Origin of the sequence: Exiguobacterium sp. s152 (genome assembly GCF_018618335.1) — a bacterium.
Taxonomy (GTDB): Bacteria; Bacillota; Bacilli; order Exiguobacteriales; family Exiguobacteriaceae; genus Exiguobacterium; species Exiguobacterium chiriqhucha.
In genome coordinates, this window is sequence record NZ_JACSLX010000010.1 from 1 (window position 1) to 53,721 (window position 53,721).

68 protein-coding genes, 1 rRNA gene and 2 other annotated features are annotated in these 53,721 nt (G+C 49.3%); all 69 genes read left to right on the forward strand.

What is annotated here, in order from left to right:
- Positions 1 to 70: 70 nt before the first annotated feature.
- The 69 genes from rrf (at position 71) to KNP72_RS14080 (ending at position 53,327) form a co-directional block, all read left to right on the forward strand.
- A 5S ribosomal RNA gene (rrf, locus tag KNP72_RS13740) occupies positions 71 to 186 on the forward strand.
- A gap of 147 nt (positions 187 to 333) precedes the next feature.
- Entirely contained in the window at positions 334 to 801 is a 468-nt protein-coding gene (locus tag KNP72_RS13745) for a CtsR family transcriptional regulator (RefSeq protein ID WP_021066575.1), read from the forward strand.
- A gap of 19 nt (positions 802 to 820) precedes the next feature.
- Positions 821 to 1,255: a UvrB/UvrC motif-containing protein gene (locus tag KNP72_RS13750; RefSeq protein ID WP_029594416.1), complete on the forward strand. Its 435-nt coding sequence runs from the start codon at positions 821 to 823 to the stop codon at positions 1,253 to 1,255.
- Complete coding sequence (locus KNP72_RS13755) at positions 1,255 to 2,298, forward strand: protein arginine kinase (protein WP_021066577.1); 1,044 nt, start codon at positions 1,255 to 1,257, stop codon at positions 2,296 to 2,298. The genes KNP72_RS13750 and KNP72_RS13755 overlap by 1 nt, the downstream gene beginning before the upstream one ends.
- Before the next feature lie 24 nt (positions 2,299 to 2,322).
- Complete coding sequence (clpC, locus tag KNP72_RS13760; protein ID WP_029594418.1) at positions 2,323 to 4,758, forward strand: ATP-dependent protease ATP-binding subunit ClpC; 2,436 nt, start codon at positions 2,323 to 2,325, stop codon at positions 4,756 to 4,758.
- Positions 4,759 to 4,812: 54 nt separating this feature from the next.
- Positions 4,813 to 6,189 (forward strand): DNA repair protein RadA, encoded by a 1,377-nt coding sequence (gene radA / locus KNP72_RS13765; RefSeq protein WP_021066579.1) that lies wholly within the window; start codon positions 4,813 to 4,815, stop codon positions 6,187 to 6,189.
- A 115-nt stretch (positions 6,190 to 6,304) separates the two neighbouring features.
- Positions 6,305 to 7,369 carry a PIN/TRAM domain-containing protein gene (locus KNP72_RS13770; protein WP_021066580.1) on the forward strand — a complete coding sequence of 355 codons (1,065 nt, stop codon included), beginning with the start codon at positions 6,305 to 6,307 and terminating at the stop codon, positions 7,367 to 7,369.
- Positions 7,370 to 7,427: 58 nt separating this feature from the next.
- A complete protein-coding gene (ispD, locus tag KNP72_RS13775; RefSeq protein ID WP_214834055.1) occupies positions 7,428 to 8,108 on the forward strand; it encodes a 2-C-methyl-D-erythritol 4-phosphate cytidylyltransferase in 681 nt (226 codons plus the stop codon).
- Positions 8,105 to 8,578 (forward strand): 2-C-methyl-D-erythritol 2,4-cyclodiphosphate synthase, encoded by a 474-nt coding sequence (ispF, locus tag KNP72_RS13780; protein WP_214834058.1) that lies wholly within the window; start codon positions 8,105 to 8,107, stop codon positions 8,576 to 8,578. Before ispD ends, ispF begins: the two co-directional genes overlap by 4 nt.
- A 45-nt stretch (positions 8,579 to 8,623) precedes the next feature.
- A complete protein-coding gene (gltX, locus tag KNP72_RS13785) occupies positions 8,624 to 10,081 on the forward strand; it encodes a glutamate--tRNA ligase (RefSeq protein WP_214834073.1) in 1,458 nt (485 codons plus the stop codon).
- Positions 10,078 to 10,281: a binding site (T-box leader), on the forward strand. (Overlaps the previous gene by 4 nt.)
- A gap of 49 nt (positions 10,282 to 10,330) precedes the next feature.
- Positions 10,331 to 11,020, forward strand: a complete 690-nt coding sequence (cysE, locus tag KNP72_RS13790) for a serine O-acetyltransferase (protein WP_214720354.1) — start codon at positions 10,331 to 10,333, stop codon at positions 11,018 to 11,020.
- On the forward strand, positions 10,989 to 12,386 hold the full coding sequence (gene cysS / locus KNP72_RS13795; RefSeq protein ID WP_214834061.1) for a cysteine--tRNA ligase: 1,398 nt from the start codon (positions 10,989 to 10,991) through the stop codon (positions 12,384 to 12,386). Before cysE ends, cysS begins: the two co-directional genes overlap by 32 nt.
- Positions 12,383 to 12,790 (forward strand): Mini-ribonuclease 3, encoded by a 408-nt coding sequence (locus KNP72_RS13800; RefSeq protein WP_214755081.1) that lies wholly within the window; start codon positions 12,383 to 12,385, stop codon positions 12,788 to 12,790. Before cysS ends, KNP72_RS13800 begins: the two co-directional genes overlap by 4 nt.
- Before the next feature lie 127 nt (positions 12,791 to 12,917).
- Entirely contained in the window at positions 12,918 to 13,667 is a 750-nt protein-coding gene (gene rlmB / locus KNP72_RS13805) for a 23S rRNA (guanosine(2251)-2'-O)-methyltransferase RlmB (RefSeq protein ID WP_029594424.1), read from the forward strand.
- Positions 13,664 to 14,191, forward strand: a complete 528-nt coding sequence (locus KNP72_RS13810; RefSeq protein WP_214834064.1) for an NYN domain-containing protein — start codon at positions 13,664 to 13,666, stop codon at positions 14,189 to 14,191. Before rlmB ends, KNP72_RS13810 begins: the two co-directional genes overlap by 4 nt.
- Before the next feature lie 220 nt (positions 14,192 to 14,411).
- Positions 14,412 to 15,053, forward strand: coding sequence for an RNA polymerase sporulation sigma factor SigH (gene sigH / locus KNP72_RS13815; protein ID WP_021066589.1), 642 nt, complete (start codon positions 14,412 to 14,414; stop codon positions 15,051 to 15,053).
- Between the two features lie 128 nt (positions 15,054 to 15,181).
- Positions 15,182 to 15,328, forward strand: coding sequence for a 50S ribosomal protein L33 (rpmG, locus tag KNP72_RS13820; protein ID WP_214720358.1), 147 nt, complete (start codon positions 15,182 to 15,184; stop codon positions 15,326 to 15,328).
- A 34-nt stretch (positions 15,329 to 15,362) separates the two neighbouring features.
- Entirely contained in the window at positions 15,363 to 15,533 is a 171-nt protein-coding gene (secE, locus tag KNP72_RS13825) for a preprotein translocase subunit SecE (RefSeq protein ID WP_012727692.1), read from the forward strand.
- 17 nt (positions 15,534 to 15,550) lie between these two features.
- Positions 15,551 to 16,102, forward strand: a complete 552-nt coding sequence (gene nusG, locus KNP72_RS13830; RefSeq protein ID WP_128124035.1) for a transcription termination/antitermination protein NusG — start codon at positions 15,551 to 15,553, stop codon at positions 16,100 to 16,102.
- A gap of 147 nt (positions 16,103 to 16,249) precedes the next feature.
- Positions 16,250 to 16,675 carry a 50S ribosomal protein L11 gene (gene rplK / locus KNP72_RS13835; protein WP_021066593.1) on the forward strand — a complete coding sequence of 142 codons (426 nt, stop codon included), beginning with the start codon at positions 16,250 to 16,252 and terminating at the stop codon, positions 16,673 to 16,675.
- 98 nt (positions 16,676 to 16,773) lie between these two features.
- Positions 16,774 to 17,460, forward strand: a complete 687-nt coding sequence (rplA, locus tag KNP72_RS13840) for a 50S ribosomal protein L1 (RefSeq protein ID WP_214720359.1) — start codon at positions 16,774 to 16,776, stop codon at positions 17,458 to 17,460.
- A gap of 59 nt (positions 17,461 to 17,519) precedes the next feature.
- Positions 17,520 to 17,673, forward strand: a sequence feature (ribosomal protein L10 leader region).
- 45 nt (positions 17,674 to 17,718) lie between these two features.
- Complete coding sequence (gene rplJ, locus KNP72_RS13845; protein WP_034781718.1) at positions 17,719 to 18,225, forward strand: 50S ribosomal protein L10; 507 nt, start codon at positions 17,719 to 17,721, stop codon at positions 18,223 to 18,225.
- Positions 18,226 to 18,284: 59 nt separating this feature from the next.
- Positions 18,285 to 18,650 carry a 50S ribosomal protein L7/L12 gene (gene rplL / locus KNP72_RS13850; RefSeq protein WP_024372175.1) on the forward strand — a complete coding sequence of 122 codons (366 nt, stop codon included), beginning with the start codon at positions 18,285 to 18,287 and terminating at the stop codon, positions 18,648 to 18,650.
- Positions 18,651 to 18,736: 86 nt separating this feature from the next.
- The gene (locus KNP72_RS13855) at positions 18,737 to 19,333 is read left to right on the forward strand and encodes a class I SAM-dependent methyltransferase (protein WP_214720360.1); all 597 of its coding nucleotides are present in this window, start codon (positions 18,737 to 18,739) and stop codon (positions 19,331 to 19,333) included.
- 193 nt (positions 19,334 to 19,526) lie between these two features.
- Entirely contained in the window at positions 19,527 to 23,075 is a 3,549-nt protein-coding gene (gene rpoB, locus KNP72_RS13860) for a DNA-directed RNA polymerase subunit beta (protein WP_058765118.1), read from the forward strand.
- Positions 23,076 to 23,097: 22 nt separating this feature from the next.
- Positions 23,098 to 26,697 carry a DNA-directed RNA polymerase subunit beta' gene (gene rpoC, locus KNP72_RS13865; RefSeq protein ID WP_214720361.1) on the forward strand — a complete coding sequence of 1,200 codons (3,600 nt, stop codon included), beginning with the start codon at positions 23,098 to 23,100 and terminating at the stop codon, positions 26,695 to 26,697.
- 288 nt (positions 26,698 to 26,985) lie between these two features.
- Positions 26,986 to 27,408: a 30S ribosomal protein S12 gene (gene rpsL / locus KNP72_RS13870; protein ID WP_012727683.1), complete on the forward strand. Its 423-nt coding sequence runs from the start codon at positions 26,986 to 26,988 to the stop codon at positions 27,406 to 27,408.
- A 48-nt stretch (positions 27,409 to 27,456) separates the two neighbouring features.
- Positions 27,457 to 27,924 (forward strand): 30S ribosomal protein S7, encoded by a 468-nt coding sequence (rpsG, locus tag KNP72_RS13875; RefSeq protein ID WP_021066600.1) that lies wholly within the window; start codon positions 27,457 to 27,459, stop codon positions 27,922 to 27,924.
- 116 nt (positions 27,925 to 28,040) lie between these two features.
- Positions 28,041 to 30,119: an elongation factor G gene (gene fusA / locus KNP72_RS13880; RefSeq protein ID WP_214720362.1), complete on the forward strand. Its 2,079-nt coding sequence runs from the start codon at positions 28,041 to 28,043 to the stop codon at positions 30,117 to 30,119.
- Between the two features lie 115 nt (positions 30,120 to 30,234).
- The gene (gene tuf, locus KNP72_RS13885; RefSeq protein ID WP_021066602.1) at positions 30,235 to 31,422 is read left to right on the forward strand and encodes an elongation factor Tu; all 1,188 of its coding nucleotides are present in this window, start codon (positions 30,235 to 30,237) and stop codon (positions 31,420 to 31,422) included.
- A gap of 109 nt (positions 31,423 to 31,531) precedes the next feature.
- Positions 31,532 to 32,041 (forward strand): hypothetical protein, encoded by a 510-nt coding sequence (locus KNP72_RS13890; protein WP_214834067.1) that lies wholly within the window; start codon positions 31,532 to 31,534, stop codon positions 32,039 to 32,041.
- A gap of 378 nt (positions 32,042 to 32,419) precedes the next feature.
- Positions 32,420 to 32,728 carry a 30S ribosomal protein S10 gene (gene rpsJ / locus KNP72_RS13895; RefSeq protein WP_021066604.1) on the forward strand — a complete coding sequence of 103 codons (309 nt, stop codon included), beginning with the start codon at positions 32,420 to 32,422 and terminating at the stop codon, positions 32,726 to 32,728.
- A gap of 61 nt (positions 32,729 to 32,789) precedes the next feature.
- The gene (rplC, locus tag KNP72_RS13900; RefSeq protein WP_021066605.1) at positions 32,790 to 33,416 is read left to right on the forward strand and encodes a 50S ribosomal protein L3; all 627 of its coding nucleotides are present in this window, start codon (positions 32,790 to 32,792) and stop codon (positions 33,414 to 33,416) included.
- 28 nt (positions 33,417 to 33,444) lie between these two features.
- Positions 33,445 to 34,068 (forward strand): 50S ribosomal protein L4, encoded by a 624-nt coding sequence (rplD, locus tag KNP72_RS13905; RefSeq protein ID WP_021066606.1) that lies wholly within the window; start codon positions 33,445 to 33,447, stop codon positions 34,066 to 34,068.
- Positions 34,068 to 34,349 carry a 50S ribosomal protein L23 gene (rplW, locus tag KNP72_RS13910; RefSeq protein WP_021066607.1) on the forward strand — a complete coding sequence of 94 codons (282 nt, stop codon included), beginning with the start codon at positions 34,068 to 34,070 and terminating at the stop codon, positions 34,347 to 34,349. The genes rplD and rplW overlap by 1 nt, the downstream gene beginning before the upstream one ends.
- A 34-nt stretch (positions 34,350 to 34,383) precedes the next feature.
- Positions 34,384 to 35,214 carry a 50S ribosomal protein L2 gene (gene rplB / locus KNP72_RS13915; protein WP_021066608.1) on the forward strand — a complete coding sequence of 277 codons (831 nt, stop codon included), beginning with the start codon at positions 34,384 to 34,386 and terminating at the stop codon, positions 35,212 to 35,214.
- Positions 35,215 to 35,280: 66 nt separating this feature from the next.
- A complete protein-coding gene (gene rpsS / locus KNP72_RS13920; RefSeq protein ID WP_012727673.1) occupies positions 35,281 to 35,556 on the forward strand; it encodes a 30S ribosomal protein S19 in 276 nt (91 codons plus the stop codon).
- 20 nt (positions 35,557 to 35,576) lie between these two features.
- On the forward strand, positions 35,577 to 35,909 hold the full coding sequence (gene rplV / locus KNP72_RS13925; RefSeq protein WP_021066609.1) for a 50S ribosomal protein L22: 333 nt from the start codon (positions 35,577 to 35,579) through the stop codon (positions 35,907 to 35,909).
- 13 nt (positions 35,910 to 35,922) lie between these two features.
- The gene (gene rpsC / locus KNP72_RS13930) at positions 35,923 to 36,582 is read left to right on the forward strand and encodes a 30S ribosomal protein S3 (RefSeq protein ID WP_021066610.1); all 660 of its coding nucleotides are present in this window, start codon (positions 35,923 to 35,925) and stop codon (positions 36,580 to 36,582) included.
- Positions 36,583 to 36,614: 32 nt separating this feature from the next.
- Positions 36,615 to 37,052 carry a 50S ribosomal protein L16 gene (gene rplP, locus KNP72_RS13935; RefSeq protein ID WP_016508922.1) on the forward strand — a complete coding sequence of 146 codons (438 nt, stop codon included), beginning with the start codon at positions 36,615 to 36,617 and terminating at the stop codon, positions 37,050 to 37,052.
- A complete protein-coding gene (gene rpmC / locus KNP72_RS13940) occupies positions 37,039 to 37,242 on the forward strand; it encodes a 50S ribosomal protein L29 (RefSeq protein WP_012727669.1) in 204 nt (67 codons plus the stop codon). The genes rplP and rpmC overlap by 14 nt, the downstream gene beginning before the upstream one ends.
- Before the next feature lie 33 nt (positions 37,243 to 37,275).
- Positions 37,276 to 37,536 (forward strand): 30S ribosomal protein S17, encoded by a 261-nt coding sequence (rpsQ, locus tag KNP72_RS13945; RefSeq protein WP_021066611.1) that lies wholly within the window; start codon positions 37,276 to 37,278, stop codon positions 37,534 to 37,536.
- Between the two features lie 43 nt (positions 37,537 to 37,579).
- Entirely contained in the window at positions 37,580 to 37,948 is a 369-nt protein-coding gene (rplN, locus tag KNP72_RS13950) for a 50S ribosomal protein L14 (RefSeq protein ID WP_012727667.1), read from the forward strand.
- 37 nt (positions 37,949 to 37,985) lie between these two features.
- On the forward strand, positions 37,986 to 38,294 hold the full coding sequence (rplX, locus tag KNP72_RS13955) for a 50S ribosomal protein L24 (protein WP_021066612.1): 309 nt from the start codon (positions 37,986 to 37,988) through the stop codon (positions 38,292 to 38,294).
- Between the two features lie 32 nt (positions 38,295 to 38,326).
- A complete protein-coding gene (rplE, locus tag KNP72_RS13960; protein WP_016508927.1) occupies positions 38,327 to 38,866 on the forward strand; it encodes a 50S ribosomal protein L5 in 540 nt (179 codons plus the stop codon).
- 20 nt (positions 38,867 to 38,886) lie between these two features.
- The gene (gene rpsN / locus KNP72_RS13965; RefSeq protein WP_021066613.1) at positions 38,887 to 39,156 is read left to right on the forward strand and encodes a 30S ribosomal protein S14; all 270 of its coding nucleotides are present in this window, start codon (positions 38,887 to 38,889) and stop codon (positions 39,154 to 39,156) included.
- Positions 39,157 to 39,187: 31 nt separating this feature from the next.
- Positions 39,188 to 39,586, forward strand: coding sequence for a 30S ribosomal protein S8 (gene rpsH / locus KNP72_RS13970; RefSeq protein WP_021066614.1), 399 nt, complete (start codon positions 39,188 to 39,190; stop codon positions 39,584 to 39,586).
- A 33-nt stretch (positions 39,587 to 39,619) separates the two neighbouring features.
- Positions 39,620 to 40,159: a 50S ribosomal protein L6 gene (rplF, locus tag KNP72_RS13975; protein WP_021066615.1), complete on the forward strand. Its 540-nt coding sequence runs from the start codon at positions 39,620 to 39,622 to the stop codon at positions 40,157 to 40,159.
- Between the two features lie 34 nt (positions 40,160 to 40,193).
- On the forward strand, positions 40,194 to 40,556 hold the full coding sequence (rplR, locus tag KNP72_RS13980; protein WP_012727661.1) for a 50S ribosomal protein L18: 363 nt from the start codon (positions 40,194 to 40,196) through the stop codon (positions 40,554 to 40,556).
- Positions 40,557 to 40,576: 20 nt separating this feature from the next.
- Positions 40,577 to 41,077, forward strand: a complete 501-nt coding sequence (gene rpsE / locus KNP72_RS13985; protein ID WP_034817136.1) for a 30S ribosomal protein S5 — start codon at positions 40,577 to 40,579, stop codon at positions 41,075 to 41,077.
- Between the two features lie 15 nt (positions 41,078 to 41,092).
- Positions 41,093 to 41,278, forward strand: coding sequence for a 50S ribosomal protein L30 (gene rpmD, locus KNP72_RS13990; RefSeq protein ID WP_214709841.1), 186 nt, complete (start codon positions 41,093 to 41,095; stop codon positions 41,276 to 41,278).
- Positions 41,279 to 41,309: 31 nt separating this feature from the next.
- Positions 41,310 to 41,750, forward strand: coding sequence for a 50S ribosomal protein L15 (gene rplO / locus KNP72_RS13995; protein ID WP_021066618.1), 441 nt, complete (start codon positions 41,310 to 41,312; stop codon positions 41,748 to 41,750).
- Positions 41,750 to 43,039, forward strand: coding sequence for a preprotein translocase subunit SecY (gene secY, locus KNP72_RS14000; protein WP_021066619.1), 1,290 nt, complete (start codon positions 41,750 to 41,752; stop codon positions 43,037 to 43,039). Before rplO ends, secY begins: the two co-directional genes overlap by 1 nt.
- A gap of 78 nt (positions 43,040 to 43,117) precedes the next feature.
- Positions 43,118 to 43,768 (forward strand): adenylate kinase, encoded by a 651-nt coding sequence (locus tag KNP72_RS14005; protein ID WP_029594431.1) that lies wholly within the window; start codon positions 43,118 to 43,120, stop codon positions 43,766 to 43,768.
- The gene (gene map / locus KNP72_RS14010; protein WP_021066621.1) at positions 43,765 to 44,523 is read left to right on the forward strand and encodes a type I methionyl aminopeptidase; all 759 of its coding nucleotides are present in this window, start codon (positions 43,765 to 43,767) and stop codon (positions 44,521 to 44,523) included. The genes KNP72_RS14005 and map overlap by 4 nt, the downstream gene beginning before the upstream one ends.
- Before the next feature lie 105 nt (positions 44,524 to 44,628).
- The gene (gene infA / locus KNP72_RS14015) at positions 44,629 to 44,847 is read left to right on the forward strand and encodes a translation initiation factor IF-1 (RefSeq protein WP_021066622.1); all 219 of its coding nucleotides are present in this window, start codon (positions 44,629 to 44,631) and stop codon (positions 44,845 to 44,847) included.
- 30 nt (positions 44,848 to 44,877) lie between these two features.
- On the forward strand, positions 44,878 to 44,991 hold the full coding sequence (rpmJ, locus tag KNP72_RS14020; RefSeq protein WP_003156543.1) for a 50S ribosomal protein L36: 114 nt from the start codon (positions 44,878 to 44,880) through the stop codon (positions 44,989 to 44,991).
- Between the two features lie 19 nt (positions 44,992 to 45,010).
- Entirely contained in the window at positions 45,011 to 45,376 is a 366-nt protein-coding gene (rpsM, locus tag KNP72_RS14025; RefSeq protein ID WP_021066623.1) for a 30S ribosomal protein S13, read from the forward strand.
- A 16-nt stretch (positions 45,377 to 45,392) separates the two neighbouring features.
- Positions 45,393 to 45,788: a 30S ribosomal protein S11 gene (rpsK, locus tag KNP72_RS14030; RefSeq protein ID WP_021066624.1), complete on the forward strand. Its 396-nt coding sequence runs from the start codon at positions 45,393 to 45,395 to the stop codon at positions 45,786 to 45,788.
- 92 nt (positions 45,789 to 45,880) lie between these two features.
- The gene (locus tag KNP72_RS14035) at positions 45,881 to 46,825 is read left to right on the forward strand and encodes a DNA-directed RNA polymerase subunit alpha (protein ID WP_021066625.1); all 945 of its coding nucleotides are present in this window, start codon (positions 45,881 to 45,883) and stop codon (positions 46,823 to 46,825) included.
- A gap of 24 nt (positions 46,826 to 46,849) precedes the next feature.
- The gene (rplQ, locus tag KNP72_RS14040; protein WP_012727650.1) at positions 46,850 to 47,203 is read left to right on the forward strand and encodes a 50S ribosomal protein L17; all 354 of its coding nucleotides are present in this window, start codon (positions 46,850 to 46,852) and stop codon (positions 47,201 to 47,203) included.
- 69 nt (positions 47,204 to 47,272) lie between these two features.
- A complete protein-coding gene (locus KNP72_RS14045; protein WP_029594432.1) occupies positions 47,273 to 48,109 on the forward strand; it encodes an energy-coupling factor transporter ATPase in 837 nt (278 codons plus the stop codon).
- Positions 48,085 to 48,963, forward strand: coding sequence for an energy-coupling factor transporter ATPase (locus tag KNP72_RS14050; protein WP_214720364.1), 879 nt, complete (start codon positions 48,085 to 48,087; stop codon positions 48,961 to 48,963). The genes KNP72_RS14045 and KNP72_RS14050 overlap by 25 nt, the downstream gene beginning before the upstream one ends.
- Positions 48,960 to 49,751, forward strand: coding sequence for an energy-coupling factor transporter transmembrane component T family protein (locus KNP72_RS14055; RefSeq protein WP_214834070.1), 792 nt, complete (start codon positions 48,960 to 48,962; stop codon positions 49,749 to 49,751). The genes KNP72_RS14050 and KNP72_RS14055 overlap by 4 nt, the downstream gene beginning before the upstream one ends.
- Positions 49,748 to 50,488 (forward strand): tRNA pseudouridine(38-40) synthase TruA, encoded by a 741-nt coding sequence (gene truA / locus KNP72_RS14060; RefSeq protein ID WP_214720366.1) that lies wholly within the window; start codon positions 49,748 to 49,750, stop codon positions 50,486 to 50,488. The genes KNP72_RS14055 and truA overlap by 4 nt, the downstream gene beginning before the upstream one ends.
- Before the next feature lie 154 nt (positions 50,489 to 50,642).
- Complete coding sequence (gene rplM / locus KNP72_RS14065; protein ID WP_021066630.1) at positions 50,643 to 51,080, forward strand: 50S ribosomal protein L13; 438 nt, start codon at positions 50,643 to 50,645, stop codon at positions 51,078 to 51,080.
- Positions 51,081 to 51,105: 25 nt separating this feature from the next.
- Complete coding sequence (rpsI, locus tag KNP72_RS14070; protein ID WP_021066631.1) at positions 51,106 to 51,498, forward strand: 30S ribosomal protein S9; 393 nt, start codon at positions 51,106 to 51,108, stop codon at positions 51,496 to 51,498.
- A 142-nt stretch (positions 51,499 to 51,640) separates the two neighbouring features.
- Positions 51,641 to 52,672 carry an Mrp/NBP35 family ATP-binding protein gene (locus tag KNP72_RS14075; RefSeq protein WP_021066632.1) on the forward strand — a complete coding sequence of 344 codons (1,032 nt, stop codon included), beginning with the start codon at positions 51,641 to 51,643 and terminating at the stop codon, positions 52,670 to 52,672.
- A 10-nt stretch (positions 52,673 to 52,682) separates the two neighbouring features.
- A complete protein-coding gene (locus KNP72_RS14080; RefSeq protein WP_029594433.1) occupies positions 52,683 to 53,327 on the forward strand; it encodes a KinB-signaling pathway activation protein in 645 nt (214 codons plus the stop codon).
- Positions 53,328 to 53,721 lie beyond the last annotated feature (394 nt).

The following is a 53,721-nucleotide window of genomic DNA, read 5'->3' on the forward strand; positions in this document are numbered from 1 at the left end:
AGGCTTTGATCTAGTCTAAGGTTTGTGTGAATTGATGAGTCTTCAGTTTTGAGAGAACGATCTCTCTATGTCTGGTGGCGATGGCGAAGCGGCCACACCCGTTCCCATGCCGAACACGGAAGTTAAGCGCTTCAGCGCCGAAAGTAGTTGGGGGTCTCCCCCTGTGAGGATAGGACGTTGCCAGGCCAACGCGAAAGACGATCAAGCATCCGCTTGATCGTCTTTTTTCTGTTTAAAGCGGTGTCGCAGTTGCGACATCGCTTTTCGTTTGCCTTTTTTTGAATCAATGATAGAATATAGTCAAAAGTCAAAGATGGTCAGAGGGTGGTGGAGATGAGAAACATATCGGATGTAATCGAACAGTATTTAAAACAAGTGCTGAAGGAGAGCCAGGCCGAAGCAATCGAGATTAAACGGCAAGATATTGCCAAGCGTTTCGAATGTGTTCCGTCTCAAATCAACTACGTCATTAATACTCGCTTTACGGTCGAGAAGGGCTATCTTGTCGAAAGTAAGCGTGGAGGCGGGGGATATATTCGCATTCGCCGCGTGATTTTACATGAAAAGCAAGACGTGTTGGTCAGCTTGATGGATATTTTACAAGACCATCCTCGTCTTTCCGAACAGCTTGTCGAGAACATCTTGATTCGCTTATTTGAAGAAGGGATGTTGAGTGAGCGGGAAGTGCGCTTGTTGTACCATTTATTGTCTGATGAAGCGCTTGGGTTACACGCTGACGATCGTCACTTGATTCGAAGACAACAGTTACTCGCATTAATGAAGTTACTTAGTTACCATTGACCGACGGAGGCATAAAGAGATGTTATGCGAACGATGCAAACGGCGACCTGCCATCAATGAGATCCAAGTAGTCGAGAACGGGATACCGGTGACGAGACGACTATGTCGCCAATGTACAGTCGAACTGATGGCAGGTTACGTGCCAGCCGTGAAACGGTGCCCGGGCTGTCAATTGACACAAACTGAATTAGCTCATCTTCGAAAAGCGGGCTGTACCACTTGTTATACCGTCTTTCGTGAAGAATTGATTAAAATCACACGTCAGTATCAACAGGGCCATGATGAACATGTAGGTTCGATGCCAGATGCGTTACGGACTCCCGACGAGCGAATTGAAGAGCGACTTGCAAAGTTAGCAGGGGAGTTGGAACGAGCCGTCGAACAAGAAGATTATGAACGCGCAGCCAGGCTGAAAAAAGAGATCAATCAATTGAAAGGGCGAGGTGAGGCGTGATGGAGTCTTATCTTAAACATCCACTTGGTCCTAAAATGAGAGAGCGAGCCAAGTTGGATGATTTGGTCATCTCGACTCGCATTCGTCTAGCGCGCAATTTAAAAGACACCGTCTTTTCTCCTGTATTATCGGAGGAAGGACAGCAACAACTTTGTGAACGGATTGAAGCGTCACTTGGAGGATTGCAAGGTTTTGAGTATTTGCATATGGGTGCTTATGATCAGGTGACCCGACAAGCGCTCGTTGAAAAGCATTTGATTAGTCCTACGATTGCCGCGAAAGAACAAAGTGCCGTCTTTTTAAGTGATGATGAGACGATCAGCGTACTCATCAATGAAGAAGACCATTTACGAATTCAAACGCTACTCCCAGGTTATCAAGTAGAAGAGGCTTTCGAACTGGCAAGACGTGTCGATGCTCTCTGTGGGGAATCCCTTCCTTACGCATTTGATGAACAGCTAGGTTATTTGACAACATGTCCGAGTAATATCGGGACGGGTTTACGAGCCTCGGTGATGCTTCATCTGCCAGGATTGACGTTGACCGGACGGATAACTCCTATTCTAAAAGAACTTCGGAAGCTCGGATATACGATTCGGGGACGTTACGGGGAAGGCAGTGATGCGGCGGGGCGACTGTTCCAATTATCGAACCAACGCACGTTAGGGAGCCATGAAACCCAACTGTTAACCGACTTCATGGAGATTACGGAACAAGTCATTCAGGCAGAGCGACAAGCCCGCGAAGAGTTATTGGCTCGCAACCAGGACGAGTTAGAAGATCAGTTTTATCGCTCGTATGGGATTTTACGTTATGCAAAACTGCTATCATCAACAGAAGCTGTCGAACGCCTATCCGATCTTCACTTGGCGAGTGACCTGGGTATTTTATCGGATTGGAGTCCACCTCAGTTTCACGAATTGATTGTAAAGCTTCAATCAGGTTTCCTACAAAAGCATTTCGGGAAAACATTATCTACGAAAGAACGAGATCGCGAACGTGCGACGCTCGTTCGTCGAACGTTAGATCATGGGTTAGTTTGATCCAACTTTAAGGAGGTTTTGTCAATGATGTTTGGTCGATTTACAGAACGAGCTCAGCGCGTATTAGCTTTAGCACAAGAGGAAGCAGTACGGCTTGGCCATCATAATATCGGTACGGAGCACATTTTACTCGGACTTGTTCGCGAGGGAGAAGGGATTGCCGCTAAGGCACTGTTCGCTCTCGGACTTACGTCTGAAAAGATTCAGCAAGAAGTGGAGGCACTCATCGGACGAGGTTCAGAAAACGGATCGACGATTCACTATACGCCACGTGCGAAAAAAGTGATTGAGCTATCGATGGATGAAGCACGGAAACTTGGTCACTCTTATGTCGGGACTGAACACATTCTCCTCGGCGTCATTCGTGAAGGAGAAGGGGTGGCAGCCCGAGTCTTGAACAACCTTGGGATCAGCTTGACGAAGGCGCGTCAGCAAGTGCTCCAGCTCTTAGGAAACACTGAGTCGTCAGCTAATGCATCACAACCAGGTACAAGTGCTGCTACACCGACGCTTGACGGCTTAGCTCGTGACTTGACACAGCAAGCGCGAGAATCCCGTCTTGATCCGGTCATCGGTCGCTCAGGCGAAATCCAACGTGTCATCGAAGTGTTATCACGCCGGACGAAAAACAACCCGGTCCTCATCGGGGAACCAGGGGTCGGGAAGACGGCAGTCGTCGAAGGGCTCGCCCAACAGATCATCAACAATGAAGTGCCGGAAACACTTCGGAATAAGCGCGTCATGGTGCTCGATATGGGTACACTCGTCGCTGGAACGAAGTACCGCGGTGAATTTGAAGATCGTTTGAAAAAAGTGATGGATGAGATTCGCCAAGCTGGGAACGTCATTCTCTTCATTGACGAGTTGCATACGTTAATTGGTGCTGGGGGTGCAGAAGGTGCTATCGATGCATCGAATATTTTGAAACCGTCGCTAGCACGTGGCGAACTTCAATGTATCGGTGCGACGACACTCGATGAGTATCGGAAATATATCGAGAAGGATGCCGCGCTCGAACGTCGCTTCCAACCAATTCAAGTCAATGAACCGACGACGGATGAGGCAGAACAAATTCTCTTCGGGTTACGTGACCGTTACGAGGCGCACCATCGCGTCACAATCACAGATGAAGCGATTCATGAGGCCGTCGTTCTCTCGGACCGCTACATCTCGGACCGTTTCCTTCCAGATAAAGCGATTGACCTCGTCGATGAGGCTGCTTCGAAAGTAAGACTTCGCTCGTTTACAGCACCGCCGAACTTGAAAGAGCTTGAGGCTCGTCTTGAATCGATTCGTAAAGAAAAAGATTCAGCTGTACAGAGTCAAGAGTTCGAGAAGGCTGCCTCACTACGCGATACCGAGCAGAAACTTCGAGATGAACTCGAACAGCTCAAATCGGAATGGCAGAATAAGCAAGGGAACGAAAAACTCGAAGTAACGAAAGAAGATATCGCGCAAGTCGTCGCTAACTGGACAGGTGTACCGGTGACGAAGATTGCCGAAGAAGAGACAGATCGTCTCCTCAAACTCGAATCGATTCTCCACGGCCGAGTCATCGGTCAAGATGAGGCTGTCAAATCGATTTCGCGGGCGATTCGCCGGGCTCGTGCCGGATTGAAAGATCCGAAACGTCCGATTGGTTCGTTCGTCTTCCTCGGACCAACTGGTGTCGGGAAAACCGAGTTGGCTCGGGCTGTGGCTGAAGCGTTGTTCGGTGACGAAGACGCCATCATCCGAATCGACATGTCGGAGTACATGGAGAAACACGCGACGAGTCGTCTCGTTGGATCGCCTCCAGGTTACGTTGGTTATGAAGAAGGCGGTCAATTGACAGAGAAGGTTCGCCGCAAGCCATATTCGGTCATCTTGCTTGATGAGATTGAAAAGGCTCACCCTGAAGTGTTCAACATCTTGCTCCAAGTGCTCGATGACGGTCGCTTGACTGACTCGAAAGGGCGTACGGTCGACTTCCGGAATACGGTCATCATCATGACGTCAAACGTCGGTGCAGCAGCGCTCAAACGGAACAAATATGTCGGGTTCACCGTTGAAGATGATGTGAAGCGTGAATATACGGAAATGAAGGATAAAGTTATGGAAGAGTTGAAGAAGGCGTTCCGTCCCGAGTTCTTGAACCGGATTGACGAGATTACCGTCTTCCACTCGCTCCAAAAAGAACACATCCAAGAAATCGTCAAACTTATGGCCGAGACACTTACAAAACGTCTCGGAGAACAAGGGATTGATTTCAGCTTGACGGAATCGGCGCTCGAGAAAATCGCCGAAGTCGGGTACGATCCGGAATACGGGGCTCGTCCACTCCGCCGTGCGCTCCAGCGTGAGGTTGAGGACCGACTCTCAGAAGCGATGCTCAGTGGCAGCATCACAAAAGGCAGCAAAGTGGCGCTCGATGTACAAGATGGCGAATTCGTCGTCCGTAATGAAGGTGTCGTTCAGTAACTACAAGGCTCCCTCTCTCGTGTGAGGGAGCTTTTTTAGACGGAAAGGAACATCATGGCAAAAATTAAAACGAAGTACGTATGTCAGTCATGTGGATACGAATCCGCAAAATGGATGGGACGTTGCCCAGGTTGTAACGAGTGGAATACGCTCGTCGAAGAATTTGTCGAAGAGAAAAAGGCGAAGCGGGGAGCCGCATTCGTCCATAGCTCCTCGAGGCAGTTGAAGCCAGAACGTCTGTCGGACGTCGTGTCGCAAGAAGAGACGCGCGTCCATACGAATAGTCAAGAGTTTGACCGTGTGCTTGGGGGCGGGATTGTCCCGGGCTCGCTCGTCCTCGTCGGTGGGGACCCGGGAATCGGGAAGTCGACGATTCTGCTTCAAGTGAGTGCCCATTTGGCTCATAGTGGACGGAAAGTGCTCTATATTTCCGGGGAAGAATCGCTCAAACAGACGAAACTCCGAGCCGAACGGCTCGGTCTGCCGACTGAAGACTTATATGTCCTCGCAGAGACGGACATGTTGATGATTGAACGGGTCATCGATGAAGAAGAACCGGGGTTCGTCATCATCGACTCGATTCAAACCGTTTATATGGATGAAATTCAATCAGCGCCAGGTAGTGTCGCTCAAGTCCGAGAATGTACGGCGGCGCTCATGAAAATCGCTAAAACGCGAGGAGTGGCCGTCTTTATCGTCGGTCACGTGACGAAACAAGGTTCGATTGCCGGCCCTCGTCTGCTCGAGCATATGGTGGATGCGGTCCTTTACTTTGAAGGGGAGCGTCACCATACGTTCCGAATTTTACGGGCCGTCAAAAACCGATTTGGATCGACGAACGAGATTGGCATCTTTGAAATGAAAGAAGGCGGGCTCGAAGAAGTGCTCAATCCGTCTGAAATCTTCCTGGAAGAACGAACTGCTGGCGTCTCGGGCTCTACCGTCGTCGCATCGATGGAAGGGACGCGGACCGTGCTCGTCGAGTTACAGGCACTCATCTCGCCGACCTCGTTCGGGAACCCGCGCCGGATGGCGACCGGGATTGACCAGAACCGGGTCGCACTTCTCATGGCCGTGCTCGAGAAGCGTTCGGGTCTCTTGCTCCAAACGCAAGACGCTTATTTGAAGGCGGCCGGGGGCGTTAAATTGGACGAACCGGCCATCGACTTGGCCATCTGTATTTCGATCGCGTCAAGCTTCCGGGACCGTCCGACCCGTCCGACGGATGTATGTATCGGTGAAGTCGGTTTGACCGGTGAGGTACGGCGTGTGTCACGGATTGAGCAACGTGTCGCTGAAGCGGCCAAGCTTGGTTTCACCCGGGCCATCATTCCGAAAAACAACCTCGGGGGCTGGACGGCCCCGCCTGGTATCGATGTCGTCGGTGTCAGTACTGTCGATGAAGCGCTCCAACTCGCTATCCCATTCTGATGGGGCGCTTCCGGCAGTTTTTAACGCTTTGTAACGAACGCTTTCAAAAGAACCGTGTTACAATGAAAGTGTTAATTTCTTGAAATTTTAATTCATAATGAAGGAGGTGGAATGAGTGAAGATTGCTGTACGAATCGGATTTATATTGATCGGACTCGTCGTCGGTTGGTTCGGAATTATCGAAGCGATGTTGCTATTAGGCGACCTTGGTGTGAGTGTACCGGCTTGGTTGACGATTCCTTACGTTGCTAGTTTGATTGGTGGACTTATCTTCTTCATTCTTAGTTTGTTCTTGACCGATGGGGTCGTTAAATTTATCCGTTTTATCGAAGAACGGCTTGTCCGTTTGCCGGTCGGCGATATTTTGTTTGGCTCGATCGGATTGATTATTGGTTTGTTGATCGCCTTTTTGATCAGCGTCTCGTTAGAAGTGACGAATATCTTCTTGCTCAGCAAGATTGTACCGATTTTTGTGACCGCTCTGTTCGGTTACTTCGGCTTTGCCGTCGGTTACCGGAAGCGGAATGAATGGATTAAACTGTTCGTCAAAAGTGAACGAGAGAAGCCGGCCGCGGAACCATTGCGCCGCTCGAACGATAAAATTTTGGATACGAGCGTCATCATTGATGGTCGAATCGCTGATATCTCGAAGACTGGTTTCATCGAAGGGACACTCATCGTGCCGCAGTTCGTCATCGGTGAGCTTCAATATATTGCGGACTCGTCGGATACGCTGAAGCGTAACCGGGGCCGTCGCGGTCTAGATATTTTAAAAGAGTTACAAGACAACGATCGGATCGAAGTGGAAATCTATGATGGGGACTTTGAAGACGTCGCCGAAGTGGATATCAAATTGATCAAATTGGCCGAATTGAAAAAAGGCATCGTCGTCACGAACGACTACAACTTGAACAAAGTGTGTGAAGTTCGGAACGTCCCAGTATTGAACATTAACGATTTGGCCAACTCGGTCAAACAAATCGTCATTCCAGGAGAAGAGATGGTCGTGACGGTCATTAAAGAAGGAAAAGAACAAAATCAAGGTGTCGCCTATCTCGAAGATGGCACGATGGTCGTCGTTGAAGGTGGGCGCAAGCTGATCTCGAAGACGTTACCCGTTGTCGTCACGAGCGTGCTTCAGACGTCGGCTGGCCGCATGATTTTTGCTCGTCCTGAATAAATAAGTGGAAAAAGAGACGCATCGGCGCTCTCTTTTTTCGCGAAAAGGGGTGAATGGAATGGTACGCTATACGGTTGTCATTCCGGCCGCAGGAAAAGGAAAGCGGATGGGAGCCGATGAGAATAAGTTGATGCTGACGCTGCAAGGAAAACCGATTATCGTCTGGACCGTGGCAGCGTTCGCGAGAGATGCATGGTGCGCGCGCATCGTGCTCGCGGTGCGTCCTGAGGAGCAAGCGTGGTTCGAGCAGCAGTTGCGTCACGTCCAAATCCCGATTACATATGTAACGGGTGGGGAAGAACGACAACAGAGCGTTCGAGCCGGATTGCAAGTCGTCAATCCCGAAGATGTCGTCTTAATTCATGACGGGGCACGGCCATTTGTGCGCCTTGACCAACTTCATGCCATCGCCGAAGCGGCCAAGACGGCAGGGGCGATTCTCGCTGTTCCGGTCAAAGATACGGTGAAACAAGTGACGGACGGACACATCACGCAGACGGTGCCGCGTGAGGCACTATGGTTGGCGCAGACGCCCCAAGCGTTTCCGGCAGGCGCCATTCAAGCCGCCCATGAGCGGGCAGAAGCTGCTCGTTTTACCGGGACGGATGATGCCAGTCTATTCGAATGGAGCGGGCAACGGGTGACGATTATCCCGGGGGATTATGACAACATTAAAATGACGACCCCGGAAGATTTATTATTTGGTGAAGCGATTTTAACGAAGGAGGACTATCGATGAGAATCGGACAAGGATTTGATGTACATGCGTTCGCCGAAGGGCGTCCGCTCATTTTAGGGGGAATCGAGATTCCACACGACCGCGGCCTGCTTGGCCACTCGGATGCGGACGTCTTATTGCATACGATTGCCGACGCAGCGCTCGGAGCGATTGCGGCGGGGGATATCGGCAAGCATTTCCCGGATACAGACCCGGAGTTTAAAGACGCCGACTCGAAAGTGTTGTTGCGACACGTCTGGCAGCTCGTCAAAGCGGAAGGATACGTGCTCGGCAACGTCGATGCGACCGTGATGGCGGAGCGTCCGAAACTGCGGACGTATATCGATGACATGCGAGCGGTGATTGCTGACTTGCTCGAGGCGGACATCGGCCAAGTGAACGTCAAAGCGACGACGACTGAAAAACTAGGCTTCACCGGACGTGAAGAAGGAATTGCCGCCCAGGCGGTCATCCTGCTCAACCGTGCTTGACAAAAGTGGTATACTATTTGGGCAGAAGAGAAGAAAGGTGGAAATATTATGAGTGAAGTGCGCGTACGCTATGCGCCGAGTCCGACGGGTCACCTTCATATTGGGAACGCCCGGACCGCGCTATTTAACTACTTGTATGCTCGCCATGCAGGCGGGAAGATGATTCTTCGAATCGAGGACACGGACCAAAAACGGAACGTGGAGAACGGTGTCGAAAGCCAAATGAAGTACTTGGAATGGCTCGGGATCGATTGGGATGAAGGTCCAGGCCGCGGCGGCGACCACGGTCCTTACTTCCAAATGGAACGACTCGACCTATACAATAAATACGTGAACGAGTTGATGGACAACGGACTCGCGTATAAGTGCTATATGACGTCGGAAGAACTCGAGGCGGAGCGTGAGGCTCAAATCGCGCGTGGTGAAGCACCACGGTATTCGGGTGCCCACCGTAACTTGAGCGACGAAGAGCGGGCTGCTTTCGAAGCCGAAGGACGGAAACCGTCGATTCGGATTCGTGTACCGGAGTCGGTCACGTACAAGTGGACCGATGTCGTCAAAGGTGACGTCTCGTTCGAGTCGAAAGACTTCGGCGACTGGGTCATCGTCAAACAGGACGGTATCCCGACGTACAACTTCGCCGTCGTCGTCGACGACCACTTGATGAAAATCAGCCACGTGTTGCGCGGGGACGACCATATCGCCAACACGCCGAAACAGATGATGGTCTATGACGCACTCGGTTGGGACTATCCGGCGTTTGGTCATATGACGTTGATTTATAACGAGAGCCATAAGAAGTTATCGAAGCGTGATGAGTCGATCATTCAGTTCATCGAACAATACGCTGATCTCGGATACCTTCCGGGGGCACTCTTTAACTTCATCTCGCTCCTCGGCTGGTCGCCGGTCGGAGAAGAGGAAATCTTCACGAAAGACGAGTTCATCGAGATGTTTGATGCGGGTCGTCTGTCGAAGAGCCCGGCCGTCTTTGACCAACAGAAGCTTGCTTGGATCAACAGCGTCTATATGAAACAGGCTTCGCTTGACGAAGTGGTGGCACTCAGTTTACCATTCTTACAAGAAGCAGGACGTTTACCGAACGCCTTGTCGATGGAACAAGCCGATTGGGCGACAGCGTTGATCGCCCTCTATAAAGAACAAATGACACACGGTGCTGAAATCGTGACGTTGACAGATCTGTTCTTTAAGGATGAGGTCGAATACGACGAAGAGGCCAATGCGGTCCTCGCTGGCGAAACGGTACCGGCTGTCCTCGCCGAGTTCAAGACTCAACTTGAAGCAATCGAAGACTTCACGCCGGAAGCCGTCAAAGCAGCGACGAAAGCGACACAAAAGGCGACTGGCCAAAAAGGAAAGAACTTGTTCATGCCGATCCGGGTCGCGACGACCGGGCAGACGCACGGACCAGAGCTTCCGAACGCCATTTCACTGATTGGCAAAGAGCGTGTCTTGGCACGTCTCACAACATTATTAGCTTAAAGGCAACGATGAGGAAAGTAAGCGGTATGACACTTAACAGAGACTAGAACCTAGGCTGGAAGTTCTAGAAGCGTCCCCCGTCGAAGTGCACCTCGGAGCCGTTCCGGCGATACGTAGTCGGGACCGCGACTCGGCGTTAACGAGACATGAGAGGGGAACTTTCCCAAACAGAGTGGAACCGCGCTTACGGCGTCTCTGTGCCTTGGCACAGGGGCGTCTTTGTTTTTGATATGGAAAAGGAGAACAATTATGGGATTTTGGAAAAGTGTACGGGCCGACATTCAAAATGTGCTCGAACTTGACCCGGCTGCTCGCTCAAAGGCGGAAGTTGTCTTAACGTATCCAGGATTGCATGCGCTTTGGGCGCATCGACTCGCACATGGCCTATGGAAACGTAATGCGAAGCTGTTAGCCAAGTTGATTGCGCAGACGAGTCGTTGGTTAACGGGGGTGGAAATTCACCCGGGGGCAGTCATTGGCGAACGGCTGTTCATCGACCATGGGTTTGGGATTGTCATCGGCGAGACGGCGATTGTCGGCAATGACGTCACCATTTATCAGGGCGTGACGCTCGGCGGAACGGGAAAAGAAAAAGGAAAACGTCACCCGACGATTGGGAACGACGTGTTGATTTCGGCCGGTGCGAAAGTGCTCGGGAATATTACGATTGGTGATTGCGCCAAAATCGGGGCGAGTTCCGTCGTCTTAAAAGACGTCCCGTCCGACTCGACCGTTGTCGGGATTCCAGGCCGGGTCGTCATCCGGAACGGCGAGCGGGTCAAACAGCATGACCTCGATCACCGCTTCCCCGACCCGGACCGCGAGTGCCAAGAGCGGCTGGAACGTGCTGTCGCTCAGCTAGAAGACAAACTTGCTTCATTAGAGAAACGGATGGAGGAGAATACACATGATTCAGTTTTACAACAGCCTCACGAATAAAAAAGAGCCGTTTGTACCAATCGTACCTGGGAAAGTGTCGATGTATGTATGTGGACCGACCGTTTACAATTACATCCACGTCGGCAACGCCCGTCCGGCGATTGCCTTTGATACGGTCCGCCGTTACTTGACATACCGGGGCTATGACGTCAAATACGTCCTCAACTTCACAGATGTCGACGATAAAATCATCCGGACCGCCAATGAGCTAGGAGAAGACGTCGGGACGTTGACGAATCGGTATATCGACGCGTATTTGGCAGACACAGGTGCCTTGAACGTGTTACCGGCGGACGTCCACCCGCGTGTCACGGACACGATGGAAGAGATTATCACGTTCATCCGCGAACTCGAGACACAAGACTTTGCGTATGAAGCAGGCGGGGACGTCTATTTCCGGACGCGCAAGTTTGAGACGTACGGCAAACTGAGCCAGCAGTCGATTGAAGACTTACGCGCAGGCTCACGCGTCGACGTCGGGGAGAAGAAAGAAGACCCGCTCGATTTCGTCCTATGGAAAGCTGCGAAACCAGGTGAGCCGGCATGGGAAAGTCCATGGGGGCAAGGTCGTCCAGGCTGGCACATCGAGTGCTCGGCGATGGCAAAAAAACACCTCGGCGCGACGATTGATATTCACGCCGGGGGGCATGATCTCAAATTCCCGCACCATGAGAACGAGATTGCCCAGTCGGAGGCATGCAACCATACGAAGTTCGCCAACTATTGGCTCCATAACGGATTCATCAATATCGAGAACGAGAAGATGTCCAAATCGCTCGGCAACTTCCTGCTCGTCCACGAAGCGTTGAAAGAAGTCGATGCGATGGTACTCCGCTTCTTCATGTTATCGGTCCATTATCGCCACCCGATCAACTACAGTCGTGAGTTGATTGAACAAGCGGCGAACGGATGGGACCGCATCAAAGAAGCGTACCAAAACGTCGAGTACCGCCTGTCGGTCACAGCCGGCCTTGAAGAGCCGAGTGAGGCGATGGAACGTAAGCTCGCGACGATTAAAACCACGTTCATCGAAGCTATGGATGACGATATTAACACGGCGAACGCGGTGACGGTCTTATTCGACTTGGCGCGTGAAGCCAACATTTACGCAAAGGCGGACCACGTCTCGAAAACGACGTTGGAACACGTAATCGCCCTGTTCGAAGAGTTGACGGGCGTACTCGGTTTAACGATTGCGAACGAAGTGGAATTGCTTGACGCGGAAATCGATCAATTGATTCAAGAACGGAACACGGCCCGGGCAGAGCGGAACTTCGCGCGTGCCGATGAGATTCGTGACTTGTTGAAAGAGCAGAACATTCAACTCGAAGATACGGCCCAAGGGGTGCGGTGGAAGCGGTCATGAAACAACAGGCTCCTCAACTGAACGCTCTCGCCCTCGCCTACATGGGGGACGCCGTCTATGAGATGGCGGTACGCAAACGACTACTCGGACAAGGAATGACGAAGCCGAACGATCTCCACCGCGGCGCCATCCGCTATGTAAATGCGGGCGCACAGGCCGGGGTCGTGACCCACTGGCTCGAGACAGGATTTTTAAGCGAGGACGAAACGGCCATCGTCCGCCGTGGGAAGAATGCGAAATCCGGTTCAATCCCGAAGCGGACAGATGTTCATACGTATCGTTACTCGACCGCGTTCGAAGCATTGATTGGTTACACATACCTAATGGAAAGAAGGGATCGTCTTGAAGAACTCATCGAACAAGCGTTCACATGGCTCGAAACCGAGTCATTCGAAACGACATGACGGAGCAAGGGAGCAACGCTCATTCGACCGTCCACGCGGCGAACGGAATGAACGCCCACGTGGCGAACGGAACGACCGTCCGCAACGTCAGAAACTAGAACGACCGGATTACCAAGAAGTCGATGTGATGGAAGAAGGAATCGACTTCTTATACGGGCGCAACCCGGTCATGGAAGCGCTCCGGAGCGGACGTGACATGAACAAGGTCTTCATCATGGAAGGCCAACAGAAAGGGCCGCTCGCCCAAATCATCGGGATGGCCAACGAGGCGTCAGTCCAAATCTCATTCGTCCCGAAGACGAAACTCGAGAAGATGGCCGGCAGTGAACATCACCAAGGCGTTGTCGCCGCGGTTGCCGCTTACGAATATAAGTCGGTGGAAGACATGTTCGCGCTCGCTGAGTCGAAAGGGGAGACACCGCTCTTCATCTTGCTCGATGAGCTCGAAGACCCGCACAACCTCGGTTCGATTCTTCGGACGGCGGATGCGGTCGGAGCCCACGGAATCATCATTCCGAAGCGCCGCTCGGTCGGATTGACGCAGACGGTGGCGAAAGCATCAACGGGCGCAATCGAGTACATCCCGGTCGCACGCGTCACGAACTTGACGCGGACGCTTGAAGAGTTGAAAGAAAAAGGGTTATGGGTCGTCGGGACGGACGCGAGCGAGAGCCAAGACTATCGCCGCCTCGATGGGAACATGCCACTCGTCGTTGTCATCGGCAGTGAGGGCAAAGGGATGAGCCGTCTCGTGCGCGAGTCGTGTGACTTCCTCGTCCACATGCCGATGGTCGGTCATGTCACATCGCTGAACGCCTCGGTCGCGGCCGCACTTCTATTGTATGAAGTGCATCGCTCACGTAACCCGTTGTCATGAGTATCAAGAAACGGGAACTGCTCCTCGTGGATGGGTATAACATCATTGGCGCTTGGCCACACCTTCGCAAACTGCGCGACATCGATTTTGAGAAGGCACGTACCGATTTGATTGAAGCGATGGCCGAGTATCAGGCGGTCACAGGTCGTGAAGTGACGATTGTCTTCGATGCGCATATGCGTTATGGACGAGAGTCGAAAGCGAAACAGAGTCGGATCGCGGTCATTTACACGAAAGAGAACGAGACCGCGGACGAATGGATTGAGCGACGCGCCCATGAACTCGTCGATGATCGTCTCGTCACGTTATTCGTCGCGACGAACGATTTCACCGAGCAATGGGTCATCTTCGGTCAAGGCGCCCTCCGCGTGCCCGCGGCCGAACTGCTCAAAGATTGGAAACAGGCGCAACAGTTAATCGACCAAGAACGGTCGGCGCTTGAGCAGGACCGATCCAACCGAAAAATAATCGACCTCACCCCAGACGTGCGGGCTCGATTAGAAGAAATTCGTCGTCGAAAATGAAGCGGTGACGAAACTCACGGACGAGTTCATGAAATGGACTCGTCTTTGTTTTTAATTTGACATTTTTTTGAAAAGAAATGTTGTATACTATTACTTGTATGAGTTACACGAATTGTAATTGACGGAATTTTTAGAATTTTATTTGACGGTCGTTTTAAACGGCGCCTATAATGAGAGCACAAACTTACATAAGTTCATCAATCGCCGGGGGGTAGGAAACATGAACGGATGGCCATACGAGCAGTTTGAAAACATGTCCGACGAAGAGCTCGTCTTTCTTGCGCGTAACGAAGGGGATAGCGACGCTCTTGAGTTTTTGATTGAACGTTACCGATATTTCGTACGGGCGAAGGCGCGGTCTTACTTTTTGATCGGTGCCGACCATGAGGATATCGTCCAAGAAGGGATGATCGGTCTGTATAAAGGGGTACGAGACTATCGGGACGAACGGCTCGCCTCGTTCAAAAGTTTTGCTGAGATGTGCATCACGCGTCAAATGATCACTGCCATTAAAACGGCGACACGTCAAAAACATATTCCGCTCAACTCTTACGTCTCGCTCGATAAGCCGATTTTTGACGACGAGTCGGACCGGACGCTACTTGATGTGATTTTGCCGCCGCATCCGACGGACCCGCAAGATCTGCTCGTCACGCGTGAAGAGCAACTGTTCATGGAAGAAAAGATGGAAGAGCTCCTGAGTGACTTGGAACGAAAAGTGTTACGTCTTTATTTGGACGGCCGTTCGTATCAAGAAATCTCAGACGACCTCGACCGTCACGTGAAGTCGATTGATAACGCGTTACAGCGCGTGAAGAAAAAGTTTGAGCGGCATGTCGACGTCAAAACGCTGACGAGCTAACCGATATTGACCGCACGCCTCCTATGTGATACTTTTAAGGCAGCGCCTTGTCCGTAGACGCCATTTACAGGAGGCGTTTTTTTTTCGCTCTTTTTTAGTGGGAGAGCTGTCGAAAGGGGCGCTTATGAATGGCAAAGAAAGTAAGTCTCGCGTGTTCGGATTGCGGAGCGAACGGTTACTCGACCGTGAAGCAAGACGACGTGACGACGCGGCTCGAACTGAAAAAGTTCTGTCGTCGTTGCAATGCACATACGACACATCGAGAATCAAAGTAACGTAGATTGGCATTCAACGTAGGAGGAAGCTACCATGAACTTTTTGCGCGATGTATGGAAAGAGTTAAAGAAAACGAGTTGGCCGACTCGTAAAGAGCTCACAAAATATACCATCACGGTCATCGCGACGGTCGTCGTGATCGGCCTGTTCGTGTTCGGCGTAGATACTGGTGTCAGTTATCTCGTCAACCTATTGATTAACTAAGGAAAGAGGTGAAAGCCGTGGAGAAACAATGGTTTGTTGTCCAGACGTATTCTGGATTTGAAAACAACGTCAAAGAAAACCTAGAACGTCGAATCGGTTCGATGAACATGGAAGATAAAATTTTCCGCGTCCTCGTTCCGACTGAAACAACGCAAGAAGAAGTCACGCTCAAGAGTGGCGAGAAGAAGATTAAAGAAAAAGAAGTGAAAAGCTTCCCAGGTTACGTCTTCGTCGAAATGATCATGACGGATGATTCATGGTATGTCGTTCGGAACACACCGAACGTCACAGGCTTCCTCGGTTCGACGGGCGGCGGCGCTAAGCCGATTCCGCTTCAACCGGACGAAGTGACGAACGTCTTGTCACAGATGGGTCTCATCGAGAAGAAAGATCGTTACAACTACGAACTCGGCGACCTCGTCCGTGTCAAAGAAGGCGCATTTGAGAACTTCGAAGGAACGATTGATGAAATCGAAGCCGAGAAAGAGAAGCTCAAAGTTGTCGTTGACATGTTCGGCCGTGAAACAAAAATTGAACTTGATTTCGAACAAGTTCAGAAAATTAACTAAACCCACTTGCCATTCTCGGGAACGGATGGTACAATCGGAAATGTTTGATGTTGTGCTTTATTTCGGTACAAACTCGACCTAATAGATTGAGTGGGAGGGCGCACAACGTCCAAGAAACCACATTTTAGACTTAAGGAGGTGTGTCTCGTGGCGAAAAAAGTTACTAAACTCGTTAAACTTCAAATCCCAGCTGGTAAAGCTAACCCAGCACCACCAGTAGGACCAGCACTTGGTCAAGCAGGTGTTAACATCATGGGATTCTGTAAAGAGTTCAACGCTCGTACACAAGACCAAGCCGGATTGATTATTCCTGTAGTCATTACGGTATACGAAGATCGTTCGTTTACATTCATTACGAAAACTCCACCAGCTGCAGTTCTTTTGAAGAAAGCTGCTGGTATCGAGAGCGGTTCTGGTGAACCAAACCGTAAGAAGGTAGCAACGGTTAAGCGTGATAAAGTTCGCGAAATCGCTGAACTTAAAATGCCTGACCTTAACGCGTCGTCTGTTGAAACAGCGATGCTTATGGTTGAAGGTACTGCGCGTAGTATGGGTATTGTAATCGAAGACTAATTTATTAGTCTCTGGGATTGTCGGTGAATATTACGCTCACCTTCAATCCCTTCATTATGTGGGAGGAAATTCCGCTAACCACAAGGAGGAAAAGAATCATGGGTAAAAAACACCAAGAAGCAGCTAAGCTTGTTGATCGCATGAAGTCATACGAACTCGCTGAGGCCGTTGAACTCGTTCAAAAAACAGCTACTGCTAAATTCGATGAAACAATCGAAGTTGCTGTCCGTCTCGGCGTAGATCCGAAGAAAGCGGACCAACAAATCCGCGGTGCCGTCGTACTTCCACACGGTACTGGTAAAACACAAAAAGTTCTCGTCTTCGCAAAAGGCGAAAAAGTTAAAGAAGCTGAAGCGGCTGGCGCTGACTATGTCGGTGACTCTGAGTTCATCACTAAAATCCAACAAGGATGGTTCGACTTCGATGTAATCGTTGCGACACCTGACATGATGGGCGAAGTTGGTAAACTTGGTCGCGTTCTCGGACCTAAAGGCCTCATGCCTAACCCGAAAACAGGCACAGTTACGTTTGATGTGACGAAAGCAATCGCTGACATCAAAGCTGGTAAAGTAGAGTACCGCGTTGACAAAGCCGGTAACATCCACGTACCAGTTGGTAAGAAATCGTTTGAAGCAACGAAACTCTCTGAGAACATCGAGACAATCATCGAGACGCTCATGAAAGTGAAGCCTGCTACTGCAAAAGGAACTTACCTTAAAAACATCGCGCTTTCTTCGACAATGGGTCCTGGGATCCGTGTCGCGACTGCCGACTTCATCAAGTAATCTACTTGAAATAAACTGTTGACAACGTGTGATACCGCTGTTAAAGTAATACACGTTCAACCGAATATGTTGGATTACCGTAGACAGAAGGTGGACATCGGTCCGTAAACCCTTCCGAGGTGTCTTTGCTCGAACTTGAGCCTGTTGTCACAGGTTTACTTTCAAACAATTACGCCCTCGTATGTCTTCATACGAGGGATTTCTTTTTGAAGAGCAGCCTCTCGTCCGGTATAAGAAATGACTAGGAGGTGCAAACACATGGCAAGCGAAAAAATCGTATCTCAGAAATCGGCACTCGTCGATGAAATCGCTGAGAAAATGCAAGCAAGCGTTGGGACAATCGTTGTTGACTACCGTGGACTTACAGTTGAAGAAGTGACTACACTCCGTAAATCACTCCGTGACGCTGGAATCGAGTTCAAAGTATACAAAAACGGTCTCCTTCGCCGCGCAGCAGTTCAGTCGAACTTCGAAGGTCTTGACGAAGTCTTCACTGGCCCTACAGCAATCGCGTTCTCGAACGAAGACGTTGTAGCTCCAGCGAAGATCTTGAACGACTTCTCGAAAGAGCACAAAGCGCTCGAATTGAAAGGCGGAATCATCGAAGGCAAAGTGACTTCACTTGAAGAAGTTAAAGCCCTTGCAGAACTTCCATCACGCGATGGTCTTCTCTCGATGCTTCTCAGCGTCCTTCAAGCTCCAATCCGTGGGCTCGCAGTCGCAACAAACGCAATCGCAGAACAAAAAGAAGAGCAAACTGCTTAATTTTTGTCTCGTAGCGTAACTAAAACCAATCTTTACAACATCAAAGGAGGAAAACCATAATGGCTTTCAACAAAGAGCAATTCATCGAAGACCTCAAATCAATGACGGTTCTCGAACTTAACGAACTCGTAAAAACAATCGAAGAAGAATTCGGCGTATCAGCAGCAGCTCCAGTAGCAGTTGCAGGCGCAGGCGCAGCAGCAGCTGAAGAGCAAACTGAATTCGACGTAATCCTCACAAACGCTGGCGCTGGTAAAATCAACGTCATCAAAGCGGTACGTGAACTTACAGGCCTCGGTCTTAAAGAAGCGAAAGCACTCGTTGACGGAACTCCAGCTCCAGTCAAAGAAGGCGTTTCTAAAGAAGATGCAGACGCAGTCAAAGCTAAGCTTGAAGAAGCTGGCGCAACTGTCGAAGTTAAGTAATCTAACTTTTACTTCTACAACCTATAGAAGCTCGCTATGGCGAGCTTCTTTTATTTCCTTGAAGAGTGGGTTAGGAGGTTCAATGCATGGGAGATCATTACTATACGAACGACCCTAGTTCGAAAAGTGCCCCTGAGACATGGACGTTTGAGTTGCGAGGGAAGACATATCGCTTCACCTCGGACCGCGGCGTGTTCTCGAAAGGATCGGTCGATTTTGGGTCACGTCTCTTAATCGAATCATTTGAAGTGCCCGATGTTGAAGGACGCATTTTAGATGTGGGCTGCGGCTACGGTCCGATGGGGATCTCGCTTGCCGACGCCTCTGGGCGTGAAGCACTCCTCGTCGACGTGAACGAGCGAGCGCTTGCCTTGTCAGAGCAAAACGCCGCCCAAAATGGGGTGACGATTGAGACGCGACTCAGCCACGCTTATGACGGAGTCGGTGATGAACAGTTCGCCGCAATCGTGACCAATCCGCCGATTCGGGCCGGGAAGCAAGTGGTCCACATGATTTTGCGCGATGCGTATACACACCTTGTCGTAGGTGGAGCGCTCTACGTCGTTATTCAAAAGAAACAAGGAGCGCCTTCTGCCAAGAAGTTGCTTGAAGATGTGTTCGGTCAAGTCGAGACGGTTGCGAAAGAAAAGGGCTATTTCATTTTCCGGGCAATTCGCTCTTGACAAACGGTGAAGTCTTGTTGACTCGCTATAACGTATATGCTAACATTATAAAATGCCATTGGAATGGAATTCGCTTTGAACTGCCGCGTTTGCCGCTTTTTAGACGCGGAAAAGAGGCGACATTCAATGACAATGTTCGATTATTACGCCCGAAAAATTCGATAGAGAATTGGGGGTCTGAGAGGTGAATCAGTTGACTGGTCAACTTGTTCAGTACGGTCGTCACCGTCAGAGAAGAAGCTTTGCCCGTATCAGTGAGGTATTAGAGCTTCCGAATTTGATTGAAATTCAAACTGCTTCTTACGAGTGGTTCTTGCGTGAAGGATTGAAAGAGATGTTTACGGACATTTCGCCAATCTCCGACTTCACCGGAAACCTCGTGCTCGAGTTCATCGACTATTCGCTCAGTGAGCCGAAGTATTCGATCGATGAGTCGAAGGAGCGAGACGTAACTTACTCTGCACCATTGCGCGTAAAAGTACGTTTGCAAAACAAAGAGACAGGTGAGCTCAAAGAACAAGAAGTGTTCATGGGGGATTTCCCGCTCATGACAGAATCGGGAACGTTTATCATTAACGGTGCAGAACGCGTTATCGTTTCCCAGCTCGTTCGTTCACCAAGCGTTTATTACAACGCGAAACTCGATAAAAACGGTAAGCGTGGCTTCGGAGCGACTGTTATTCCGAACCGTGGTGCATGGCTCGAACTTGAGACAGACGCCAAAGATATCGTTTACGTTCGTATTGACCGTACCCGCAAAATCCCGGTAACGGTGTTGTTGCGTGCCCTCGGGTTCGGTACGGACCAAGAGATTATCGACCTTCTCGGGGATGACGAGTATCTTCGTAACACCCTTGAAAAAGATAATACAGAATCAACAGAAAAAGCGTTAATCGAAATTTACGAGCGTCTCCGCCCTGGTGAACCACCAACGGTTGAGAACGCGAAGTCACTTCTCGTTTCTCGTTTCTTCGACCCAAAACGTTACGACCTCGCAAACGTCGGTCGCTACAAGATGAACAAAAAACTTCATCTTAAAAACCGTCTCTTCGGTCAAAAATTGGCCGAGACGCTCGTTGACCCAGAAACAGGCGAAGTCATCGCTGAAGCTGGAACTGTGCTCGATCGTCGCAACCTTGACCGCGTTCTTCCACACTTGGAGAACGGCCTCGGTTATATGGATGCTGAGCCGACAGGCGGCGTCGCTGAAGGTGAACCGTTCGGTCTTCAATCGATCAAAGTAATCTCACCAGATGACCCAGATGGAGAGCGTATCTTGAACATTATCGGTAACGGCAATATCGACCGCAGCGTGAAACACATCACGCCGGCTGATATCATCGCATCGATCAACTACTTCTTTAACTTACTACATGAAGTCGGAACAACAGATGACATCGACCACTTAGGAAACCGTCGTCTTCGTTCAGTCGGAGAACTTCTCCAAAACCAATTCCGGATCGGGCTTTCTCGTATGGAACGTGTCGTTAAAGAACGGATGTCGATTCAAGATCAAAACGCGATCACACCACAGGCGTTAATCAACATTCGCCCGGTAATCGCGTCGCTGAAAGAGTTCTTCGGTAGTTCGCAATTGTCACAGTTCATGGACCAAACAAACCCGCTCGCAGAGCTCACGCACAAGCGTCGTCTCTCTGCACTTGGACCGGGTGGTTTGACACGTGAACGTGCCGGTTTCGAAGTTCGAGACGTTCACTATTCGCACTACGGTCGGATGTGTCCAATCGAAACGCCAGAAGGACCAAACATCGGTCTCATCAACTCGCTTTCGTCTTATGCGAAAGTAAACGAGTACGGCTTCATTGAAGCTCCGTACCGTCGAGTCGACCCTGAAACAGGTCTCGTCACGAGCGAGATTCAATATATGACGGCGGATGAAGAAGATCTCTACGTCGTCGCCCAGGCGAACATGCCGCTCACAGAAGAAGGCGGATTCGCCAACGAACAAGTCCTTTGCCGTTTCCGCGGACAAAACTTGTCAGTTGAGCCGAACCGAGTCGATTATATGGACGTTTCGCCGAAACAGGTTGTTTCTGCCGCAACGGCATGTATCCCGTTCCTTGAGAACGATGACTCGAACCGTGCCCTCATGGGAGCGAACATGCAACGTCAAGCTGTACCACTTCTTCAACCAGATTCACCGATTATCGGTACTGGGATGGAGTATGTGTCAGCGAAAGACTCTGGGGCCGCGATTATCGCGAAATTCCCAGGTGTCGTCGAGCGTGTCACAGCGCGTGAAATCTTGGTCCGCCGCACGTCTGACGTGAACGGTTCTGAGGTATCAGGTGACCTTGACCGCTATAAACTTCAAAAGTATGTCCGTTCGAACCAAGGGACATGCTACAACCAGAAGCCGATCATCGCTGCTGGCGACCGTGTCGAAAAAGGAGAAATCCTTGCTGACGGTCCGTCGATGGATATGGGTGAGCTCGCGCTCGGCCGTAACGTCGTCGTCGCCTTCATGACATGGGACGGTTACAACTATGAGGATGCGATCATCATGAGTGAACGCCTCGTGAAAGATGACGTGTACACATCGATTCATATCGAAGAGTACGAGTCAGAATCACGCGACACGAAACTCGGACCTGAGGAAATCACACGTGATATTCCAAACGTCGGGGATGACGCACTTCGCAACTTGGACGACCGTGGGATCATCCGCATCGGTGCGGAAGTCAAGGATGGCGATATCCTCGTCGGTAAAGTTACGCCTAAAGGTGTGACTGAATTGACGGCGGAAGAGCGTCTCTTGCACGCGATCTTCGGTGAGAAGGCACGTGAAGTCCGTGATACGTCACTCCGTGTACCAAACGGCGGCGACGGCATCATCTTGGACGTCAAAGTGTTCGACCGTGAAAACGGTGACGAACTCTCACCAGGCGTGAACCAAATGGTTCGTGTCTACATCGTTCAAAAACGTAAGATTCACGAAGGTGATAAGATGGCGGGACGTCACGGTAACAAAGGTGTTATCTCGCGCATTCTCCCTGAAGAAGACATGCCATACATGCCGGACGGCACACCGATTGACATCATGCTTAACCCACTAGGTGTACCATCACGGATGAACATCGGTCAGGTACTCGAACTCCACCTTGGAATGGCGGCTAAAAAGCTCGGCATCAAAGTGGCGACACCTGTATTCGATGGTGCGCGTGAGGAAGACGTATGGGCAACGATTGAAGAAGCTGGAATGGACAAAGATGCCAAGACTCGTCTCTACGACGGTCGTACTGGTGAACCGTTCGATAACCGCGTCTCGGTCGGTGTCATGTATATGATCAAACTCGCGCACATGGTTGACGATAAACTTCACGCTCGTTCGACAGGACCATACTCGCTCGTCACGCAACAACCGCTCGGTGGTAAAGCACAGTTCGGTGGACAGCGTTTTGGTGAGATGGAAGTATGGGCACTTGAAGCGTACGGCGCAGCCTACACGCTCCAAGAGATCCTTACAATCAAGTCGGATGACACGGTTGGTCGTGTGAAAGCATACGAGGCCATCGTGAAAGGTGAGAGCGTTCCGAAAGCGGGCGTTCCTGAGTCATTCCGCGTCTTGATTAAAGAGCTCCAAGCGCTCGGTATGGAAGTCAAGATGATGTCTGCGGACGATGAAGAAGTTGAAATGAAAGATGAAGATGACGACAACATCCCGAACGCAACATCGGCGTTAGAACAAGTCGTTCAACCGACTGTTACGGAAGAGGAATAAGGCGAAAAGGGAGGTCGGCCCCTTGGTAGATGTTAATCGATTTGAATATATGAAAATCGGCTTGGCTTCACCCGAGAAGATCCGTTCGTGGTCTTACGGGGAAGTCAAAAAGCCGGAAACGATCAACTATCGTACACTTAAACCAGAGAAGGACGGATTGTTCTGTGAACGAATCTTCGGTCCTACGAAAGACTGGGAATGTTACTGCGGGAAATACAAACGAATCCGTTATAAAGGAGTCATTTGTGACCGTTGTGGCGTTGAAGTGACGAAAGCGAAAGTGCGTCGCGAGCGTATGGGCCATATCGAGCTCGCGGCACCAGTTTCGCACATCTGGTACTTCAAAGGGATTCCAAGCCGAATGGGGCTTGTTCTCGATATGTCACCTCGTGCGCTCGAAGAAGTAATCTACTTCGCGTCGTACGTTGTGACGGAGCCAGGTGATACTCCGCTTGAGAAGAAACAACTTCTCTCGGAAAAAGAATACCGTCTCTACCGTGAAAAATACGGCAGCGACTTCAGAGCAGACATGGGTGCAGAAGCGATCCGTACACTCCTTCAAGACGTTCAACTCGAGAAGGAAGTCGGAGAACTCCGCGAAGAATTGAAGACGGTTCAAGGCCAACGTCGTACACGTGCGATTAAACGTCTTGAAGTGCTCGATGCGTTCTTCACGTCAGGCAATGATCCAGATTGGATGATTCTTGAAGTACTTCCTGTCATTCCGCCAGAGCTTCGCCCGATGGTGCAGCTCGACGGTGGACGCTTTGCGACATCTGACTTGAACGATTTGTATCGTCGAGTCATCAACCGGAACAACCGTCTCAAACGTTTGCTCGATCTCGGCGCGCCGAACATCATCGTGCAAAACGAGAAGCGTATGCTTCAAGAAGCGGTTGACGCCCTCATCGACAACGGTCGTCGTGGTCGTCCGGTCACAGGACCAGGTAACCGTCCCCTCAAATCACTTTCACATATGTTGAAAGGGAAACAAGGTCGTTTCCGTCAAAACCTTCTTGGTAAACGGGTCGACTATTCAGGACGTTCGGTTATCGTCGTTGGTCCGAACTTGAAGATGTACCAATGTGGTCTCCCGAAAGAGATGGCCCTTGAACTCTTCAAACCGTTCGTGATGAAAGAACTTGTCGGTCGCGGCATCGCGTCGAACATCAAGAACGCCAAACGTAAGATTGAGAAGATGCAACCAGAAATCTGGGGCGTCCTCGAAGAAGTCATTCGTGAGCATCCGGTTCTCTTGAACCGTGCCCCAACGCTTCACCGCCTAGGGATTCAAGCTTTCGAACCGATTCTCGTCGAAGGTCGCGCGATTCGCCTTCACCCGCTCGTATGTACGGCTTACAACGCCGACTTCGATGGTGACCAAATGGCGGTTCACGTACCACTTTCTGCTGAAGCACAAGCGGAAGCTCGTCTTCTCATGCTCGCAGCGCAAAACATCTTGAACCCGAAAGACGGAAAACCAGTTGTTACACCATCGCAGGATATGGTCCTCGGTAACTACTACATCTCGCTTGAACGCGACGATGCCGTCGGACAAGGGAAAATTTTGTCGAACGTGAACGAAGCGCTCATCGCGTATCAAAATGGCTATGTCCACTTGCATACACGTGTCGCTCTTCCAGCACGTACGCTCAACAACCCAACGTTCACAGATGAGCAAAACGAGAAATTGTTGATCACAACGGTCGGTAAGATGATCTTTAACGAGATCTTGCCGAACACGTTCCCATACTTGAACGAGCCGACGATGGAAAACTTGCAGGAAGCAACGCCTGACAAGTACTTCATCGACAAAGGTGCCAACGTGGCGGAAGAAATCGCCTCACGTCCTTTGGTCGAACCGTTCAAAAAAGGATTCCTTGGAAAAGTCATCGCGGAAGTGTTCCAGAAGTTTGAAACGACTGAAACGAGCCGCATGCTTGACCGGATGAAAGATCTCGGCTTCAAACACTCGACGAAAGCCGGTGTGACGGTCGGAATCGCTGATATCATCGTTCTTCCGGACAAACAAGAGATCCTTGATGAAGCGCAAACTCAAGTCGATCAAATCATGAAGTCATTCCGTCGCGGTCTCATCACTGAAGATGAGCGTTACGAGCGCGTTGTACGCTCTTGGAACGAAGCGAAGGATGAGATTCAATCACGATTGATGAAATCCCTCAATCGCTTGAACCCAATCTTCATGATGTCTGACTCAGGTGCCCGTGGTAACGCGTCCAACTTCACGCAGCTCGCAGGGATGCGTGGTTTGATGGCCGCTCCATCTGGCCGCATCATCGAACTTCCGATCAAATCTTCATTCCGTGAAGGTCTGACGGTACAAGAGTACTTCATCTCGACGCACGGTGCGCGTAAAGGTCTTGCCGATACAGCCCTTAAGACGGCTGACTCAGGTTACTTGACGCGTCGCCTTGTAGACGTAGCCCAAGATGTCATCATCCGTGAAGAAGATTGTGGAACGGACCGCGGTATCCGCGTCGCCGCCCTCCGCGAAGGCACGGAAGAAATCGAAAACTTGTATGACCGCCTCGTCGGCCGTACAGCGTTCGAGACAGTGGCACATCCGGAAACGGGTGAAGTCATGGTCGAGAAGAACCAATTGATTACCGAAGATCTCGCTCGCGACATCGTCGATGCTGGAATCGAACGAGTTGAAATCCGTACAGCCTTTACATGTAACACGTCACACGGCGTATGTAAGAAATGTTACGGCCGCAACTTGGCGACTGGCTCGAACGTTGAAGTCGGCGAAGCTGTCGGAATCATCGCCGCGCAATCAATCGGTGAGCCAGGAACGCAGCTTACAATGCGTACCTTCCACACAGGTGGGGTAGCCGGAGATGATATCACACAAGGTCTTCCACGTATCCAAGAGGTATTCGAGGCACGTAACCCGAAAGGGCAAGCGGTCATCTCGGAAATTCCTGGTACGGTCATCGACTTTACAGAATCGCGTGACAAGCGTGAACTCACGGTCGAAGGACTCAGTGAGACACGTACGTACACGATTCCGTTCGGAGCACGTCTTCGTGTTCAAATCGGAGATACAGTAGAAGCTGGAGAAGTCTTCACGGAAGGTTCGATCGATCCGAAAGAATTGCTCGCCGTCCGTGGTGTATCTGGTGTTCAAAACTATCTTCTCCAAGAAGTACAAAAAGTTTACCGCATGCAAGGGGTAGAAATCGGCGACAAACACGTCGAAGTCATGGTTCGCCAAATGCTTCGTCGCGTCAAAGTCATCGAGTCTGGTGACACGCCGCTTCTCCCTGGTTCGCTCGTCGACATCAGCGTCTTCAAAGAAGCGTGTAAAGATACGCTTCGCGAAGGCAAGAGCCCGGCCACAGCGAAACCGGTCCTTCTCGGAATCACAAAAGCGTCGCTCGAGACAGATTCGTTCCTCTCGGCCGCTTCGTTCCAAGAAACGACTCGTGTGTTGACAGATGCTGCCATCAAAGGCAAGCGCGACTATCTCCTCGGACTCAAAGAGAACGTCATCATCGGGAAACTCGTTCCAGCTGGTACTGGGATGCCGGTTTACCGTGATGTTAATCTCAAAGAAGAAGAGTCGAAAGCCGTTCTCGAAGACACGACGGTAGAATAAAAACGTCTTGACAGCATGGGTTGGCGGTGCTACTATGATTTAGTGCCGCCAATCGGTTGTTGTCGATGACAACGGTGTCCAGCAGTCGGCAAGCTACTTGGACGTCACCCGATCTTTCTCCGGAAAGGTTTGGCTGCTATTATTGCCACTTTCAAGGTATAACTCACGTTTTTGCGAGGTCATGGAATGCCTACGCCTCGTAAAAGCGTTTCGTTATGACCTTAAATGAACCACCCGGGTCGGTGGGTCTAGAAAATAGCATAATTCAGGAAGGGAGGATCTTCAAAGATGCCTACTATCAACCAGTTAGTCCGTAAAGGACGTAAATCGAAAGTCGTTAAATCTGACTCTCCAGCACTTAACAAAGGTTACAACAGTTTCATCAAGTCACAAACTAACGTGAGCTCGCCACAGAAACGTGGTGTTTGTACACGTGTTGGTACAATGACTCCGAAGAAACCGAACTCGGCATTACGTAAGTATGCTCGTGTTCGTTTGACTAACCAAATCGAAGTGACTGCGTACATTCCAGGTATTGGCCACAACCTTCAAGAGCACAGCGTTGTTCTTATCCGTGGAGGACGTGTAAAAGACTTACCAGGGGTACGTTACCACATCGTTCGTGGTGCGCTTGACACTGCAGGTGTTGACGGACGTATGCAAGGCCGTTCTAAATACGGTACGAAACGTCCGAAAGCTGCGAAGAAGTAATTCTCGCGAAACTAAAAACTACTGAAATTTTGAAAGGAGGGTACTCGGATGCGTAAAAACCGTGCAGAACGTCGTGACGTTATCGCAGATCCGATCTACAACTCGAAATTGGTAACTCGCCTCATTAACCGTGTCATGTTAGACGGTAAAAAAGGTACAGCTCAAACTATCATTTACAACGCATTTGGCCTCATCGCTGAACGCTCAGGCAAAGAGCCTATGGAAGTGTTCGAAGAAGCAATGAACAACATCATGCCTGTACTTGAAGTTAAAGCTCGCCGTGTTGGTGGAGCAAACTACCAAGTTCCTGTTGAAGTTCGTCCAGAGCGCCGTACGACACTTGGTCTTCGTTACCTCGTGAACTACGCTCGTCTCCGCAACGAGAAAACGATGGAGCAACGTATCGCGAACGAAATCATGGATGCAGCCAATAACACTGGTGCGTCTGTTAAGAAACGCGAAGACATGCATAAGATGGCAGAAGCGAACAAAGCGTTTGCTCACTATCGTTGGTAAGTTAAACGTAAAGACCACTCCACGTCACCAAGCGGTGGCTTAATGGAGTGGCTTTCGGGTATAATCATATCGTGTGCCAGCACACGAAAAACACATGCGGAAGGAGAATACCCAGTATGGCAAGAGAATTCTCCCTAAAGAATACTCGTAACATCGGGATCATGGCTCACATCGATGCCGGTAAGACGACAACAACTGAACGTATTCTTTATTACACAGGTCGTATCCACAAGATTGGTGAAACTCATGAAGGAGCTTCACAAATGGACTGGATGGAGCAGGAGCAAGAGCGTGGAATCACGATCACTTCTGCAGCGACAACTGCACAGTGGAATGGCCACCGTGTAAACATCATCGATACACCTGGACACGTAGACTTCACAGTTGAAGTTGAACGTTCACTCCGTGTACTTGATGGCGCTGTTGCGGTACTTGACGCTCAGTCAGGTGTTGAACCACAGACAGAAACTGTATGGCGTCAAGCGACGACTTACGGTGTTCCACGTGTCGTATTCGTCAACAAGATGGATAAGATCGGTGCGGACTTCTTGTACTCGGTGAAAACACTTCACGAACGTTTACACGCAAACGCACATCCAATCCAACTTCCAATCGGTGCGGAAGATGAATTCAAAGGAATCATCGACCTCGTTGAGAAGAAGACATACATGTACACGAACGACCTCGGTACTGACATCGAAGTAACGGATGGCTACCCAGCTGACATGGCTGACGAAGCTGAAGAACTTCGCGGTCAATTGATCGAAGCGGTTGCTGACTACAACGAAGAGTTGATGATGAAATACCTCGAAGGCGAAGAAATCTCAATCGAAGAACTCAAAGCTGGTATCCGTCAAGCAACACTCAGCGTAGAATTCTACCCTGTACTCGTTGGTTCTGCCTTCAAAAACAAAGGTGTTCAATTGATGTTGGACGCTGTTGTTGATTACCTCCCATCACCACTTGATGTTGAGTCAATCAAAGGTGTTAACCTCGACACAGAAGAAGAAATCACGCGTGAGCCTTCTGACGAAGCTCCCTTCTCGGCACTTGCGTTCAAAGTCATGACGGATCCTTACGTCGGTAAATTGACGTTCTTCCGCGTGTACTCTGGTACAGCACAAGCTGGTTCGTATGTGAAGAACTCGACTAAAGGTAAGCGTGAGCGCCTCGGTCGTATCCTTCAAATGCACGCGAACAGCCGTGAAGAAATTCCAATGGTATACGCTGGTGACATCGCCGCTGCCGTTGGTCTTAAAGATACTACGACTGGTGATACGCTTTGCTCAGAGAAAGACAACGTCGTTCTCGAGTCAATGACATTCCCAGAACCAGTTATCTCGGTCGCGATCGAGCCTAAATCGAAAGCCGACCAAGACAAGATGGGTCAAGCCCTCGCGAAACTCGCAGAAGAGGATCCAACTTTCCGCACTGAAACAAACCAAGAGACTGGTCAAACGATCATCTCTGGTATGGGTGAGCTTCACCTTGATATCCTCGTTGACCGTATGCGTCGCGAATTCAAAGTAGAAGCTAACGTTGGTGCACCACAAGTTGCTTACCGTGAGACAATCCGTGGCGCTGCGAAGATCGATTCGAAATTCGTACGTCAATCAGGTGGACGCGGTCAGTACGGTCACGTTGTCGTAGAATTCGAGCCGAACGAAGAAGGCGCTGGATTCGCATTCGAGAACAAGATCGTCGGTGGTGTTGTACCACGTGAATACGTCCCAGCTGTTCAGAACGGGATTGAAGAAGCTCTCGAAAACGGTATCCTCGCTGGTTACCCAGTAGTTGACGTTAAAGCTGCCCTCGTCTTCGGATCGTACCACGATGTCGACTCGAACGAGATGGCGTTTAAAGTTGCTGCTTCGATGGCGGTTAAACAACTTAAGGAACAAGCGAAAGCTGTCATCCTTGAGCCAATGATGCGTGTTGAAGTTGTCATCCCAGAAGAATACTTGGGAGACATCATGGGTGACGTCACGTCACGCCGTGGACGCGTAGAAGGTATGGAAGCACGCGGTAACGCTCAAGTCGTTAAAGCAATGGTTCCACTTTCAGAAATGTTTGGATATGCGACATCGCTTCGTTCACGTACGCAAGGACGCGGAACGTACTCGATGCACTTCGATCACTACGAAGAAGTACCGAAGTCAATCGCAGAAGAAATCATCAAAAAAGCGAACGGCTAATAACGGTTGTAACGCTTAATTGATTGTTGTAAGCTAAGGAGGACGTATGTTAAAAGTAGCCTACGTCTTCCTAGTTAAATAAAAAACTAATTGTCTAATAGAGGAGGAATCTAGAATGGGTAAAGAAAAATTCGACCGTTCTAAACCGCACGTTAACGTTGGTACAATCGGCCACGTCGACCACGGTAAAACAACTTTGACTGCAGCGATCTCAGCTGTACTTTCAAAAGCACAAGGGAAAACAGCTACAAAGTTTGACGCAATCGATGGTGCTCCTGAAGAGCGTGAGCGCGGTATCACAATCGCAACAGCTCACATCGAGTACGAAACTGACAAACGCCACTATGCACACGTTGACTGCCCAGGTCACGCTGACTATGTTAAAAACATGATCACTGGTGCTGCACAAATGGACGGCGCGATCCTCGTTGTTTCGGCAACTGATGGCCCAATGCCACAAACACGTGAGCACATCCTTCTTTCACGTCAAGTAGGTGTTCCTTTCATCGTCGTATTCATGAACAAAGTTGACATGGTGGACGACGAAGAACTCCTTGAGCTCGTTGAAATGGAAATCCGTGAACTTCTTTCTGAGTACGACTTCCCAGGCGACGACCTCCCTGTAATCAAAGGTTCTGCACTTGGCGCGCTTAACGGCGAACCACAGTGGGAAGAAAAAATCATGGAACTCATGAACGCAGTTGATGAGTACATCCCTGAGCCAGTTCGTGACACGGACAAAGAATTCATGATGCCAGTTGAGGACGTATTCTCAATCACTGGTCGCGGTACTGTAGCGACTGGTCGTGTTGAGCGTGGTGTTCTCCGCGTCAACGACGAAGTTGAAATCGTTGGTCTTACAGAAGAAACTAAGAAAACTGTATGTACTGGTGTAGAGATGTTCCGTAAGCTTCTTGACTACGCTGAAGCTGGCGACAACATCGGTGCTCTTCTCCGTGGTGTATCACGTGAAGACATCGAGCGTGGACAAGTACTTGCTAAGCCAGGTTCAATCACGCCGCACTCAAAGTTCAAAGCTTCAATCTACGTTCTTTCTAAAGAAGAGGGTGGCCGTCACACGCCATTCTTCGCGAACTACCGTCCGCAGTTCTACTTCCGTACAACTGACGTAACAGGTATCGTTCACCTTCCAGAAGGTACTGAAATGGTAATGCCAGGAGACAACATCGAGTTGACGATCGAATTGATTTCTACAATCGCGATCGAAGACGGAACACGTTTCTCAATCCGTGAGGGTGGCCGTACAGTAGGCGCTGGTTCAGTAACTGAAATCATCGAGTAATCGATTGATACACTGACCTTTCAAGCAGTCCGCATTTTGCGGGCTGCTTTTTTGTTTTATGGCGAGACGTGGTAAGATGGGACATATGTTGCAGGAAGGGGTGACGAGGATGGAAAAACAAGTCGAGACGTTATGCCGGCTGAACGGGATTGCGTGTCGGTTCGGTGGGTCGACGTTATTGAAGCATCATGGACTCATCGAAACGACGAATGACTTGGATGTATTCGTGGAGCCGGATCAATTCGAACGATTGGATCAAGTGTTGAGCCGAGTCGGCGAGAAAGTCGAAACGAAACCGCATGCCGACTACATGACGACATACTTTAGTGAATATGTGTTTGAAGGGGGCGACATCGATGTGATGGCCAGTTTCCGGATGAAGTGTACCGATGGGAATTATACGCATCCCTACATTGAACCGGTCGGCAGCTGGATGCGACTCGAAGAGTGGGTCGTGCTGTATACGGTCATCGGTCGGGAAGATCAGCTTAATCGACTGGCGGATTATTTTGAGACGCATGAGCTCAACGAAGGGATCGTCCAAGCATGCCTCAAACGAGCCCCCGCCTCGGTCATTGAAGCCGTCACCGAACGCTTCGGAACCTATATGAAACGCTAGGTCGAGTTGGCACGGCGGTTCTCGAAAGAAATAGTTCAACAAAAGAAGGAAAATAGCTTGCAAATGGGTTCGAATCTTGTTACATTAGTGAACGTTGAACAACTCATCAGACATCCGGCATAATTAAAAAATCAAATCTTGCATTTCATATGTAGATTCGATATAATGATTAAGTGTTTGTGCGAGTGGTGAGAGACTTTACAGCAGAAATCGGGTCCAATCGTTGATTTGCAATGATCGGATACCTCTGCTGACACAAGCACGCTGCGATGAAGCGGGAGGTTATGACACGCCAGGCAGCTTTGCCATGGCCGGTGTGGAAATTTCCGCGGAGAACTGTCTATTTTTAAAAATAGGCGACAAAGGAGGGAAACTTACATGGCAAATGAAAAAATCCGTATTCGTTTAAAAGCATACGACCATCGCGTACTCGATCAATCAGCTGAGAAAATCGTTGATACTGCGAAGCGTTCAGGTGCAAAGGTTTCGGGACCAATCCCGCTTCCAACTGACAAATCGATCTACACGATCCTTCGTGCCGTTCACAAGTACAAAGATGCTCGTGAACAGTTCGAAATGCGTACACACAAACGCTTGATCGACATCGTTAACCCAACACCAAAAACGGTTGATGCGCTTATGCGTCTCGAATTACCATCAGGTGTGGACATCGAAATCAAACTTTAATTCTTCATATAGTAGATACTAGCCAGAAGAGACAATAATTATTAAACAGGAGGTGTATCTCATGGCTAAAGGAATCTTAGGAACAAAACTCGGTATGACTCAAATCTTCAACGAAGCAGGCGAAGTCGTACCAGTAACAGTAGTTGCTGTCGAAGGAAACGTCGTTCTTCAACTTAAAACGGTTGAAACAGACGGTTACGAGGCACTTCAACTCGGTTTCGGAGACATCAAAGAATCACGTCAAAACAAACCAGCAAAAGGTCACGCTGCGAAAGCAAGTGCGACACCTAAGCGCTTCATCAAAGAGATTCGTACTTCAGTAGAAGGATACGAAATCGGTCAAGAGATCAAGGCGGACATTTTCGCTGCAGGTGAATTAGTAGACGTAACAGGTACATCGAAAGGTAAAGGATTCCAAGGTGCGATCAAGCGTCACGGACAATCACGTGGACCAATGGCTCACGGTTCGCGCTACCACCGTCGTCCTGGTTCGATGGGTCCTGTAGCTCCTAACCGCGTATTTAAAGGGAAGCTTCTTCCTGGTCAAATGGGTGGCGAGCGTAAAACGATTCAAAACCTTGAAGTTGTCAAAGTTGACGTGGAACGCGGCCTTGTACTCGTTAAAGGCGCAATCCCAGGCGCTCGCAAGTCGAACGTCATCATCAAAACAGCGGTAAAGGGTAACTAATTAACTGCACGGAAAGGAGGAATTACGAATGCCTAAAGTAGCTTTGCTTAACCAAACAGGTTCACAAGTTGGCGAAATCGAATTGGCAGAAGCCATCTTCGGTATCGAGCCAAATGACTCAGTACTTTATGACGCGATCGTTATGCAACAAGCATCACGCCGTCAAGGTACTCACGATACGAAAGGTCGCTCGGAAGTACGCGGTGGCGGCCGTAAACCATGGAAACAAAAGGGAACTGGTCGTGCGCGCCAAGGTTCTATCCGCTCACCACAATGGGTTGGTGGTGGTACAGTCTTCGGTCCAACACCACGTTCATACTCTTACAAGCTTCCTAAAAAAGTTCGTCGTCTTGCACTTCTCTCGGCTTTGTCGTCAAAAGTGAAAAACAACGAAATGATCGTCCTCGAAGGCCTTGCTTTCGATGCACCAAAAACAAAAGATATGGTCGCTGTACTTCTTGGCCTATCAGTAGAACGTAAGGCTCTTGTAGTCACAGCGGACTACAATGAGACTATCGCTCTCGCAGCTCGTAACATCCCAGGAGTGACTGTGATCGAAGCAGCCGGCGTTAACGTTCTTGACCTCGTTGCTAACGACAAAGTCATCTTCACTAAAGATGCGGTTGCGAAGGTAGAGGAGGTGCTTGCATAATGGCTCAAGCATACGATATCATCAAACGTCCTATCATCACTGAGCGTTCTGTTAGCCTCATGGAAGCTAACAAATACGTTTTCGAGATCGACGTTAAAGCGACTAAATCACAAGTGAAGCACGCTATCGAAACAATCTTCAACGTGAAAGTTGCTTCGGTAAACACAATGAACATGAAACCGAAAGCGAAACGTGTCGGTCGTCACTCTGGTTACACATCGCGTCGTAAAAAAGCGATCGTAACTCTTGCTGAAGGCAACACAATCGACTTCCTCGGTTAATTTACTACCTTAGAAGAAAAGGAGGGAATCCTCGATGGCAATTAAAAAGTTTAAGCCGACCACTAACGGTCGCCGTAACATGACATCTCTCGACTTTGCAGAGATCACAACGAATCGCCCTGAAAAATCGTTAACTGAAAAGCTTTCGAAAAAAGGCGGTCGTAACAACCAAGGTCGTTTGACAGTACGTCACCAAGGTGGCGGACACAAACGTAAATACCGTATCATCGATTTCAAACGTAACAAAGATGGCATCGTCGGACGCGTTGCTACGATCGAATACGATCCAAACCGTTCAGCAAACATCGCCCTCATCAACTATGCAGATGGTGAGAAACGTTACATCCTCGCTCCTAAGGGCATCAAAGTAGGCATGGAAATCATGGCTGGCCCAGAAGCGGATATCAAAGTGGGGAACGCTCTTCCACTTATGAACATCCCTGTCGGTACTACTATCCACAACATCGAGCTTAAGCCTGGTAAGGGCGGTCAGCTTGTTCGTGCGGCTGGTGCATCGGCACAAATCCAAGGACGTGACGGCAAGTACGTTATCGTTCGTCTTCAATCAGGTGAATCACGCTTGTTCCTCGGCACTTGCCGCGCGACAGTCGGTTCAGTTGGTAACGAAGAACACGAACTAGTAAACATCGGTAAAGCAGGACGTTCACGTTGGTTAGGCAAACGCCCAACAGTACGTGGTTCTGTAATGAACCCGGTTGATCACCCACACGGTGGTGGTGAAGGTCGTGCGCCAATCGGTCGTTCGGGCCCACTTACTCCTTGGGGTAAACCAGCTCTTGGTCTTAAAACACGTAAGAAAAACAAATCGAGCGACATGTACATCCTTCGTCGCCGTAAGAAATAATTACTACATGATTCTCGGGCGGTTCGAAAGGGCCGTTCCCGAATCATTCCAAAGGGAGGTTCTATCATGGGTCGCAGCTTGAAAAAAGGTCCATTCGCAGATCACCATTTGCTCGCTAAAGTTGACAAACTTAACGAATCTGGTGAGAAGCAAGTCATCAAAACTTGGTCACGTCGCTCGACAATCTTCCCAGAATTCATGGGTCACACGTTCGGTGTACACGATGGTCGTAAACACGTACCAGTATTCGTGACAGAAGACATGGTCGGTCACAAACTTGGTGAATTCGCTCCAACACGTACGTACAAAGGTCACGGATCAGACAAGAAAACGAAACGGTAATTTGAGGGGAGGTCAAATCCATGCAAGCTAAAGCATCAGCTAATATGGTCCGTCTTGCTCCTCGCAAAGCACGTCTCGTTGTAGACTTAATTCGCGGGAAACAAGTCGGCGAAGCGCTCTCTGTCCTTGCTCACACGAACAAGGCAGCGTCGCCAATCGTTGAAAAAGTATTGAAGTCAGCGATTGCAAACGCAGAGCACAACTACGATATGAATATTGAGAACCTTGTAGTGTCGGAAATCTTCGTCAACGAAGGTCCAACACTCAAACGCTTCCGCCCACGTGCGATGGGTCGCGCAAGCCGCATTAACAAACGCACAAGCCACATCCACATCGTGGTAACTGAGAAATAAGGAGGGATATGTAGTGGGTCAAAAGGTAAATCCGCACGGTCTTCGCGTTGGTATTATCAAAGACTGGGATTCGCGTTGGTACGCTGAGAAAGACTACGCAGATCTCCTTCATGAAGACTTCGTTATTCGTGAATACATCGAAAACAAAATGAAGGATGCTAGTGTTTCTAAAGTAGAAATCGAACGCGCTGCAAATCGCGTAAACATTTCACTTCACACTGCGAAACCAGGTATGGTTATCGGTAAAGGTGGTTCGGAAATCGAATCACTCCGTAAAAACATCATCAAGCTTGCTGAAGGCAAACGTGTTCACATCAACGTTGTTGAAGTGAAAAACGCGGACGCTGTCGCTAAACTTGTTGCTGAAAACATCGCTCGTCAATTGGAAGGCCGTGTGTCATTCCGTCGTGCAATGAAACAATCAATCCAACGTTCGATGCGCACTGGCATCAAAGGGATCAAAACAGAAGTTTCTGGTCGTCTTGGTGGCGCTGATATCGCTCGTTCAGAGAAGTACTCGGAAGGAACAGTTCCACTTCACACACTCCGTGCCGATATCGACTACGGAACAGCTGAAGCTGACACAACTTATGGTAAAATCGGGATTAAAGTCTGGTTGTACCATGGTGAAGTTCTTCCAACAAAAAACAACACAGCTAAAAACGCTGAATAATAAACACTCTTTCAGGAAGGAGGCAACACACTATGTTGTTACCTAAACGCGTGAAATATCGTCGTGTACACCGTGGTAAAATGCGCGGAAATGCAAAACGCGGCACAACAGTTCATTTCGGTGAATTCGGTCTCCAATCGCTCGAAGCGAGCTGGATCACAAACCGTCAAATCGAATCAGCACGTATCGCAATGACACGTTATATGAAACGTGGTGGTAAAGTGTGGATCAAGATCTTCCCACACAAGCCATACACGAAAAAGCCTCTCGAAGTCCGAATGGGTTCGGGTAAAGGTGCTCCAGAAGGCTGGGTAGCTGTAGTTAAGCCTGGCAAAGTTATGTTTGAAATCGCGGGTGTATCTGAGGAAGTAGCACGTGAGGCGCTTCGTCTTGCTGCACACAAACTTCCAGTTAAATGTAAGTTCGTGAAACGTGAAGAAAATGGTGGTGATACGAATGAAAGCAACTGATCTCCGTCAATCAACAACTGAAGAGCTCAACGGTAAAGTAGGCGAGTGGAAAGAAGAACTCTTTAACCTTCGTTTCCAATTGGCTACAGGTCAGCTTGAGAATCCTGCTCGTATCCGTGAAGTACGCAAGTCGATTGCGCGTGCTAAAACGATTCTTCGTGAACGCGAACTCGGCATCAACAACGGCTAATCTAATCGGATTCTTTAAGAGGAGGTAACACTCATGGAACGCAATAAGCGTAAAGTACTCACTGGACGCGTCGTGTCTGACAAAATGGACAAAACGATCGTCGTTGCAGTTGAAACAAAAGTACGTCATAAGCTTTATGGCAAACGTGTAAACTACACGAAGAAATTTAAAGCACACGATGAGAACAATGTCGCTAAAATCGGCGATGTGGTACGCATCGCGGAAACACGTCCGCTTTCTAAAGACAAACGTTTCCGTCTCGTAACAGTAGTAGAAGAGTCAGTAATCATCTAATAACAGTTCGGATCTATAAACATCCGGAGGGAGGTACACTCGCATGATTCAACAAGAATCTCGCTTGAAAGTAGCAGACAACTCTGGCGCGCGTGAACTGTTGACAATTAAAGTCCTCGGTGGTTCAGGTCGTAAGACTGCCAACATCGGTGACATTATCGTCGCAACGGTAAAACAAGCAACACCAGGTGGCGTTGTTAAAAAAGGTGACGTTGTCAGAGCAGTTGTCGTTCGTACAAAACGCGGCGCTCGTCGTAAAGATGGTTCGTACATCCGTTTCGATGAGAACGCAGCAGTCATCATCAAAGATGACAAGAGCCCACGCGGCACTCGGATCTTCGGGCCAGTTGCACGTGAACTTCGTGAAAAAGAATTCATGAAGATCGTTTCGTTGGCACCGGAAGTACTTTAATTTCCAATTTCAATCCTATAAGGAGGTGCGCAAAACGATGCATGTTAAAAAAGGCGATACAGTCCAGGTAATGTCTGGTAAAGATAAAGGCAAGCAAGGGGTTATCCTCAAAGCTATGCCAAGCAAGAACCGCGTAGTCGTAGAAGGTATCAACGTGATTAAAAAACACTCGAAACCATCACAAGCGAATCCACAAGGCGGTATCCTTGAAATCGAAGCACCAATTCACGTCTCGAACGTCATGCCACTCGACCCTAAAACGGGCAAACCAACTCGCGTTGGTTTCAAAGTAGTCGATGGTAAAAAAGTTCGTGTCGCGAAATCGGGCGAAGTACTCGATAAATAAGAAGAACGTGACGAAAGGAGGTCCATTCGACTATGAACCGTTTGCAAGAGAAGTATAAAAGCGACATCGTGAAAGCGATGATGGATAAATTCAACTATGACTCAGTTATGCAAGTCCCACAGGTCGACAAGATCGTCATCAACATGGGTGTAGGTGACGCTGTTTCGAACTCGAAGGCTCTTGACATGGCAGTGGAAGAATTATCAATTCTTTCTGGTCAAAAACCACTCGTAACGAAGGCTAAGAAATCAATCGCTGGTTTCAAACTTCGTGAAGGCATGCCAATCGGTGCGAAGGTTACTCTTCGTGGCGAGCGTATGTACGATTTCCTCGACAAATTGGTAACTGTTTCACTTCCACGTGTACGTGACTTCCGTGGTGTATCGAAGAAAGCATTCGACGGACGCGGTAACTACACGCTTGGTGTGAAAGAGCAACTTATTTTCCCTGAGATCGATTACGATAAAGTAACAAAAGTACGCGGTATGGATATCGTTGTTGTTACAACAGCGAACACAGACGAAGAAGCTCGTGAATTGCTCACACTTCTCGGAATGCCATTCCAAAAATAATCTAAAGGGAGGTCGACAACATGGCTAAAAAGTCAATGGTGAATCGCGAACAAAAACGCGAGAAACTCGTTGCCCAGTACGCTGAGAAACGTGCACAATTGAAAGCTGAAGGCGACTACATCGGACTCAGCAAATTGCCACGTAACTCTTCACCTGTGCGTCTTCATAACCGTTGCCGCATCACAGGTCGTCCACATGGTTACATGGGTAAATTCGGGATCAGCCGTATCAAGTTCCGTGATCTTGCATACAAAGGTCAAATCCCTGGTGTTAAAAAAGCAAGTTGGTAATCCACTAACAGTGTGAAAGGAGGTACATCGCATGGTAATGACAGACCCAATTGCAGATATGCTTACACGTATCCGTAACGCTAACATGGTTCGCCATGAAAAATTAGAGCTTCCAGCTTCTAATATCAAACGTGAGGTTGCAGAGATCCTCAAGCGTGAAGGTTTCATTCGCGATGTTGAATATATCGAGGACGCTAAGCAAGGTACACTTCGTTTGTTCCTTAAATACGGAGCAAGCAACGAACGTGTTATCACTGGTCTCAAACGCATTTCGAAACCAGGTCTTCGTGTATACGCAAAAGCAGATGAAGTACCAAAAGTACTCGGAGGACTCGGTATCGCAGTTCTTTCGACATCAAAAGGTCTTATGACTGATAAAGAAGCTCGCCAACAACAAGTCGGCGGCGAAGTGCTCGCCTACATCTGGTAAGTCACTTTTCTAACAAGAACGGAGGTGTAATCAATGTCACGTATTGGTAAAAAACCAGTTACGATTCCAGCTGGCGTTACTGTATCGGTTGCAGAAGACAACACGGTCACAGTAAAAGGTGCTAAAGGTGAACTTTCGCTTTCAGCTAACCCGGCCTTGGAAATCAAAGTTGAAGAAAACGAATTGACTGTTGTTCGTCCGGATGACTCGAAAGAGAACCGTACGATCCACGGTACGACACGTGCCCTTATCGCCAACATGGTGGAAGGTGTGTCTAACGGATTCCAGAAAACACTTGAGATCTCAGGGGTTGGTTACCGTGCAGCTAAGCAAGGTAACAAACTCGTCCTCAGCCTCGGTTACTCGCACCCAATCGAGTACGTTGCTGAAGAAGGTATCGAGATTGAAGTTCCTTCAAACACGCAAATCATCGTTAAAGGGATTAACAAAGAGCGCGTCGGTCACGTTGCAGCTCAAATCCGCTCGTACCGTGCTCCAGAACCTTACAAAGGTAAAGGTGTTCGTTACTCTGATGAACGTATTCGCCGTAAAGAAGGTAAGACTGGTAAGTAATTCGTCACGAAATGAACGGAAAGGAGTGGCATAAATGATCACAAAAGCAGACAAAAATGCAGTTCGTAAGAAACGTCATGCTCGTGTACGTCGTACGATCACGGGGACAGCAGCTCGTCCACGTTTGAACGTATTCCGCTCGAGCAAGCACATCTACGTTCAACTCATCGATGATGCAGCACAAACAACGCTTGTGTCAGCATCTTCGAAAGATAAAGCTCTCGATCTTACAAACGGCGGCAACGTTGAAGCAGCGAAAGCTGTTGGTAAACTTGCAGCTGAACGTGCACTCGAGAAAGGTATCGACACTGTTGTGTTCGACCGTGGTGGATACCTCTATCATGGCCGCGTCAAAGCTGTTGCTGAAGCAGCTCGTGAAGCAGGTCTTAAATTCTAACAAAAAGGAGGGGACACTCGATGCGCCAGTTAGACGTTAACATGGAACAACTCGAAGAACGCGTTGTTACCGTAAACCGCGTCGCGAAAGTCGTGAAAGGTGGCCGTCGCTTCCGTTTCGCCGCTCTCGTCGTCGTAGGTGACAAGAATGGTCACGTCGGTTTCGGTACAGGTAAGGCACAAGAGGTGCCAGAAGCGATCCGCAAGGCTATTGAAGCCGCTAAGAAAAACATGGTTCAAGTACCGATGGTCGGTACAACAATTCCACACGAAATCACAGGAGTATTCGGAGCAGGTCGTGTATTCATGAAACCAGCTTCTGAAGGTACTGGGGTTATCGCAGGTGGACCAGTTCGTGCAGTGCTCGAACTTGCAGGTGTAGGTGACATCCTTTCGAAATCGCTTGGATCTAACACACCAATCAACATCGTCCGTGCGACGGTACAAGGCTTGACAGAGCTTAAAAAAGCAGAGGAAGTTGCTAAACTACGCGGTAAAAGCGTAGAAGAACTTCTTAAATAAGGGAGGGAATTAGACATGGCGAAACTCGCAATCACCCTCACACGCAGCATCATTGGTCGTCCTGAGGATCAGCGTGTAACAGTACGTACACTCGGTCTTCGTAAAATGCATCAGACTGTCGTTGTCCCTGACAACGTAGCGATGCGTGGTATGATCAAAAAGGTGTCGCACCTTGTGACTGTAAACGAAATCAACGAATAATCCAGATTTTATTAAATAAGGAGGTGCCACTATGAAACTCCATGAATTGAAGCCAACTCCAGGTTCGCGTCACGAACGCAACCGTGTCGGTCGCGGTATGGCGACTGGTAACGGTAAAACTTCTGGCCGTGGACATAAAGGTCAAAAAGCTCGTTCGGGCGGTGGCGTTCGTCCAGGATTTGAAGGTGGGCAAAACCCACTTTACCGTCGTCTTCCAAAACGCGGTTTCAACAACCCTACTCGTAAAGAGTATGCAGTTGTTTCCCTAGACACGCTTAACCGTTTCGAAGCAGGTACTGAAGTTACTCCAGAACTCTTAATCGAGACTGGTGTTGTCAGCTCTGCTAAAGACGGAATCAAAGTACTTGCTAACGGCAAGCTTGAAACAAAATTGACTGTAAAAGCCAACAAATTCTCGGGTGCAGCGAAAGAAGCGATCGAAGCAGCTGGCGGTTCAGTTGAGGTGATCTGATGTTTCAGACGATCTCCAATATGTGGCGCGTGAAAGATATTCGACAGCGTATTCTCTTCACACTCGCAATCATCATCATTTTCCGCATCGGGGCCCATATCCCGGTGCCGATGGTGAATACGGATGTGTTGCGTTTTGACTCAGGAGGTCTACTCGACTTCTTGAACTTGTTTGGAGGAAATGCTTTACAGAACTTCTCCCTGTTCGCAATGGGGATCATGCCGTATATTACGGCATCGATCGTTGTGCAGCTCTTACAAATGGACGTCGTTCCGAAGTTTGCCGAATGGGCAAAACAAGGCGAGTCTGGACGTAAAAAGCTAGCGACGGTCACGCGCTATGGGACGATCATCTTAGGGTTTATTCAAGCGACTTCATTGTCGTTTGGATTTAACCGCCTCTATCCAGGTCTCGTCAATGAGACGTGGGGCACGGCAACCTATTTCGTGATCGCGATCGTACTGACTGCCGGTACGGCGTTCTTGATGTTCCTTGGTGAGATGACGACGGAGAAAGGTGTTGGGAATGGTATTTCCATCATTATCTTCGCCGGTATCGTCGCTGGGTTCCCAAGAATCTTCACGCAGATTTATGAGACGAAGCTCCAAAATGCTGGAGATGCGTTATTCATTAACATCGTTTACTTGGTTGTGTTATTGCTCGTTATCCTTGCGGTGACTATGGGGATCATTTATGTTCAACAGGCCGCTCGCAAAATTCCGATTCAATACGCAAAACGCACGGCGAACCGTACCCCTGTGGGCGGACAGTCGACGCACTTGCCAATCAAACTAAACGCTGCCGGTGTCATCCCGGTTATCTTCGCGATTTCCTTCATGGTGACACCACCAACTGTTGCAAGCTTCATTGCTTCTCCGGAAACGACGCAGAAGTTGCAGACCTACTTCGATACGACAGCTCCAATCGGAATGTCAATCTACGTAGCGCTCATCATCGCGTTCGCTTACTTCTATACATTCATTCAGGTCAATCCTGAACAGATGGCAGAAAACCTGCAGAAGCAAGGTGGCTATATTCCTGGGATTCGTCCTGGGGCGCAAACAGAACAGTACATCACGAAGTTGCTCTATCGTTTGACATTCTTCGGAGCGATTTTTCTATCGCTCGTTGCGATCATGCCGACAATCTTCATTAAGCTTGCCGGTCTCCCAACTTCGGTGCAAATCGGAGGAACGAGCTTGTTGATCGTGATCGGGGTAGCCCTCGAAACGATGAAACAAATCGAAAGTCAACTCGTAAAACGACACTACAAAGGCTTTATCCGTTAAAGCGGAAGGAAGGGTACACCCTTCCTTCCTGTCGTGTTTACGACGTGTTGTGAAAATCAAAACTGGAGGCTAACTGAGATGAATCTAGTACTCATGGGCTTACCGGGTGCAGGGAAAGGGACTCAAGCGGCTAAAATCGTTGAAGAGTACCAAATCCCACACATTTCGACAGGCGACATGTTTCGTGCGGCAATCAAAGGCGGAACGCCACTCGGCAAAGAAGCAAAATCGTTCATGGATAAAGGCGAACTCGTACCGGATGAGGTAACAATCGGAATCGTACGTGAGCGTTTGAGTCAAGATGATACGAAAAACGGCTTCCTACTCGATGGATTCCCGCGTACTGTTGCTCAAGCAGAGGCACTCGAAAGTTTGCTTAAAGATTTGGGAAAACAGATTGACCATGTCGTGAATATCGATGTGGATGCGGAAATTCTCGTCCCGCGTTTGACAGGTCGTTGGATCTGCCCGACGTGCGGTGCGACATATCATGTGATCTTCAACCCACCTAAAGTGGAAGGCATCTGTGATGTGGATGGGTCGGCTCTCATGCAACGTGAAGACGATAAAGAGGAAACGGTCCGCCGTCGCCTTGACGTCAACATCGAGCAATCGAAACCACTCATTGACTTTTACGCTGAAAAAGGGTATCTTCGTACATTGGATGGAGATCGTCCAATCGATGTCGTATACGCCGATGTCAAAGCGTTACTCGGTGGTACTGAATGATCATCACGAAGACGCCTCGTGAAATAGCGATTATGCGTGAGGCTGGGCAAATTGTTGCTCGAACACACCAGGTGCTCAAAGAGCACATCAAACCAGGTATTACGACGCTTGAGCTCGACCGGATCGCGGAAGAATACATTCGCAGCCAAGGTGCGACACCGTCGTTCAAAGGCTACAACGGGTTTACCGGTAGCGTTTGTGCTTCAGTGAACGAAGAGCTTGTTCATGGGATTCCCGGAAAGCGGGTATTGAACGATGGAGATATCATCTCAATCGACATCGGTGCCTACTATAACGGATACCATGGAGATTCCGCTTGGACGTATCCAGTGGGAACAATCTCAGCAGAGACGCAGCAGTTACTTGACGTAACTGAAGAAAGTCTGTATAAAGGATTGGAGCACGCTAAGGCTGGGCAGCGTCTGACAGACATTTCGCATGCGATTCAAGCGTATGTGGAATCTCATGATTTCTCTGTCGTCCGCGAATACGTCGGTCATGGTGTCGGACAAAATTTGCATGAAGAACCGCAAATTCCGCACTATGGTCCACCGGGGAAAGGGCCGCGCCTGAAGACTGGAATGACGTTAGCCATTGAACCAATGGTCAATGCTGGTCAACGCTATGTTCGAACACTGGCTGACAACTGGACAGTTGTGACAGTGGACGGTAGCATGTGCGCCCACTTTGAGCACACCATCGCCATCACAGACGATGGATACGAGATTTTAACGAAACTCGATTCCGGTGAATGAGGCTCTATTGCTTCGTGCTGATCCGTAACGGATCCTTCTCTCACAGTACAATGCGATAGATCGTCTGTGCTCCTAAATATCTTCATATAGAAAGGGGAATAAATGATGGCGAAACAAGATGTCATTGAAGTGGAAGGCACTGTTGTCGAACCACTTCCAAACGCAATGTTTAAAGTGGAGTTAGAAAACGGCCACACGGTGCTCGCGCACGTCTCAGGGAAAATTCGGATGCACTATATTCGAATCCTTCCAGGTGACCGCGTAACTGTCGAGTTGTCTCCGTACGACTTGACTCGCGGGCGGATTACGTACCGTTACAAGTAACTCCGATTTTTCCAGGAGGAGGGTATAATCATGAAAGTAAGACCGTCGGTAAAACCGATCTGCGAAAAATGTAAAGTTATTCGTCGTAAGGGTAAAGTAATGGTAATTTGCGAAAACCCGAAACACAAACAAAAACAAGGTTAATCTAAGAGGAGGTGCACACATGGCACGTATTGCTGGTGTAGATATTCCACGCGAAAAACGTATCGTTATTTCGCTCACATACATCTTTGGTATTGGTAAAACAAGAGCACAAGAAATTTTGAAGACTGCAAACGTATCTGAAGATTCACGCACACGTGATTTGACAGAAGACGAAATCAACCGTATCCGTGAAGCAATTGACGGAATCAAAGTTGAAGGTGACCTTCGTCGTGAAGTTTCACTCAACATTAAACGTTTGATTGAAATCGGCGCTTATCGCGGTGTTCGTCACCGTCGTAGTCTCCCTGTTCGCGGACAAAACACGAAGAACAACTCGCGTACTCGTAAAGGCCCACGCCGTACAGTAGCGAACAAGAAGAAGTAAAGGAGGGAATTGAACAATGGCGAAACGTAAGCAAAATGTACGTTCAAAACGTAAAGTCAAAAAACATGTTGAAGTCGGTGTGGTACACATCCGTTCTACTTTCAACAACACAATCATTACAATCACTGACACGCAAGGTAACGCGATCTCATGGGCTACTTCTGGTAACCTTGGATTTAAAGGATCACGTAAATCGACTCCGTTCGCAGCACAATTGGCTGCTGAAACTGCAGCGAAAGTTGCAATGGACAACGGTATGCGTACAGTAGAAGTTAACGTTAAAGGTCCTGGTGCTGGACGTGAAGCGGCTATCCGTGCCCTCCAAGCTACTGGTCTTGAAGTAACTGCAATCCGTGACGTAACACCAGTTCCGCACAACGGTTGCCGCCCTCCAAAACGTCGCCGCGTATAATCGCTTGTGCGTGTGAAGGGCTTACCTAGCACAAACAGCATATACAATGCAGCTCGCGCTGCATGGCAGGATACACTCAAGGAGGGGTTCAGATGATCGAGATTGAAAAACCAAAGATCGAAACGGTCGAAATCAGCGAGGATGCTACGTTTGGTAAATTCGTGGTGGAACCGCTTGAACGTGGATATGGCACGACTCTCGGCAACTCACTACGTCGAATTCTTTTGTCATCGCTCCCTGGTGCAGCGGTAACAGCGGTTCAAATCGATGGCGTACTTCATGAGTTCTCTACGATTGACGGAGTCGTCGAAGACGTCACGCAAATCGTACTTAACCTCAAGAAGTTGGCACTCAAAGTGTACTCGGACGAAGAGAAAACGCTTGAGATTAACGTTTCAAGTGCCGGTGCTGTCACTGCGGCAGACATTACCCATGATAGCGACGTTGAAATCTTGAATCCTGAGCTCCACATCGCGACTCTCGCTGACAACGCGACGCTTCGCATGCGTTTGACTGCTCGCCGTGGCCGTGGTTACGTCCAGGCAGAAGATAACAAACGTGATGATATGCCGATTGGCGTAATTCCAATCGATTCGATCTACACACCGATTCAACGCGTGAACTACGAAGTAGATAAAACACGTGTCGGTCAAGATGCTAGCTTCGATAAGCTTCTATTAGACGTGTGGACAGATGGTTCAATCCGTCCGGAAGAAGCGGTATCGCTCGGGGCGAAAATTTTGACAGAACACTTGAACATCTTTGTTGGCTTGACTGACGAAGCTCTCAATGCAGAAATTATGGTCGAGAAAGAAGAAGACCAAAAAGAAAAAGTACTCGAAATGACGATTGAAGAACTCGATCTCTCAGTTCGTTCGTACAACTGCTTGAAGCGCGCTGGCATCAACACGGTTCAAGAACTCGCAAACAAATCAGAGGAAGAGATGATGAAAGTTCGTAACCTCGGACGTAAATCACTCGAAGAAGTTCAACTCAAGTTGGACGAACTCGGTTTGGGCTTGCGTAAAGAAGACTAAGTTCAAACGAAGGAGGGAAATGTAATGGCTTATTCGAAACTCGGCCGTACAAGCTCGCAACGTAAGGCACTTTTACGTGATCTTGCAACTGACCTTATTATCAACGAGCGCATTCAAACAACTGAACAAAAAGCGAAAGAACTTCGCCCAGTCGTTGAAAAATTGATCACTCTTGGGAAACGTGGCGATCTTCATGCCCGTCGTCAAGTAGCTTCATTCGTTCGCAAAGAGAACGCTGGAGAAAAAGACGCAATCCAAAAATTGTTCGAAGACGTGGCACCACGCTACGCTGAACGTCAAGGTGGATACACACGCATCATGAAAGTCGGCCCACGCCGCGGTGACGGTGCGGAAGTCGTAATCATCGAACTCGTCTAATTCATTAGGCAGTCAACAGGGCATGCGGTGACGTATTGCCCTGTTTCCACATCGGAAAGGAGTCGGCAGATGGAATCTCAAATTATGGTACGCGATATCGTGTTTCGTTACCCGGGACAGACCGAGCCAGCCCTCAATGGGTTGTCACTCGACGTATACAAAGGGGAATGGCTCGCAATCGTTGGCCATAACGGTTCTGGTAAGTCGACTTTGACGAAGTTGTGGAATGGGCTTTTGCTTCCTCAAGAAGGAGAAGTCCGGGTTGAGGCACTCGATCCAACGGACGCCACAGACGTGTGGGACGTTCGGAAACGGATCGGTGTCGTCTTCCAAAATCCCGACAACCAGTTTGTCGGGGCGACCGTGCGCGATGATGTGGCATTCTCTCTCGAAAACATGGGGCTTCCACGTCAAGAAATGGTTCGTCGAATTGATGACAGTCTAGCGCGCGTTGGATTATCGGAACTAGCGGACCGTGAACCGCATCAGTTATCCGGTGGACAAAAGCAGCGTGTTGCGATTGCTTCGGCTCTCGCAATGCGCCCGCATGTCCTCGTGCTCGATGAAGCTACCTCGATGCTTGACCCGATTGGGCGCAAAGAGGTGATTGAAACGGTGCAACAGCTTGTCTCAGAAGGGATGACCGTTGTCGCCATTACCCACGAGCTCGACGAAGTGTTGTTTGCCGACCGTATCATTGCATTGTCGAAAGGCAAGATTGCGATGACTGGCACACCCGAAGACGTGTTTCAAAATCCGGAGGCGTTACGAGCCATTCAGCTCGACGTACCGTTTATTGTCCGGATGCAACTCGAACTGAAGGAACGGGGCATACCACTCGATCGTCTGATGCTACAACATTCGGAGTTGGTGAACCATCTATGCCGATTAGCATTGAAGAAGTGACTTACCAATATCAATTGAATACTCCGTTTGAACGAACCGCGCTGCGCGATGTGAATGTGATGATTCCGTCGGGGGCGCTTGTTGCGTTTCTTGGCCATACCGGCTCTGGGAAATCAACGCTCGTTCAACATATGAACGGCCTGTTGCGGCCGACAAAAGGTCGTGTCGTCGTCGATGACATCGAAGTCCGTGCAATCACGAAGCGTCGCGATAAAAAGCAAAGCTTACTCCCGCTTCGGCGCCGCGTTGGGCTCGTCTTTCAATATCCGGAACATCAATTATTTGAAGAGACGGTCGAACGCGACGTCATGTTCGGCCCACGTAACTTCGGGGCGTCTGAAGACGAAGCGAAAGAACGGGCCCATGTCGCCTTACGCCTTGTCGGGCTCGATGAAGCGCTTTGGAGCCGTTCGCCGTTCGATCTCTCAGGCGGACAGATGCGCCGTGTCGCTATCGCCGGAGTACTCGCGAGCCGTCCGGACGTTCTCGTCGTGGATGAACCGACGGCAGGGCTCGACCCGCTCGGTCGTCGCGAGATGCTGGCGTTATTCAAACAATTAAAACAAGAACTCGATTTGACACTCATCCTCGTCTCGCACGATATGGATGACGTGTTGGCCTATGCGGAACGTGTCGTCGTCATGGAACGCGGACAGGTCGCCTTTGACGGAGATCCGTTCGACTTATTCAAAGACGAGGCGCTCGTCGAGACGCTCCAGCTCGAGATTCCACACGTGCTCCGTTTCGCCAATGAACTTGCCCCAGTGTTTGGTGTCGACACACCGTCGCTCCGAACAGAGCACGAATTGGCGGACTGGATTGCGTTCGAGCTAGGAAGGGGGAGAGCGACTTGATTATCGGACAGTACATTCCCGGACACTCGTGGCTCCACACACTCGACGCGCGGGCGAAGACGTTGTTTATCCTCGCCTTCATCCCAATCGTCTTTTTGGCGGATAACTTGTGGACGAACGTATTCTTGCTCGGTTTCACGTTGTTCGCCGTGCGATTGTCTCAACTGTCGTGGCGGTATTTATGGAACGGACTGAAGATGATTCTATTCCTGATCCTATTTACGCTGTTGTTGCAGTTGTTCTTTAATCGCGAGGGAACCGAGTTGATTTCATTCGGACCGTTCGCAATTTATTCGGAAGGTGTCCGCATGGGCTTAATCGTCTCGCTCCGTTTCTTCTATCTCGTCATGCTGACGACGCTCGTGACGCTGACGACGACACCGATGGAACTGACCGACTCGATTGAGGCCGGGCTCCGCCCGCTCGAACGCTTTAAAGTACCGGCGCATGAGATCGCCCTCATGTTGTCGATCTCGCTCCGGTTCTTGCCGACGTTGGCCGACGAGACGGATCGAATCATGAAGGCCCAACAGGCACGAGGGGTCGATTTGAAGAGCGGTCCCATCATGGATCGCCTCAAGGCAGTCGTCCCGCTCATGATCCCTTTATTCGTATCTGCGTTTAAACGCGCTGAGGACCTCGCTACGGCGATGGAAGCTCGAGGGTACCGTGGGGGTGAAGGACGGACACGATTGCGTGAGATGACGTGGCATCGTCGTGATACGGCGTTACTCCTCATCTTTGTCATCGTGACACTCATTCTAATCGGATTGCGAGGGATTGGATGAAGCGAATCAAACTGACGGTAGCGTATGACGGGACGAACTATGCGGGCTACCAGGTACAACCGAATGGAAACACGATTCAAGCCGAAGTGGAGGCCGTCTTGGCGCGGATGCATAGCCGAGCCGTGAAAGTCGTGGCCTCGGGCCGTACGGATGCCCGGGTCCACGCGAGGGGGCAAGTCTTGCATTTCGATACGCACCTCTCGATGCCGGTCGACCGGTTCGTCAAAGCGTTGAATGCGATGTTACCGGATGATATCCTCGTCCAAGCGGCCGAAGAGGTCGATGCTTCGTTTCACGCACGGTACGGGGCGAAACGGAAAGAGTATCGCTATTTCTTTCGAGGCGACGCCGATCCGTTCCGACGCCACCATGCCGTGACGGTCACGTATACGCTCGATCATGAGCGGATGCGCCAGGCGCTTCGTCTATTAGTCGGGACCTACGACTTCACGTCCTTCTCGGTGACGAAGGCGGAAGTGGAGGACCGCGTCAGAACAATTTATGAAGCTGAGCTCGTTGAAGCAGGCGATGAGATGTACTTCCGATTCGTCGGCTCGGGCTTTCTCTATAACCAAGTTCGGATTATGGTTGGTACGTTGCTTGAGGTCGGGCGAGGGAAATATGAGGCGGCCGATGTGAGTCGAATGATCGCTTCTAAAGACCGGCGTAGCGCTGGGATTACAGCCCCACCGCACGGTCTATATTTGTGGAATGTGAATTATGAAAAAGTAGATTGACATTCCCCCTATAAAATCGTATTATATTCATTGGCATTTCATTTTCACATTGAGAGATGAACCACAATCTTAGCCCCGTAAACTAGGATTATGATAAAGCATCAAACAAGCACTAAAAAAATTAAGTAAACAGACATTTTAGGAGGTATTCCACATGCGCACGACATTCATGGCAAAAGCATCTGAAGTAGAACGCAAATGGCTCCTTATCGACGCAGAAGGCAAAACACTTGGTCGTTTGACTAGTGAAGTAGCATCACTTCTTCGCGGTAAGCACAAGCCGACTTTCACACCACACGTTGATTGCGGAGACCACGTCATCATCATCAACGCTGAGAAAATCCACTTGACTGGTAACAAATTGAACGACAAGATTTACTACCGTCATTCAGGTCATCCAGGCGGTTTGAAATCACAAACTGCAAAAGAGCTTCTCGCAAAACGTCCAGAGCGTATGCTTGAACTCGCAATCAAAGGGATGCTTCCAAAAGGATCACTTGGACGTCAATCATTCAACAAACTCCACGTTTACGCTGGAGCTGAGCACAACCACGCAGCACAAAAACCAGAAGTTTACGAACTTCGCGGTTAATCGGGACACAGGGAGGAACTAAACGATGGCAGATGTACGTTACTACGGAACAGGCCGCCGCAAACACTCGGTGGCTCGCGTTCACCTCGTTGCAGGTGACGGCAAAGTTGTTGTAAATGGCCGTGATATTTCAGAATACTTCGGTCATGAGACTTTGATCATGATGGCAAAATCACCACTCGTATTGACTGAAACAGAAGGTAAATACGATGTAATCGTTAACGTTAACGGTGGTGGATTCACAGGACAAGCTGGAGCGATTCGCCACGGCGTATCACGTGCGCTTCTTCAAGCGGACCCAGAATTCCGTCCAAGCCTCAAAGAAAAAGGCTTCTTGACTCGTGACGCTCGTATGAAAGAACGTAAAAAATACGGTCTTAAAGCTGCACGTCGCGCACCACAATTCTCGAAGCGTTAATCTTCGAACAATTTGGTTCAAACTCTCTGTCCATTGGGGCGGAGAGTTTTTTTGTTGCTCATGAAATTGTTGCATTCCGTTCCCTCAAGAAAACGCTTTTTTTGATATACTGTTAGCGAGACAGAAATTAGGGGGAAACCACATGCTTACAGTAGAACAAGTTCGTGAAGAATTGGCGGGGTTGATCGATCCAACAATCAACCGTACGCTTGGAGATACAGCTGGCGTGAAGGATATTCGCATTAAAGAAGATTATGTCAGTGTTAAAGTCGCGCTCGGTCAAACCGGGAGCGGGGAACAGCTCCAACTTCAACAAGAGATTGTCACGTTGCTCAAAGGAAAAGGTTTCAAGACGGTCGGCCTCCGCTTCGAGGCGCTCAATGACGAGAGCTTGAAAGAAGCGACAAAGCCGGCAATTCTTCGTGAGAACGCAGGCACGACGTTCATCGCAATCGCATCAGGGAAAGGCGGCGTTGGGAAATCGACGGTCTCCGTCAACTTAGCCGTCGCGCTCGCGCGGGCCGGAAAAAAAGTCGGATTGATTGATGCCGACATTTATGGCTTTAGTGTGCCGGATATGCTCGGAATCGAAGAAAGACCAGTCGTACGTGGAGAAAAAATCATCCCGGTCGAGCGGTTCGGTGTGAAAGTCATTTCAATGGGCTTCTTTGTCGAAGATAACGCGCCGGTCATCTGGCGTGGACCGATGCTCGGGAAGATGCTCAATAATTTCTTTAACGACGTCGAATGGGGCGACCTAGATTACTTGCTCCTCGATTTACCGCCAGGAACGGGTGATGTCGCGCTCGATATTCATTCGATGCTCCCGGCATGCCAAGAGTTGATTGTCACGACACCGCATGCGACCGCTGCGTTCGTCGCTGCACGGGCTGGGGCGATGGCGATTAAGACGAACCACAAAGTCCTCGGCATCATTGAGAACATGGCGTACTTCGAAAGCAAAGTGACTGGAGAGAAAGAGTATGTCTTCGGTTACGGTGGAGGCGAAAAGTTGTCCGAGGCATTGAAGAGCAAGTTGCTCGCTCAAATTCCGCTCGGTCAGCCGTACGAAAACGAAGAAGACTTTGCCCCATCGGTTTATCGGGACGGGCATCCGTTTGAGAAAACATACGATGGATTGGCACAAGCGGTCATTCAACAGATAGAAGGGTAATGGTTCACAAATGAAGGTACAAGGATTTTTAAGGTTGTTTTGGACGACGCTCGTCTTCGGGACGTTGTTTGGGTTTGTGATGAACTTACTGGCCAATCCAGGTTATTTAGTGAGTCAATCTTGGGAAGCAATCGTCACGGCGCTTAGCTACTCGAGCACGTGGACGGGAATTAGCATGATGGGATTCTTTGCTTATTTGATTGTCCACCGGGTTGGATTGGACTTGTTCCGAGGACCAAGGTTATGGAATCGCGTGCAAGTGCTATTGATCGCCTTTGCGTTATTTGATGCGGTATATCTTCGCATGCTCGCGTTCGGCAACGATCATATGTGGCGCTATATAGGTGAAATGGTCGTGTTGGTGATGGTATCTTGGATTATCGCGACGAGTAAGGCGAAGCAGACGAACGCGAGTGCGTTCATCCCGACGCTCTTCTTGATGATTGTCATCACGTTGATTGAATGGATTCCAGCCCTTCAGGCGACGGATGAAATTGCTCTCTTGTGGCCGGCGTTAGCGACGCTCGTGTTTGCCAATGCGTATCAAGTCTTGATGCTGCATCGCTTCCAAGCACCTGCTCAGGCAGAGAGCGTCAAACCGTCGACAGCGGGCAAGGCCAAAACGAAGAAACGTGTGTCATCTAAATCATCATGACAGCGTACTAGTACAAGCTCAGACATTCGTCTGGGCTTGTTTGTTTAAAACGTTCTTTCGTTCAGTTACAGAGCGTAAAACAAAAAATAAAGTTTTTTTAGAAAAACAGTTGACGAAAATAGGGGGCGCTGATATATTAATAAACGTCGCTGCTGTTCACACACGGACAACAGAATGCGAATTAAAAAAATAATAAAAAACGGTTGACTTTAAAAGGTCAAATCGCTATTATTAAAAAGTCGCTAACACGACAACATTTGGTCTTTGAAAACTGAACGATGAGGCGAAAATGATTTACAATTTTCGAATGAAGCGCAAGCTTCGTCATTTTTAAAGAGCTATATCAAATTCTTTGGAGAGTTTGATCCTGGCTCAGGACGAACGCTGGCGGCGT

Bases quoted from the DNA above. Each gene is read 5' to 3' on its own strand.
- rpsM (WP_021066623.1), top strand. From the start codon at position 45,011: ATGGCACGTATTGCTGGTGTAGATATTCCACGCGAAAAACGTATCGTT.
- rplE (WP_016508927.1), top strand. From the start codon at position 38,327: ATGAACCGTTTGCAAGAGAAGTATAAAAGCGACATCGTGAAAGCGATG.
- KNP72_RS13800 (WP_214755081.1), top strand. From the start codon at position 12,383: ATGAAACAACAGGCTCCTCAACTGAACGCTCTCGCCCTCGCCTACATG.
- rplX (WP_021066612.1), top strand. From the start codon at position 37,986: ATGCATGTTAAAAAAGGCGATACAGTCCAGGTAATGTCTGGTAAAGAT.
- rplV (WP_021066609.1), top strand. From the start codon at position 35,577: ATGCAAGCTAAAGCATCAGCTAATATGGTCCGTCTTGCTCCTCGCAAA.
- rplA (WP_214720359.1), top strand. From the start codon at position 16,774: ATGGGTAAAAAACACCAAGAAGCAGCTAAGCTTGTTGATCGCATGAAG.
- rpsQ (WP_021066611.1), top strand. From the start codon at position 37,276: ATGGAACGCAATAAGCGTAAAGTACTCACTGGACGCGTCGTGTCTGAC.
- rpsI (WP_021066631.1), top strand. From the start codon at position 51,106: ATGGCAGATGTACGTTACTACGGAACAGGCCGCCGCAAACACTCGGTG.
- rpmJ (WP_003156543.1), top strand. From the start codon at position 44,878: ATGAAAGTAAGACCGTCGGTAAAACCGATCTGCGAAAAATGTAAAGTT.
- rpmD (WP_214709841.1), top strand. From the start codon at position 41,093: ATGGCGAAACTCGCAATCACCCTCACACGCAGCATCATTGGTCGTCCT.
- rplW (WP_021066607.1), top strand. From the start codon at position 34,068: ATGGCTCAAGCATACGATATCATCAAACGTCCTATCATCACTGAGCGT.
- sigH (WP_021066589.1), top strand. From the start codon at position 14,412: ATGAACGGATGGCCATACGAGCAGTTTGAAAACATGTCCGACGAAGAG.
- KNP72_RS14035 (WP_021066625.1), top strand. From the start codon at position 45,881: ATGATCGAGATTGAAAAACCAAAGATCGAAACGGTCGAAATCAGCGAG.
- KNP72_RS14045 (WP_029594432.1), top strand. From the start codon at position 47,273: ATGGAATCTCAAATTATGGTACGCGATATCGTGTTTCGTTACCCGGGA.
- rplJ (WP_034781718.1), top strand. From the start codon at position 17,719: ATGGCAAGCGAAAAAATCGTATCTCAGAAATCGGCACTCGTCGATGAA.
- clpC (WP_029594418.1), top strand. From the start codon at position 2,323: ATGATGTTTGGTCGATTTACAGAACGAGCTCAGCGCGTATTAGCTTTA.
- rplD (WP_021066606.1), top strand. From the start codon at position 33,445: ATGCCTAAAGTAGCTTTGCTTAACCAAACAGGTTCACAAGTTGGCGAA.
- secE (WP_012727692.1), top strand. From the start codon at position 15,363: ATGAACTTTTTGCGCGATGTATGGAAAGAGTTAAAGAAAACGAGTTGG.
- secY (WP_021066619.1), top strand. From the start codon at position 41,750: ATGTTTCAGACGATCTCCAATATGTGGCGCGTGAAAGATATTCGACAG.
- rplQ (WP_012727650.1), top strand. From the start codon at position 46,850: ATGGCTTATTCGAAACTCGGCCGTACAAGCTCGCAACGTAAGGCACTT.
- rplC (WP_021066605.1), top strand. From the start codon at position 32,790: ATGGCTAAAGGAATCTTAGGAACAAAACTCGGTATGACTCAAATCTTC.
- rplN (WP_012727667.1), top strand. From the start codon at position 37,580: ATGATTCAACAAGAATCTCGCTTGAAAGTAGCAGACAACTCTGGCGCG.
- rpsH (WP_021066614.1), top strand. From the start codon at position 39,188: ATGGTAATGACAGACCCAATTGCAGATATGCTTACACGTATCCGTAAC.
- KNP72_RS14005 (WP_029594431.1), top strand. From the start codon at position 43,118: ATGAATCTAGTACTCATGGGCTTACCGGGTGCAGGGAAAGGGACTCAA.
- rpsG (WP_021066600.1), top strand. From the start codon at position 27,457: ATGCGTAAAAACCGTGCAGAACGTCGTGACGTTATCGCAGATCCGATC.
- rplM (WP_021066630.1), top strand. From the start codon at position 50,643: ATGCGCACGACATTCATGGCAAAAGCATCTGAAGTAGAACGCAAATGG.
- infA (WP_021066622.1), top strand. From the start codon at position 44,629: ATGGCGAAACAAGATGTCATTGAAGTGGAAGGCACTGTTGTCGAACCA.
- KNP72_RS13810 (WP_214834064.1), top strand. From the start codon at position 13,664: ATGAGTATCAAGAAACGGGAACTGCTCCTCGTGGATGGGTATAACATC.
- rpsS (WP_012727673.1), top strand. From the start codon at position 35,281: ATGGGTCGCAGCTTGAAAAAAGGTCCATTCGCAGATCACCATTTGCTC.
- ispD (WP_214834055.1), top strand. From the start codon at position 7,428: ATGGTACGCTATACGGTTGTCATTCCGGCCGCAGGAAAAGGAAAGCGG.
- rplP (WP_016508922.1), top strand. From the start codon at position 36,615: ATGTTGTTACCTAAACGCGTGAAATATCGTCGTGTACACCGTGGTAAA.
- radA (WP_021066579.1), top strand. From the start codon at position 4,813: ATGGCAAAAATTAAAACGAAGTACGTATGTCAGTCATGTGGATACGAA.
- cysS (WP_214834061.1), top strand. From the start codon at position 10,989: ATGATTCAGTTTTACAACAGCCTCACGAATAAAAAAGAGCCGTTTGTA.
- KNP72_RS14080 (WP_029594433.1), top strand. From the start codon at position 52,683: ATGAAGGTACAAGGATTTTTAAGGTTGTTTTGGACGACGCTCGTCTTC.
- rpsK (WP_021066624.1), top strand. From the start codon at position 45,393: ATGGCGAAACGTAAGCAAAATGTACGTTCAAAACGTAAAGTCAAAAAA.
- rplR (WP_012727661.1), top strand. From the start codon at position 40,194: ATGATCACAAAAGCAGACAAAAATGCAGTTCGTAAGAAACGTCATGCT.
- ispF (WP_214834058.1), top strand. From the start codon at position 8,105: ATGAGAATCGGACAAGGATTTGATGTACATGCGTTCGCCGAAGGGCGT.
- rplB (WP_021066608.1), top strand. From the start codon at position 34,384: ATGGCAATTAAAAAGTTTAAGCCGACCACTAACGGTCGCCGTAACATG.
- rplL (WP_024372175.1), top strand. From the start codon at position 18,285: ATGGCTTTCAACAAAGAGCAATTCATCGAAGACCTCAAATCAATGACG.
- rpsE (WP_034817136.1), top strand. From the start codon at position 40,577: ATGCGCCAGTTAGACGTTAACATGGAACAACTCGAAGAACGCGTTGTT.
- rpmC (WP_012727669.1), top strand. From the start codon at position 37,039: ATGAAAGCAACTGATCTCCGTCAATCAACAACTGAAGAGCTCAACGGT.
- rplF (WP_021066615.1), top strand. From the start codon at position 39,620: ATGTCACGTATTGGTAAAAAACCAGTTACGATTCCAGCTGGCGTTACT.
- KNP72_RS14075 (WP_021066632.1), top strand. From the start codon at position 51,641: ATGCTTACAGTAGAACAAGTTCGTGAAGAATTGGCGGGGTTGATCGAT.
- rpsN (WP_021066613.1), top strand. From the start codon at position 38,887: ATGGCTAAAAAGTCAATGGTGAATCGCGAACAAAAACGCGAGAAACTC.
- fusA (WP_214720362.1), top strand. From the start codon at position 28,041: ATGGCAAGAGAATTCTCCCTAAAGAATACTCGTAACATCGGGATCATG.
- truA (WP_214720366.1), top strand. From the start codon at position 49,748: ATGAAGCGAATCAAACTGACGGTAGCGTATGACGGGACGAACTATGCG.
- map (WP_021066621.1), top strand. From the start codon at position 43,765: ATGATCATCACGAAGACGCCTCGTGAAATAGCGATTATGCGTGAGGCT.
- rpsL (WP_012727683.1), top strand. From the start codon at position 26,986: ATGCCTACTATCAACCAGTTAGTCCGTAAAGGACGTAAATCGAAAGTC.
- rpsJ (WP_021066604.1), top strand. From the start codon at position 32,420: ATGGCAAATGAAAAAATCCGTATTCGTTTAAAAGCATACGACCATCGC.
- KNP72_RS13755 (WP_021066577.1), top strand. From the start codon at position 1,255: ATGGAGTCTTATCTTAAACATCCACTTGGTCCTAAAATGAGAGAGCGA.
- rpmG (WP_214720358.1), top strand. From the start codon at position 15,182: ATGGCAAAGAAAGTAAGTCTCGCGTGTTCGGATTGCGGAGCGAACGGT.
- KNP72_RS14050 (WP_214720364.1), top strand. From the start codon at position 48,085: ATGCCGATTAGCATTGAAGAAGTGACTTACCAATATCAATTGAATACT.
- KNP72_RS13890 (WP_214834067.1), top strand. From the start codon at position 31,532: ATGGAAAAACAAGTCGAGACGTTATGCCGGCTGAACGGGATTGCGTGT.
- cysE (WP_214720354.1), top strand. From the start codon at position 10,331: ATGGGATTTTGGAAAAGTGTACGGGCCGACATTCAAAATGTGCTCGAA.
- KNP72_RS13855 (WP_214720360.1), top strand. From the start codon at position 18,737: ATGGGAGATCATTACTATACGAACGACCCTAGTTCGAAAAGTGCCCCT.
- rplO (WP_021066618.1), top strand. From the start codon at position 41,310: ATGAAACTCCATGAATTGAAGCCAACTCCAGGTTCGCGTCACGAACGC.
- KNP72_RS13750 (WP_029594416.1), top strand. From the start codon at position 821: ATGTTATGCGAACGATGCAAACGGCGACCTGCCATCAATGAGATCCAA.
- tuf (WP_021066602.1), top strand. From the start codon at position 30,235: ATGGGTAAAGAAAAATTCGACCGTTCTAAACCGCACGTTAACGTTGGT.
- rlmB (WP_029594424.1), top strand. From the start codon at position 12,918: ATGGAAGAAGGAATCGACTTCTTATACGGGCGCAACCCGGTCATGGAA.
- KNP72_RS13745 (WP_021066575.1), top strand. From the start codon at position 334: ATGAGAAACATATCGGATGTAATCGAACAGTATTTAAAACAAGTGCTG.